30 protein-coding genes and 3 tRNA genes are annotated in these 45432 nt (G+C 70.1%); 16 read left to right on the forward strand and 17 right to left on the reverse strand.

Annotated features, from left to right (window positions below; translation table 11 throughout):
* Positions 1-691 precede the first annotated feature (691 nt).
* Positions 692-6982 carry an RHS repeat domain-containing protein gene (locus tag ACFU5K_RS21380; protein ID WP_384063996.1) on the reverse strand — a complete coding sequence of 2097 codons (6291 nt, stop codon included), beginning with the start codon at positions 6980-6982 and terminating at the stop codon, positions 692-694.
* Positions 6983-7390: 408 nt separating this feature from the next.
* Here ACFU5K_RS21380 and ACFU5K_RS21385 point away from each other — a divergent pair, with 408 nt between their 5' ends.
* A complete protein-coding gene (locus ACFU5K_RS21385) occupies positions 7391-10444 on the forward strand; it encodes a VCBS repeat-containing protein (RefSeq protein ID WP_384063999.1) in 3054 nt (1017 codons plus the stop codon).
* A gap of 423 nt (positions 10445-10867) precedes the next feature.
* Here the strand turns inward: ACFU5K_RS21385 and ACFU5K_RS21390 are convergent.
* From ACFU5K_RS21390 to ACFU5K_RS21400, 3 genes are all read right to left on the reverse strand, one after another.
* Positions 10868-10941: transfer RNA gene (locus ACFU5K_RS21390), tRNA-Ile, on the reverse strand.
* Between the two features lie 211 nt (positions 10942-11152).
* Positions 11153-11225, reverse strand: a tRNA-Asn gene (locus tag ACFU5K_RS21395).
* A 5-nt stretch (positions 11226-11230) separates the two neighbouring features.
* A tRNA-Asn gene (locus tag ACFU5K_RS21400) sits at positions 11231-11303 on the reverse strand.
* Positions 11304-11484: 181 nt separating this feature from the next.
* Between ACFU5K_RS21400 and ACFU5K_RS21405 the strand changes: the two genes are divergently transcribed.
* From ACFU5K_RS21405 to ACFU5K_RS21420, 4 genes are all read left to right on the forward strand, one after another.
* On the forward strand, positions 11485-11787 hold the full coding sequence (locus tag ACFU5K_RS21405; RefSeq protein ID WP_327122363.1) for a YtxH domain-containing protein: 303 nt from the start codon (positions 11485-11487) through the stop codon (positions 11785-11787).
* A 67-nt stretch (positions 11788-11854) separates the two neighbouring features.
* Positions 11855-13300: an FGGY family carbohydrate kinase gene (locus ACFU5K_RS21410; RefSeq protein WP_384064002.1), complete on the forward strand. Its 1446-nt coding sequence runs from the start codon at positions 11855-11857 to the stop codon at positions 13298-13300.
* 110 nt (positions 13301-13410) lie between these two features.
* Positions 13411-15144 carry an ABC transporter ATP-binding protein gene (locus ACFU5K_RS21415; RefSeq protein ID WP_384064005.1) on the forward strand — a complete coding sequence of 578 codons (1734 nt, stop codon included), beginning with the start codon at positions 13411-13413 and terminating at the stop codon, positions 15142-15144.
* Positions 15144-17069, forward strand: coding sequence for an ABC transporter ATP-binding protein (locus ACFU5K_RS21420; protein WP_384064008.1), 1926 nt, complete (start codon positions 15144-15146; stop codon positions 17067-17069). Before ACFU5K_RS21415 ends, ACFU5K_RS21420 begins: the two co-directional genes overlap by 1 nt.
* A gap of 11 nt (positions 17070-17080) precedes the next feature.
* Here the strand turns inward: ACFU5K_RS21420 and ACFU5K_RS21425 are convergent, their stop codons facing one another.
* The 5 genes from ACFU5K_RS21425 to ACFU5K_RS21445 form a co-directional block, all read right to left on the reverse strand.
* A complete protein-coding gene (locus ACFU5K_RS21425) occupies positions 17081-18157 on the reverse strand; it encodes an RNA polymerase sigma factor (RefSeq protein WP_384064010.1) in 1077 nt (358 codons plus the stop codon).
* Positions 18158-18337: 180 nt separating this feature from the next.
* Positions 18338-20245, reverse strand: coding sequence for a DNA primase (dnaG, locus tag ACFU5K_RS21430; protein WP_384064013.1), 1908 nt, complete (start codon positions 20243-20245; stop codon positions 18338-18340).
* A gap of 97 nt (positions 20246-20342) precedes the next feature.
* A complete protein-coding gene (locus ACFU5K_RS21435; RefSeq protein WP_384064016.1) occupies positions 20343-21602 on the reverse strand; it encodes an NAD(P)/FAD-dependent oxidoreductase in 1260 nt (419 codons plus the stop codon).
* 118 nt (positions 21603-21720) lie between these two features.
* Positions 21721-23049 carry a deoxyguanosinetriphosphate triphosphohydrolase gene (locus ACFU5K_RS21440; protein ID WP_384064019.1) on the reverse strand — a complete coding sequence of 443 codons (1329 nt, stop codon included), beginning with the start codon at positions 23047-23049 and terminating at the stop codon, positions 21721-21723.
* Between the two features lie 35 nt (positions 23050-23084).
* Positions 23085-23990 carry a sirohydrochlorin chelatase gene (locus tag ACFU5K_RS21445; protein WP_384064021.1) on the reverse strand — a complete coding sequence of 302 codons (906 nt, stop codon included), beginning with the start codon at positions 23988-23990 and terminating at the stop codon, positions 23085-23087.
* A 182-nt stretch (positions 23991-24172) separates the two neighbouring features.
* Here ACFU5K_RS21445 and ACFU5K_RS21450 point away from each other — a divergent pair, with 182 nt between their 5' ends.
* Together ACFU5K_RS21450 and ACFU5K_RS21455 are read left to right on the forward strand one after the other, a co-directional pair.
* Positions 24173-24934, forward strand: coding sequence for a vancomycin high temperature exclusion protein (locus ACFU5K_RS21450; RefSeq protein WP_384064023.1), 762 nt, complete (start codon positions 24173-24175; stop codon positions 24932-24934).
* A gap of 67 nt (positions 24935-25001) precedes the next feature.
* Entirely contained in the window at positions 25002-27077 is a 2076-nt protein-coding gene (locus tag ACFU5K_RS21455) for a molybdopterin oxidoreductase family protein (RefSeq protein ID WP_384064025.1), read from the forward strand.
* A gap of 157 nt (positions 27078-27234) precedes the next feature.
* On the opposite strand, the gene ACFU5K_RS21460 is transcribed toward ACFU5K_RS21455, so the two are convergent.
* On the reverse strand, positions 27235-27816 hold the full coding sequence (locus tag ACFU5K_RS21460; RefSeq protein ID WP_384064028.1) for an NADPH-dependent FMN reductase: 582 nt from the start codon (positions 27814-27816) through the stop codon (positions 27235-27237).
* A 68-nt stretch (positions 27817-27884) separates the two neighbouring features.
* On the opposite strand from ACFU5K_RS21460, the gene ACFU5K_RS21465 reads away from it, so the two are divergent.
* The 4 genes from ACFU5K_RS21465 to ACFU5K_RS21480 all read left to right on the forward strand — a co-directional run bounded on the left by ACFU5K_RS21465 (position 27885) and on the right by ACFU5K_RS21480 (position 30883).
* Entirely contained in the window at positions 27885-28679 is a 795-nt protein-coding gene (locus ACFU5K_RS21465) for an aminotransferase class IV (protein ID WP_384064031.1), read from the forward strand.
* Positions 28680-28745: 66 nt separating this feature from the next.
* Positions 28746-29210: a DUF5990 family protein gene (locus tag ACFU5K_RS21470; protein ID WP_384064034.1), complete on the forward strand. Its 465-nt coding sequence runs from the start codon at positions 28746-28748 to the stop codon at positions 29208-29210.
* A 361-nt stretch (positions 29211-29571) separates the two neighbouring features.
* Complete coding sequence (locus ACFU5K_RS21475; RefSeq protein ID WP_384064037.1) at positions 29572-30228, forward strand: hypothetical protein; 657 nt, start codon at positions 29572-29574, stop codon at positions 30226-30228.
* A 22-nt stretch (positions 30229-30250) separates the two neighbouring features.
* Positions 30251-30883 (forward strand): class F sortase, encoded by a 633-nt coding sequence (locus ACFU5K_RS21480; RefSeq protein WP_384064039.1) that lies wholly within the window; start codon positions 30251-30253, stop codon positions 30881-30883.
* Here ACFU5K_RS21480 and ACFU5K_RS21485 read toward each other — a convergent pair whose 3' ends face one another.
* Positions 30884-31675 (reverse strand): sulfite exporter TauE/SafE family protein, encoded by a 792-nt coding sequence (locus tag ACFU5K_RS21485; protein ID WP_384064042.1) that lies wholly within the window; start codon positions 31673-31675, stop codon positions 30884-30886. It abuts the gene before it with no gap.
* Positions 31676-31824: 149 nt separating this feature from the next.
* Between ACFU5K_RS21485 and ACFU5K_RS21490 the strand changes: the two genes are divergently transcribed.
* From ACFU5K_RS21490 to ACFU5K_RS21505, 4 genes are all read left to right on the forward strand, one after another.
* A complete protein-coding gene (locus ACFU5K_RS21490; protein ID WP_384064045.1) occupies positions 31825-33063 on the forward strand; it encodes an NAD(P)/FAD-dependent oxidoreductase in 1239 nt (412 codons plus the stop codon).
* Positions 33063-35648 (forward strand): nitrite reductase large subunit NirB, encoded by a 2586-nt coding sequence (nirB, locus tag ACFU5K_RS21495; protein WP_384064047.1) that lies wholly within the window; start codon positions 33063-33065, stop codon positions 35646-35648. The genes ACFU5K_RS21490 and nirB overlap by 1 nt, the downstream gene beginning before the upstream one ends.
* A complete protein-coding gene (gene nirD / locus ACFU5K_RS21500; RefSeq protein ID WP_384064050.1) occupies positions 35648-36007 on the forward strand; it encodes a nitrite reductase small subunit NirD in 360 nt (119 codons plus the stop codon). The genes nirB and nirD overlap by 1 nt, the downstream gene beginning before the upstream one ends.
* Before the next feature lie 116 nt (positions 36008-36123).
* Complete coding sequence (locus ACFU5K_RS21505; protein ID WP_384064053.1) at positions 36124-37290, forward strand: alkaline phosphatase PhoX; 1167 nt, start codon at positions 36124-36126, stop codon at positions 37288-37290.
* A gap of 57 nt (positions 37291-37347) precedes the next feature.
* Here the strand turns inward: ACFU5K_RS21505 and ACFU5K_RS21510 are convergent, their stop codons facing one another.
* The gene (locus ACFU5K_RS21510) at positions 37348-37764 is read right to left on the reverse strand and encodes a VOC family protein (RefSeq protein ID WP_384064056.1); all 417 of its coding nucleotides are present in this window, start codon (positions 37762-37764) and stop codon (positions 37348-37350) included.
* 167 nt (positions 37765-37931) lie between these two features.
* On the opposite strand from ACFU5K_RS21510, the gene ACFU5K_RS21515 reads away from it, so the two are divergent.
* A complete protein-coding gene (locus tag ACFU5K_RS21515; RefSeq protein ID WP_384064059.1) occupies positions 37932-38516 on the forward strand; it encodes a hypothetical protein in 585 nt (194 codons plus the stop codon).
* A 5-nt stretch (positions 38517-38521) separates the two neighbouring features.
* Here the strand turns inward: ACFU5K_RS21515 and ACFU5K_RS21520 are convergent, their stop codons facing one another.
* The 5 genes from ACFU5K_RS21520 to ACFU5K_RS21540 form a co-directional block, all read right to left on the reverse strand.
* Positions 38522-39535, reverse strand: coding sequence for an ArsR/SmtB family transcription factor (locus ACFU5K_RS21520; protein ID WP_384064061.1), 1014 nt, complete (start codon positions 39533-39535; stop codon positions 38522-38524).
* 479 nt (positions 39536-40014) lie between these two features.
* A complete protein-coding gene (gene ppdK, locus ACFU5K_RS21525; RefSeq protein ID WP_384064063.1) occupies positions 40015-42726 on the reverse strand; it encodes a pyruvate, phosphate dikinase in 2712 nt (903 codons plus the stop codon).
* A gap of 574 nt (positions 42727-43300) precedes the next feature.
* Positions 43301-44449 carry a tRNA dihydrouridine synthase DusB gene (dusB, locus tag ACFU5K_RS21530; protein WP_384064069.1) on the reverse strand — a complete coding sequence of 383 codons (1149 nt, stop codon included), beginning with the start codon at positions 44447-44449 and terminating at the stop codon, positions 43301-43303.
* 286 nt (positions 44450-44735) lie between these two features.
* Complete coding sequence (locus tag ACFU5K_RS21535) at positions 44736-44939, reverse strand: DUF6243 family protein (RefSeq protein WP_384064066.1); 204 nt, start codon at positions 44937-44939, stop codon at positions 44736-44738.
* A gap of 197 nt (positions 44940-45136) precedes the next feature.
* Positions 45137-45355, reverse strand: a complete 219-nt coding sequence (locus ACFU5K_RS21540) for a hypothetical protein (RefSeq protein WP_384064072.1) — start codon at positions 45353-45355, stop codon at positions 45137-45139.
* Positions 45356-45432: the final 77 nt, after the last annotated feature.

Consider the following 45432-nt stretch of genomic DNA (forward strand, 5'->3'; position numbering starts at 1 on the left):
CCTTGCGTCCGGGGTACCACCACCCGAGCTACCTCACACAGCGTGACCGGCGAGCCCGCCCGTCACCGCCGCACCCCCATCAAATTCGAAGACCCATTAAATCAGGAGCCGAGCGCCATGAAGGCTGCGCCGCACCCAGCGGAAACAAATCCCGCTAGGATTGCCCAGTCAGCGGCTCGGCACCTGGTCCATCTCACTGTCCTTTCGGCCTTCACTTCACTCACTGACGACTCTGCTTGGAGCCAGCCATTGACAGCGACCGCTGCAGCATCACTCGTCCCGCGAAAGCGATCTACAAGGGACCCGCCGAACGCGAAGGACGAAAGCGCATCTCCCCCTGTAAGGCGAACCTCTAGCGTGCCATCGTCATTTACCGCTGCACTGTGCACGAAATCCTTCGACACAACATGAGTCCGAAGAGGATTCACCACCATGAGCGATCCGTCGCGCATTACCACCTTGCAGCTTGCGATCCTCCCAAGAATTCCCGCGATGGCAAGGAAGATCGGGATCCCTTGCCATCCGCTACGGAATCCATTAACCGAGGTTACTTTGTACACAGCTGCGGCCATCCCGATACCGAGTGCCACGGTAGCGATTCCGAACAGGATCGGCCACGAGCGTCTCCGGAGCACAGTTGGACGTCCGATCCTTGCCAGCATCTCTCTTCTCTCTGTCGAGGTTTCGATAATCAGCACCATCCAGGCCCTGCGCCTGGGCTCGACGCGCCCACGCCGCAGAAGGTCAGCGAATTTCCGAGGTTCAGGCTCATGTTCGCCTGCGTTGCCCCCCCGTCGACCGTCTTCCTGTAACCGTAAATGGTGACATTCTCGGCTTGATAGACCGTCTGGACTCGTGTGCGCCCAACGAAAGCTGATCCTCGCCAACTTCCAGCAAGACCCCGTGCAACCCCCGCGCCAGCGGCAGTCCATAGCAGGCCTTTACCGGCAGCTGCGTAGTTCCAACTTCCAGTTGTTATGCCATCGCCAAAGAATGTGGCTCCCACGACGGCTACCCCTGCCGCTGCACATACTCCGGCAGATGCTACGACACAGGTGACAAAGCCAGCGGCTGGCAGTACCCGGTTCTTCCATCCGTCCCAGGTGCCGAACGTCTCCTTGGTGCCTTCCCAGAGGCCCTCATACCAGGGCTTATCCTCGGGCGGTGGCGGGTTTCGCAGGGCTTCGAGCTCTGCTTCGCGCTTGTTCAGGTACTGCCGGTGCTTCAGTTCCCTTTCCTCACGGAGCTTCTGCGCCTTCCGGTACTCGGCATCGGAGTACCGAGTGCTCATGCCCTTTCCCTTGGTGTAGGTGTATTGGCGACCGGTGACCTGTTGTGCGTAGTAGTTCTTGGAGACCTTGCCCCCGCGGGCACGGGTTTCCTTCTCGTAGTTCTTACCGAAGCTGACCTTCTTGACGTCTCCGGTGCCGCCCTTGCCGTAGGTGCAGTTGTACTGCCCGCTGACGCATTCCTCGTATGCCTCGCCGGTGGGGTCGGCGAAGGTGGCGGGGTTGTTGTTGCCGTAGACGTACGGGTTGAGCTGGGTGGGATCGTCGGGGATCAGGAGTGGGTCGACGGAGAGGAAGCGGCCCAGGGTGGGGTCGTATTCGCGGGCACCGAGGTGGGTGTAGCCGGTCGGGTCACTCGTGCCGCCGACGAAGCCGCGGTCGCCCGGCCAGGAGCTGCTGCCGGTAGTGCCGCGCTGGCCGCCGAAGGGGAGCTGCTTGCGACGGGTGACCGTCTGGGCCGCGCCCATGGTCACGGCGATCAGCGCGGTGCCCTGCTGGTTGGCGAAGAGGAACTGGAAGCCGGCGCTGGTGCGGACAGCGACGGTTTCCCCGCCGTGCGTGTAGTAGCGGGTGGCGGTCTTCGCCCCGGTGGAGGTCACCTTCAGCTCGTTACCGCCGGGCAGGTAGGCGGTGGTGGAGCCGTCTGCGTTCTTCGCGAGCATCCGGTTACCTGCCGAGTCGTAAAGGTACTCGGTGGTCTTGCCGTCCTGGACAATCTTGGCGAGCTGGCCTTCCGGGTCCCAGGTCAGGTCCTGGGCGCTCGTGCCGCCGCTGCGCTTAGCGGTGTTGCCGGCCTCGTCATAGCTGAACGACTCCGTCTTGCCACTGTCCGGCCCGCCGGCGGTGGCGACCGAGCGCAGCGCGTGCGGGCGGGCGTCGCCGGCCTTGCCGGTGGTGTAGGTGCGGGTGATGTCCGTGCCACTGCCGATGGTGTGCTGGATTTCCTTGGTGCGGTTGCCCGCGTCGTCGTAGGTGTAGGAGTGCCAGTACCCGTCCGGGCCACCCACCGTGTTCACCGATGGGGCCGCGGCGCAGGTGTCGGTCGAGGTCTTGGCGGTCCAGGCTTCGGTCATGCGGCGCAGGGCGTCGAGGGCGAAGCACTGGGTGTCGGTGACCGCGGCCGCGTCCTGGCCGGAGGTGCTGGAGATGCGGGTGACGTTGCCGGCCGGGTCGTAGCCGTAGCGGGTGTCCTCCACGCGCAGGGCCTTGTCGCCGTCGATGGTGGAGCGGGTGAGCTGGCTGGTGTGCTCGTCGAACTCCTGGGTGCGGTACACCTTCTGCCCCAAGGTGCCGTACTCGGCGCGGATCTGGCGTCCGTAGACGTCGTAGCTGGTGTCGTTGACCAGCGTGACGGAGCCCGCGACGGTGGTGTCGGGCAGGTTGCCCTGGCCGAAGACCGTGGTCTGGCGCTCGGAGGGCAGGCCGCCGATGGCGGGGTGTTTCACCCATTCCTGGATGCCGTTGTACTGGTTGTAGCCGAACGTCCAGGTGTAGGTGCCGGCCGCTGCCCCGTCCGGCACCGTGGTGGTGGAGGAGGTGGGCTGGCCTCGGTCGTTGTAGGAGTCGATGTTCGTGGTGTACGCCTTGCCGTCCACATAGCGCGTGCTGGATGCGGGCAGCCCCTTGGCCACGCTGTCGTAGGCCCACGAGGCGCGGACGGTCGAGCCCTGCTTCAGTTCCTTCTGGCGGCCCAGTTCGTCGTACATCGTGGTGAGCTCGACGTCGCGTGCGTCGGTGCTCTTGACCGGGCGGTCGGCGTTGTCATACGTGGTCTTGCTGGTGCCCTTGTCCGGGTCGTTCGCCTCGATCTGACGGCCGCGGGCGTCGAAGGTCCAGGTCCAGCTGATGCCTGCCGGGTCAGTCATCTTCGCCAGCTGACCGTGGGTGTCGTACTCGTAGCGGGTAGCCAGGAACTCGGTCCGCGTGGCATTGGTGTAGTCGCGTGCTTCGGTCTTGCGGCCGAGCGCGTCCACGATCGTGGTGGTGGCGGTCCCTCCCGTGGGCGGGATCACGGTCGTGCGGTCGCCCGCGTACTGGGTCACCGTGCGCTTGGTCTCGTCGCCGAACTTCAGCGAGACTATTTCGGTGGCGCGCCCTGCTCCGTCGTACTTGGTCTCGGACCCGGCAGGCACCTTGGAGTCGTCGCCGCCCACCAGGGTGGCCGAGGGCGCGCCGGTGGCGAAGTAGGTGCCGTAGGTCTTCCAGACCTGGCCGCGGGTGTCGTATCGGGTCTCGGTCACCAGACGGTTGCCGGAGGAGCCGATGGCCGCGGTCTGGGTCTGGCGCGGACGCATCATGCCGTCGTAGAGGGCGTACGAGGTGTCGTAGGCGCCCTGGTGGTTGAGGACCTTGCTCGTCACCGCGTTCGGCTCGGTCGTGGAGATGCGGTAGGTGAACTCGGCCGCGGGTTGCGTGGGGTGGGCGGCCTTGGTCCAGCCCGGGCCCCATCCCTTGAGGGTACGGCCGAGCGCGTCGTACTCCACGTCGCTGCGCTTGCCGTTGGCGTCGATTGTCGCGGTCGGCAGTGCGCGCCGGGGGTCGGTGGTCACCTTGGTGGTGTGGTCGAGGTTGTTCGTGGTGACCATTTCCGTCGGTGCCTGGCCGGTGGCGGGAGTGTAGCCGATGGTGGTCTTCGCTCCGGCGGCATCGGTCACCTCGGTCTGACGGCCGTAGGAGTCGTACGCGGTTTTGGAGACGGTGATGAAGCCGGTGCCGGCGCCGTCGTTCTCGTCCTGGCGGGTCACGTCACCCTTGGTCGGGATGGTGTCCAGGGCGGTGGCGTTGTCGTAGTAGGTGCGAGTGGTGTTGATGAGGTCAGCGGGCAGGCTCGGTGTCGTTCCGCAGGACTTGGCCACCGTCTTGGTTTCGGCGACGGCCGAGAGGAGGTTCTTGTCCAGGTTGCGGTTGTACGTCGTGGTGGTGCACTGCTCATCGCCCGACTTGGCTGTGTCCCCGGTCTCGGATTCGGACTTGACCATGCCGTAGGAATCGAATTCCCGGACGGTCTCCGTGCGTCGCAGGCCACCACCTGTGACCGTTTCCCGGCTCTGGTCCTTCTGCGTGCCGGTTTGGTAGGCGTACACCGCAGGGAGGCTGTCTGCCGAGCGGGAGCGCGTAGCGGTTGCCGACGAGCGCCACGGGGTGAAGCTGGTGGCCGACAGCAGGGCGCCGCCCGAGCCGTTGTAGGTGGATTCCTCGCGGGTCATACCCGCATAGGCCTCGTGATCAGTGACCTCGTTGCCTTCACCATCGGCGACCTCTGCGCCGTCGATGCCGCGGAAGTAGCGCGTCTCACTCAGCGTCTGGGTGCCCTCGGCGGGGTCGCCGGTGCGGATCTGGACGCGTTCGTAGCCCCTGCGGTCGCCGTAGGTGCGGTGCTTGGATTTAGTGAACTCGTCGTCTTCCTTTGCCCAGGCGAGACCGCCCAGGTAGGAGTAGTCGGTGCGCTTGACCGGGGATCCGGCGGTGTCGTCCGATTCGAGGACTTGGGTGACCACGTAGGAGTGGAACCAGTCCTGATAGGGCTCATAGTCCTCGATCGGTGCGTCCGGCGGCGACCACATCACCGGATAGCAGCGCCTGGTGTTCGACGACGCTGTGGGCAGGCTGGTCTTCGAGCAGTCCTGCGCCGAGTAGGTGATGCCGATCGAGCCACCAGTCTCGGTACCGATCTTGTAGACGCGGTAGCGGTTGTAGGCGGGCACCGCATCGACCGCGCCGGCGACGCGGTTAGGGAGTTGCACGCCTTGGAAGGTGGTCTTCGGCAGGGGGATCGCGGTGCCGGCGCTGTGTCCGGTGCGGGCGATCGAGGCCAGCCACAGAGGCGGGTCGGTGCCGTCGCCGGTGGAGGGGAAGGTCTGGGTCAGAGCCCAGGAATCCACCTTCTGATAGGCGCCGGCGTTCCACACGGAGGTGGACACTCCGGTCAGACGCTTACGGGTGAAGTACGACGCGGCAGAGTTGCCCTCGCACTTGTCGCCGGTCTTGCAGATCTGGTCGAAGGGTATGTCCGGCCAATTCTCGGCGTTCGTCTCGGTGAGCTTGTCCGCGGCGCAGTCGAACGATTCGGTGGTCAGGCAGCGTTCGGCGACGGTGAAGTCGACCTTTGCGGCGGGCTGGCCGTAGAAGTTGGAGTCGCGCAGCCCGTACTCGATGCGCTTGAGGTACCCGCCGCGGGTGTAGGGGGTGAGGGTTCCCTTGTACTCGGCGTCGATGGCCCGCTGGTAGGAGTTGGACTCCTTGGCCCAGTAGTACGTCATGGCGTTGCCGTGCGGGTCGATCACCGCATCGAGGTTCCAGCGCCAGGCTTGCTGGCACCAGGAGTCCTTGAACGCGGTCGCGTGGCAGGGTTCGCCGGACTGGTTGCCGAACACCGGTACCGTCCAGGTCGAGTTGGTCTCTTCCTTGCCCGTCGCCCAGCCGTTGGGCCGGTTGTAGCCGAAGTAGTAACGGGTGCCATCCGGCGCGGTCACCTTCCAGTACTCGTTGTCGTTGTCGCCGTTGGCCAGGGCGGAGTTCTTCAGCAGCTCCACCCGCGTGCCGTCATCGGCCTTCTTCCTCCACACACCCGACGCATCGTCCTTGACCAGCTCACTGGAGGAGCCGCCGAGCGACAGGGTGGCGTTGTCCTTCTTCCAGCACTGGTCGCCGACCTTGTTCGGCGGGTTGTTCCCGCCGGACTTGTCGTCCTGGCACGACACGTACCGGCGCTCGATGGATCCAGGCGACAACGACCAGCCGTCGCCGACCCAGTTGGCCTGGTTGTTCGTCGCCGCGGTGCGCCCGTCGATAGCCTGCGAGGAGTACGACAGACCCAGGTCCGGTGTAAGGCCCCCAGGGACGGACGGCGTGTCCATCGCGTAGGTCCAGGAGAACGCGCCCGAGGAACCGCCGGCGTTCCACTTGCCCGACGGGGACAGGGAGGTGGCGGTGAAGTCGCCGTTTGCGCCGGAGGGGGCGGCGGTCACGGCAAGCAGCGTGGCACCGTCGGCTACGGTGCGGGTGCGGCTGGCGGGAGATGCCTGCTGCACCGGCTGACCTGCTTCGGCAGCGGACTCGGCGCTGACCTGGGTGGTCAGATCGGCCGACAGCATCATGTTCTTGGGGTCGTTGTGCGAACGCAGCGTCTTGCCCGGCGCGCAGCCCTTGGCGCCGGGCGTGGTCAGCGCGCACGCGGGCACCTCGCGCAGCACCAGGCGCGAGGCCCAGTCACCGCCATAGACCCCGGCGAAAGATGAGTAGTCCAAGGTCAGGCCGAGCGCCCCCTTGCCCTGGTCCGTTCCGTGGCCTTGCACCGCGACCAGGACGCCGTCGATGCCCGCCGCCTGTGCGGCGCTTCGGTCGAGGACCTGCACCTGTGCCTGCTGCGGGGTGGCCGTGACCGCGCGCGCGGTCTTGCCCTGCCGGACAGCGACCGGGATCGATCCGGCCTTCACCCGAGGCTGCTTCCCAGCGACCTTGGCCACCTGAACGGTGGCGTTGCCGGCAGTGGGCCACGTCGCCTTGGTGTCCGGCTTGAACGGGTGCTTCACGGTCTCGTCGGGCTTGTTGAGCTCCTTGCCCTTGATCGTGGAGACGGGGACCGGATCCTGCTGCTGCAGCTTGTGCAGCTCCAACTCGGCCGCCGCGGCGATCGGGCCGCCCAGCAGTCCGGCCAGCAGATAGGCCACCAGCAGCAGAGCAATGACTCGCATACGCCTGCCCAGCGCTCTCACCGGACGACGAAACGCACCACGGCGCATCGCGGACACAGATCCCCCCACAGAATCCACACAACATGAATAACGGTCGTGAACGTAACACTGGACTGCAGCCTTCAAGGAAGCCGAAGATCGAGAGTTGATCAATCCGTTATCAATTCAGCGAGCGGGAAACCACCTTGACCTGACGTAAGGATGAATCTGGTTTTTTGTCACCTTCTGGCCGCGTAAGCAACACCGGTGAACTGTGAATAATGCGGGATCAGGGCAGAGGCGGGCAAGGTCCACTAAGGACATATCAAGGAACATTCTGGCGATTTCTTCGAGCCGTACAACCATTTTGAGCGCTTGGGTGTCAGCCCATCAGCCACCGCATTATCTTGCGAAGGAAATGTGAAGAAGATGCGCCGACACAAACTCAGATGGACCAGCTCTTGGGCTGTGCCCGCGGCTCTGACGCTGGGCCTGACCTCCTCATTGCTCTACACACCACCCGCAGCCGCCGACGAGAAGCCCGTCAGCCCCGTCGCCCAGGGGCAGACCGCCGAGGAGACGCGGGCGCTCGCGGAAGCCGCCGAGTCCGGCGATCCGGTCGAGGTGCTGTCACACCGCACGGAGACTGCCGAGACCTTCGCGAACCCGGATGGGTCGTTCACCACCGACCAGTACGCACTCGCCCAGCGCGTCCGCAAGGGCGGCAAACTGGTCGACATCGACACCGGGCTGGTGCGCAACGCCGACGGCACTCTGTCCACGAAGGCCACAGAAGTGGGCGTGACGTTCTCCGGCGGTGGCGAGGGGCCGCTGGCGACCGTCACCCGTGACGGACGGAGCATGTCCTGGTCCTGGCCCGGCAAGCTCCCCACGCCACAGATGGACGGGGACACGGTCGTGTACCGGAACGTCCTTGAGGACGTGGACCTCAAACTCAAGGCCGGCACCGCCGGATTCGGCCAGCTCCTCGTCGTACACAACGAGAAGGCCGCCGCCAACCCCGCGCTCGCGCAGATCGAACTTCCCCTGGAAACCGAGGGGTTGAACGTGAAGGCAGACGATCACGGCAACCTCCGCGCTCTCAACCCCGCCGGCCAGGAAATCTTCACCGCTCCGACGCCGATGATGTGGGACAGCAGCCAGCCCCCGGCTGCGCGCAGCAGCGAACCGGCCCCTCCCCCGCCGACCCACGAGTTCGAAGCACCCATGGGCGCCAGGGAGGGCACGGTGGGTGTCGAGCTAGACACGGACTCTTTGTCCCTGACACCCGACACCGACATCCTCAAGGGAGCCGACACTACCTACCCGGTGTACATCGACCCGGCGGTGTCCGGGTCACGCGAAGCGTGGACCATCGCCTACAGCGGTGCACCGTCGACCGCGTTCTACAACGGCAACGGCTGGGACGAAGGCGACGGCAACAAGGTCACCTCCTACGCCCGGGTCGGCAACCCCGGTGACGGCACCTCCAGGTCGTTCTTCCGGATGGACACCAACAACCTGTGGAACACCAACAAGGTGATCTCCAGCTCCACCTTCAAGATCAAGAACAGCTACTCGTACTCCTGCACCCATCGCGAGGTGCAGCTCTGGCGCACCGGCTCCATCAGCTCCTCCACCACTTGGTCTAAGCAGCCCTCGTGGTATGCGGAACTGGCTGCGGTCAGCGACGCCAAGGGTTACTCCTCCTCCTGCCCGGCCGGCAGTCTCGCCTTCAACGCAACCGCTGGCACCAAGCAGGCCGCCTCCAGTAAGTGGAACAACCTCACCCTCGGCCTTCAGGCAGCTACCGAGAGCGACAAACTCGCCTACAAGCGGTTCGAGGCCAAGTCCGCAGTGCTGTCCACCACCTACAACACCGTCCCGGACGCTGCCAGCGCCCTGGACACCATCCCCAGCACGAAGAACACCAAGGGCTGCGGCGACACCGCCCCGTACGGACTGATCGGCAACACCGACATCTACCTGACCGCCAAGGGCAGCGACAAGGACGGCGGCACCGTCAAGGTCAAGTTCCACCTGTGGCCCACCGGCCACCACCCCAACGACGACCCCAACGGCAAACTGATCGTCGACACCACGGTCTCAGTCTCCTCCGGGACAGTGGCCAAGCTCAAGGTAACCAAGGCGCAGTTGCAGCCCTACCTGACCACCGCGAACGGCAACTTCTCCTGGAAGGCCCAGACCACCGACGGCTCCCTGTACGCCGACTGGACACCGACCACGGGCGCACCCGGCTGCCGCTTCGTGTTCGACCCCAACCGCCCCAGCACCCCGCCCGGCGTCGCCTCCAGCCAGTTCCCCGACGGCAGCAACGGCTGGCCCGCCACCACCGGCACCGTCCGCTCCGAGGGCACCTTCACCATAACCAGCGGCGGCGTCGCCGACGTCACCAAGTACGAGTACTGGAGTGACTGGGACGCCACCCGCCGCACCGCCGCCCCCAGCACATCCGGCGGATCCGTCTCGCTGAAGCTCACGCCGACCGTCGCCGGCGCCAACCAGCTCTACGTCCGCAGCCTCGACAAGGTCGGCAACTACTCCGACACCACCACCTACCTCTTCTACGCCAACGGCCCCACGACCCCCGACAAGCCCGGCGACCTCAACGGCGACGGCAACGCCGACCTGTGGGCCGTCGACCAAGCAGGCACCCTCTTCCCCTTCTTCGGCGCCGGCGACGGCACCGTCACCAAAGCTGCCTTCCGCTCCAATGATCTCAACCTCACCGACGCGAAGATCAGCCACCGCGGCGACTGGACCCACGACGGCTACGAAGACCTCATCAGCCTGCGCAACGACGCCGGCACCAGCCACCTGTGGATGCATCCCAACAACGGCAACGGCTACGCCTGTGCCGACTGCGTCACCGGCGAGCAGGCCCAGGAACTGGGCGTCTACGACCCCGCCAACAATCACTGGAGCAACGCCGACCAGATCCTGGCCATCGGGGACGTCGACGGACCGCTCGATGTCGACGAAGACGGCACCATTGACATTGCCGGCTACCCAGATCTCCTGGTCAAACAGGGAGATCTTCTCTGGCTGTACTACGGCAGCCGTGACTTCCGCCTTGACTCCTACCGCGAGCCCATCCTCATCGGCCCTGACGGCTGGGAGGACCACGACCTGTTCGCCCCAGGGGACACCAACAACGACGGGCGCGTCGACCTCGGGTCCCGCAACCGCACAACCGGCGAACTGTTCGTCCACCGTGGTGCAGGTCCCGATGGGGACGGCCTTGCCGACCAGTCCACCCAGATCAGAGTCGGCACCAACTTCTCCGCCACCGGCGTTCCAATGATCACGTCCCCCAGCAACTTCGACAGCAACCCTGGAGGGTTCGACGTGTGGTTCACACGTAGCGACAACGCACTGTGGAGCTACAACGACCTAGGAACTGGCACAGGAGCACTCACCAAGGTGAGTGACGGCTGGACCGGCTACCAGGCCATCAGCTGACGCGCCATCCGTGGCCCCGGCGCTCTCTGCCGGGGCCACGCCCCGCTTCAGCGAACCCGACGGCGAGGCTCTAGTAGGGCTTGGTCACGTGGGACGCCACAGTCACCATCGCTCGACGGCGGACGCTCCGTACACCCGGAACCGGCCACGCGCTCCACAGAACGAGCCGCCGGTACCCGCTCATCCTTACGAGTCGGGAGGCATGAGTGACCAGGACATCTCGCCGTTCAGGCGGCCGTGGGAGCGATCCACGACGCTCTCTGAGACAACCGCCGTAAAAAGCCAGGTCAGACGCATCTGAAGTGCGCTGACACGCTGCAACAGTAGGTCAGTACCGCACGGCGTGCGGCTAGTACCGCACGGGAAACCGCCGCGAAATCCACGTTTCCCCAGGTCAGAACGATTCTGCCTGGGGACGCTCGGTGGGGCGGGTGGGACTCGAACCCACGGCCGACGGATTATGAGTCCGCTGCTCTAACCGGCTGAGCTACCGCCCCGTATCGGCGTGGCGCGTACACGTGTGCGCGCCGTCTGCCGCAGCATAGCCGGTCATACGATCTCCTGCTGCGGATGGTCGGCTTCGCGTGACCATGAAGACCTGGCTGCGTGCTGCCCGGTTCCGGACGTCGCGAAATCACCCCGAAAGAGTCACGGGCGGCCTCGCGCGGCCACGCGAAAAAGGACCCCGAAGGGTCCTCTTCCGTTCCGCTCCCCCGACTGGACTCGAACCAGTAACCCTCCGGTTAACAGCCGAATGCTCTGCCAATTGAGCTACAGGGGATCGCGCTCCCCCGACTGGACTCGAACCAGTAACCTGCCGGTTAACAGCCGGCTGCTCTGCCAATTGAGCTACAGGGGATTGCTGCGTTGCCTCGAATCGTACCTGCCTGGCGGCTGCCGAGCGGCGCGCGTTCGCTGCGACACATACATTAGCGCAAGCAGGGGGGTGCTCCGCCAATCGGTATGTCCCGGGGTGATCTCGGGTGTGCGCGGGTAGGCGGGCAGCACATGTCGCACGGAGCGAAGGAAGGGTGGCAGCCATGCGGTACCGGCTCACGTTCATCGCCGGAGTGGCCCTCGGTTACGTGCTCGGCACGCGAGCCGGGCGCGAGCGTTACGAGCAGCTGAAGAAGTCGGCGCAGCGGCTCGCCGAGAATCCGGCGGTGCGCAACGCGGCGGAGTCCGCCGCGCACGGTGGCCGGGAGTTCGCCGGCAAGGCGTACCACTCGGTGAGCGAGAAGGTGGGGGACAGGGTGCCCGTCTCCGTCTCCGACCGGGTGCGTTCGCTGAAGGAGCGCAGCGGCCAGAACGGCAGCGACGACTGGGGCACGACCAACACCTGAGGCCCTTTCCCGTACCGGGCACCCGCCCGGTACGGGAAAGGGCCGCCGGTGCGGCAGAATCTTGGGTATGGGCATAGTCGCCGGCTTGGACAGTTCATCCGCCTTCACGCACATCGTCGTCTGCGACGCGGACACCGGTGCGGTGCTGCGGCAGGGGTACGCCGCGCATCCCATCGAGGCCAAGGCCTCCGAGGTGGATCCGCAGGCGTGGCTGCTCTCACTCGGTGAGGCAGCCTCCGGAGGGCTGCTCGAAGGCGTTCAGGCCATCGGTGTGTCCGCGCAGCAGCACGGTCTGGTGCCGCTGGACGGCCAGGGCAATCTCGTACGTCCGGCGCTGCTCGGCAACGACCGGCGGGCGCAGGCAGCCGCGGCCGATCTGATCGACGGGCTTGGAGGGCGGCAGGCCTGGGCGGAGGCCGTCGGATCCGTGCCCCGGTCCGCTCAGCCGGTGGCGAAGCTGCGCTGGCTGGCCAGGACCGAACCGGAGAACGCGCAGCGGGTCGCCTCCGTCCTCCAGCCGCACGACTGGCTGGTGTGGCAGTTGCTGGGCCGTCCGGCCCGTCGTACGACCGACCGGGGTGCCGCGTCCGGGACCGGTTACTGGTCCGCCGGCTCCGGGTCCTACCGCCCCGATCTCGTCGAGCTGGCACTCGGCCGTCAAGCCGCGCTGCCCGAGGTGCTCGGCCCCGCCGAGTCCGCCGGCACCACGCCGGAGGGGCTGCTGATCTCGGCGGGCACGGGCGAGACGATGGCCGCGGCCTTCGGGCTCGGCGTGGCCGTGGGGGACGCGGTGGTCTCGCTCGGGGCCTCGGGGTCGGTGATGGCCGTGCACCACGAGGCGCTGGCGGACCCGACGGGGATGATCACGTCCTTCGCCGACGCGACCGGGATGCACCTTCCGGTGGTGCACACGTCCAACGCCGTGCGCGCGCTGCGCGGCGCCGCCGAGATGCTGGACGTGGACGGGCTGGACGAACTGTCCGCGCTGGCTCTGAAGTCGACACCGGGCGCCTCGGGGCTGGTGCTGCTGCCGTACCTGGAGGGTGAGCGCACCCCGCATCTGCCGCACACGGCCGGCACGCTGAGCGGGCTGCGGCGGGAGTCGATGAAGCCCGAGCACCTGGCGCGGGCCGCCTTCGAGGGCATGCTGTGCTCGCTGGCCGACGCGCTGGACGTGCTGCGCGGCCGGGGCGTGGAGGTACGGCGGGTGTTCCTGCTGGGTGCGGCGGCCGAACTGCCCGCCGTGCAGGCGCTGGCACCCGCGCTGTTCGGCACGCAGGTCGTCGTGCCGCAGCCCGCGCAGTACGGGGCACTGGGGGCCGCCCGGCAGGCGGCGTGGGCGCTCGGGGTCTCGCAGGGCACGCTCGACCCCCGCACTCCCCCGGCCTGGCACGGCGCCGCGGCGCAGGTGCTGGAGCCGGGAGATGAGCTCGACGTGGGCCGCGCGGTACGTCAGCAGTACGAGGCCACCCGGGACCAGCTCCACCCCGGGGCGTTCGACACGACCGGCTGAGGGCAACGGCCGGGATTTGACCTGGCCTTGAGGAAAACCGTTGGCCGCCGCGGCGCGGCGTACCGGAGTATGGATCGGCCTCTGCCCTTCGCCGACTCCGAGAGACTCGTGTGCTCATAAGAATCCTGCGGACCTACCTGGGTCCGTACAGACAGCCGATCCTGCTGCTGGTCCTGCTCCAGCTCCTGCAGACCTCCGCAAGCCTCTACCTGCCCAGTCTCAACGCGGACATCATCGACAACGGTGTCGTGCGAGGCGACACGGGTTACATCCTGCGGTACGGCGCGGTCATGGTCGCCGTCAGCGTCCTCCAGGTCGTCTGCAACATCGGGGCGGTGTACTACGGCGCCAGGACGGCTTCCGCGCTCGGGCGGGAGGTGCGGGCGTCGATCTTCGACCGGGTGCAGTCGTTCTCCGCACGTGAGGTCGGCAGGTTCGGCGCTCCTTCATTGATCACGCGTACGACCAATGACGTGCAGCAGGTCCAGATGCTCGTCCTGCTGGCCTTCACCCTGATGGTGTCGGCGCCCATCATGTGCGTCGGCGGCGTCATCCTGGCGCTCGGCCAGGACGTCCCGCTGTCGGGCGTCCTGCTGGCGGTGCTGCCCGTCCTCGGCATCTCGGTGAGCCTGATCGTGAGGCGGATGCGTCCGCTGTTCCGCACGATGCAGGTGCGGCTGGACACGGTGAACCGCGTGCTGCGCGAGCAGATCACCGGCAACCGGGTCATCCGCGCCTTCATACGGGACGACTACGAGGAGGGGCGCTTCCGGGGCGCGAACACCGAGCTGACGGACGTGGCGCTGTCGACGGGCCGCCTGATGGCCCTCATGTTCCCGACCGTGATGACGGTGGTGAACCTGTCGTCGATCGCCGTCGTCTGGTTCGGTGCGCACCGGATCGACAGCGGCGGGATGCAGATCGGGGCGCTGACGGCGTTCCTCGCGTATCTGATGCAGATCGTCATGGCCGTGATGATGGCCACCTTCATGTTCATCATGGTGCCGCGCGCGGAGGTCTGCGCGGAGCGCATCCAGGAGGTCCTGGACACCGAGTCGAGCGTGGTGCCGCCGGGCGCCCCGGTCACGAAGCTGCTCAAGCACGGCCATCTGGAGATACGGGGCGCGGAGTTCCGCTACCCGGGCGCCGAGGAGCCGGTGCTGCGGACGGTCGACCTCGTGGCTCGGCCCGGGGAGACGACGGCGATCATCGGGTCGACGGGCAGCGGGAAGTCGACGCTGCTCGGCCTCGTGCCGCGGCTGTTCGACGTGACGGACGGCGATGTGCTCGTCGACGGCACGGACGTGCGGACCCTGGATCCCGTCCTGCTGGCGAAGACGGTGAGCCTGGTGCCGCAGAAGCCGTACCTGTTCTCGGGGACGGTCGCGACGAACCTGCGGTACGGCAATCCGGACGCGACCGACGAGGAGCTGTGGCACGCCCTGGAGGTGGCGCAGGCGAAGGGTTTCGTGGAGGAGCTCGAACACGGTCTGAACGCGCCGATCGCGCAGGGCGGCACCAACGTGTCCGGCGGGCAGCGCCAGCGCCTGGCGATCGCGAGGACGCTCGTGCAGCGGCCGGAGATCTACCTCTTCGACGACTCCTTCTCGGCGCTGGACTACGCGACGGACGCCGCACTGCGGGCCGCGCTCTCGGAGGAGACGGCGGCGGCGACGGTCGTGATCGTCGCGCAGCGGGTGTCCACGATCCGTGACGCCGACCGCATCCTGGTGCTGGACGAGGGCCGGGTGGTCGGGACCGGCAGCCATCGCGAGCTCATGGACGGAAACGAAACCTACCGGGAGATCGTGCTCTCCCAGCTGACGGAAGCGGAGGCCGCCTGATGGCCGGTCCGGGCGGACGGATGATGTCCATGGGACCCACCGAGAGGTCCATGGACTTCAAGGGGTCCGGGAAGCGGCTGCTGAGACGATTCAGCAAGGAGAAGTCCTCGCTGTCGTTGATGCTGGGCGCGGGAACGCTGAGTGTGGCGCTCTCCGTGGTGGGACCGAAGATCCTCGGTTCGGCGACGGACCTGATCTTCGCCGGGGTCGTCGGCCGGCAGACACCCGCGGGCACGACGAAGGAGCAGGCCGTCGAAGGTCTGCGGGAGAAGGGCAGCGGCGGGCTCGCGGACGTACTGTCCGGGGTGGACTTCACTCCCGGCAGGGGCATCGACTTCGGTGCGGTGGGCAACGTCCTGCTGGTGGCGCTGGCGGTGTACGTCGGTGCGGGGCTCCTGATGCTGGTGTCGACGCGGGTCTCGATCCGGGTGATCAACCGGGTCGTCTTCCAGCTGCGTGAGGACCTCCAGGCGAAGCTGGCACGGCTGCCGCTGTCGTACTTCGACCGGCAGCAGCGCGGTGAGGTGCTCAGCCGTGCGACGAACGACATTGACAACATCTCGCAGACGATGCAGCAGACGACGGGCCAGCTCATCAACTCGCTGCTGACCATCGTCGGCGTACTGATCGTGATGTTCTGGATCTCGCCGCTGCTCGCCCTGGTGGCGCTGGTGACGATCCCGCTGTCGGTGTTCGTCGCGACGCGCATCGGAAAGCGCTCGCAGCCGCACTTCGTGGCGCAGTGGAAGGTCACGGGCGCGCTCAACGCCCACATCGAGGAGATGTACACCGGCCACACGCTGGTCAAGACGTTCGGGCGGCAGGAGGAGTCCGCGCGGGACTTCGCCGAGCAGAACGACGCGCTCTACGAGGCCGGCTTCAAGGCCCAGTTCAACAGCGGGATCATGCAGCCGCTGATGATGTTCGTGTCCAACCTGAACTATGTGCTGGTCGCGGTCGTCGGCGGGCTGCGGGTGGCGTCGGGCACTCTGTCGATCGGCGACGTGCAGGCTTTCATCCAGTACTCGCGGCAGTTCTCGATGCCGCTGACCCAGGTCGCCTCGATGGCGAACCTGGTGCAGTCGGGCATCGCGTCGGCGGAGCGGGTCTTCGGCCTGCTGGACGCCGAGGAGCAGGCGCCCGACCCGGAGCTGTCCGAGCGGCCCGCGGAGCTGCGCGGCAGTGTGTCGCTGGAGAACGTGTCCTTCCGGTACGACCCGGACAAGCCGCTCATCGAGGACCTCTCGCTGAGTGTGGAGCCGGGTCACACGGTCGCGATCGTCGGACCGACCGGCGCGGGCAAGACGACGCTGGTCAATCTCCTGATGCGGTTCTACGAGGTGACGGGCGGCCGCATCACCCTCGACGGGGTCGACGCCGCGCGGATGACGCGCGACGAACTCCGGTCGGCCATAGGCATGGTGCTCCAGGACACCTGGCTGTTCGGCGGCACGATCGCGGAGAACATCGCCTACGGCGCCTCGCGCGAGGTCACCCGGGAGGAGATCGAGGAGGCGGCGCGGGCGGCCCACGCCGACCGCTTCGTCCGCACGCTGCCCGACGGCTACGACACCGTGATCGACGACGAGGGATCGGGGGTCAGCGCGGGCGAGAAGCAGCTGATCACCATCGCGCGGGCGTTCCTCTCCGACCCGGTGATCCTGGTGCTCGACGAGGCCACCAGCTCGGTGGACACCCGGACCGAGGTGCTGATCCAGAAGGCGATGGCACGGCTCGCGCACGGCCGTACGAGCTTCGTGATCGCGCACCGCCTCTCCACGATCAGGGACGCCGACGTGATCCTGGTGATGGAGGACGGCTCGATCGTCGAACAGGGCACGCACGACGATCTGCTGGCGGCCGGTGGTGCCTACGCCCGGCTGTACGCGGCTCAGTTCGCACAGGCGCTGGCTGAGGTCGACTGAGCCGGCCGGGCTCAGTCCAGATAGCCGCGGAGCTGGTCCGCGAAGGCGTGGTCCCGCAGCTTGTTGAGCGTCTTGGCCTCGATCTGGCGTATGCGTTCGCGCGTCACGCCGAAGATCCTCCCGATCTCCTCGAGCGTGCGGGGCCTGCCGTCGTCCAGCCCGTAGCGCAGCTGGACGACCTTCCGCTCGCGCTCCCCGAGGGTGGAGAGGACCGTCTCCAGGTGTTCGCGCAGCAGGAGGAAGGCCGCCGACTCGACGGGGGACGCGGCGTCGCCGTCCTCGATGAGGTCACCGAAGGCGACGTCGTCCTCCTCGCCGACGGGGGCGTGCAGGGAGACGGGTTCCTGGGCGAGCCGCAGGACCTCGCCGACGCGTTCGGGGGTCAGGTCCAGCTGGGCCGCTACCTCGTCGGGGGTCGGTTCGTAGCCGCGTTCCTGGAGCATGCGGCGCTGGACGCGCACGACCCGGTTGATGAGCTCGACGACGTGCACAGGGACCCGTATGGTCCTGGCCTGGTCCGCCAGGGCGCGCGACATGGCCTGGCGGATCCACCAGGTCGCGTACGTGGAGAACTTGTAGCCGCGGGCGTAGTCGAACTTCTCGACCGCCCTGATCAGCCCGAGGTTGCCCTCCTGAACCAGGTCGAGCATGGTCAGGCCGCGGCCGACGTAGCGCTTGGCCACGGAGACGACGAGGCGGAGGTTGGCCTCGATGAGCCGGCGCTTGGCCATCCGCCCCATGACCACGAGGCGGTCCAGGTCGACCGCGAGCCGGGTGTCGGGGTCGGGGGTGCCGGCGAGACGTTCCTCGGCGAAGAGCCCGGCCTCGACGCAGCGGGCGAGCTCGACCTCCTCGGCCGCGCTCAGCAGCGGTATCCGTCCGATCTCGCGTAAGTACTGGCGGAAGAGGTCGGACGACGGCCCACCTGCCTCCGGACGGCTCCGCGGCTCCGGGAGCCCGGGGGTCTCCACCGGTTCCTCCAGTACCGATTCGGGCGTGCCCGCCGTCTCCGGGTGTCGTGAGACCCGGTTCTGCGCGGGAACCGCCGGGACATGCTCGGTCGTGGTCGGCACGGTCCGGGTCTGCACGGGGGCGGCCTCCAGGTGATCGCTGCCGGATCGCGGGAATGGAGGGTCCGCCCTTGGTTGGACCGGCCGCGCTCCGATGACTCAGGCACCGCCACCCAGTGTGGGGTACGACACACCGCTGTCACGAGGGGCGTGCGGTGACTTTTTGCGTCCGGTGGGTGACGGGGTGCTGATCGGGGCTCAGAGCGCGTCGGCGCCGTGGCTCCGCAGCGACTGGGCGTACTGCTGGAGGACCCAGACCTCGTTCTGCGCGGCGGCGAGGTGGTCAGGCGCCACATTGCTCCCCAGGCGGGCCAGGCTGCCCTGGACGTCCTGGATCCTGCGGTCGACGGCGCGCAGGCGGACCTGGACGAGCTGCATGCCGGCGTACGTCTCGTCGATGCTCTTGCCGTGGAACACCTCGACGGCCAGCTCCGTGACGAGGCTGCGTACGGTGTCGTCGGGCGCCGCGTCCAGCACGGCGACCAGGTACTCGCGGGTCTCGGCGAGGCCCTGTTCGGCGCCGCCGGCCTCCGCGATGCACTGGCGGACCGCCGCGTACGGCGGGGCGGTGAACTCGTCGATGCCGTAGGCGTCGAAGGCCGGTGACACCAGGGAGGGCTTCTGCAGCGCGAGCTTGAGCAGCTCGCGCTCGGTGCGGTGGGCCGGGCTGCGGAGGTTGAGCGCGGGGCCGGGGGGCGCCTTGGGTGCATGGACCTGCTGCTGCGGGCCGCCGCTCCTGGAGCCGGTGCCCGGCGCCGGGCCGCGCTCGCCGCGGTCGCGGGCCCAGCGGGCGAGCTGACCCACGCGGTGGACGACGAACTCCTGGTCGAGAATGCCCACGAAGCCGGCGAGCTGCACGGCCACCTCACGCTGCACGCTGCTCGTCTTGATCTTCGCGACGACGGCGGCAGCCTCGTCGAGCGCGGCTGCCCGGCCGGCGGGGGTCTCCAGGTCGTAGCGGGCGACGATCTGCCGGAGTGCGAACTCGAAGAGCGGGGTACGGGGTTCGACCAGGTCGCGGACGGCGTCGTCACCCTTGGCCAGCCGCAGGTCGCACGGGTCCATGTTGTCCGGGGCGATCGCGATGTAGGTCTCGGCGGCGAACTTCTGGTCGTCCTCGAAGGCCCGCAGGGCGGCCTTCTGTCCGGCCGCATCGCCGTCGAAGGTGAAGATCACGCGGGCGCTGCCGTTGTCCATCAGGAGCCGTCGGAGGATCTTGATGTGGTCGTTGCCGAAGGCGGTTCCGCAGGTGGCGATGGCGGTGGTGACCCCGGCGAGGTGGCAGGCCATGACGTCGGTGTAGCCCTCCACGACGACGGCACGGCTCGCCTTCGCGATGTCCTTCTTCGCCAGGTCGATGCCGTACAGCACCTGGGACTTCTTGTAGATCGACGTCTCGGGGGTGTTGAGGTACTTCGGGCCGTTGTCGTCGTCGCGCAGCTTCCGGGCGCCGAAGCCGACGATCTCACCGGAGGTGTCACTGATCGGCCACATCAGCCGGCCGCGGAAGCGGTCGATGGGGCCGCGTCGGCCGTCCTGGGAGATGCCCGAGCTGATGAGCTCCTTGTCGCTGAAGCCCTTGCCGCGCAGATAGCGGGTGAGGTGGTCCCAGCCCGCCGGGCTGTACCCGACACCGAAGTGGGCCGCCGCGTCCTGGTCGAAGCCGCGCTCGGCGAGGAACTTCCGGCCGATCTCGGCCTCGGGGCTGTTGAGCTGCTCGCGGTAGAAATCGGCGGCGATCTTGTGTGCCTCGACCAGCCGGATGCGCTCGCCGCGCTGGTGGGAGGGGTTGTAGCCGCCCTCCTCGTACCGCAGGGTGATGCCCGCCTTGGCGGCGAGGCGCTCGACCGTCTCCGAGAAGGTGAGGTGGTCGATCTTCATCACGAAGGCGATCGTGTCGCCGCCCTCCTGGCAGCCGAAGCAGTGGAACAGGCCCTTGCCGGGGCTGACCTGGAAGGAGGGGGACTTCTCGTCGTGGAAGGGACACAGGCCCTTGAGGTTCCCGGCGCCCGCGTTGCGGAGCTGGAGGTACTCGGAGACGACGGCGTCGATCGGGACCGCGTCCCGGACCGCCTTCACGTCGTCGTCATTGATCCTGCCTGCCACGGGTGAAGTCTACGGGTGGGCCCGGCCGTCCGGGACCGGCCGGCGGGGGCCGGTCCCGTCGCGGGACTCGCCTGCCCAAAGGGGCGGGGCCGGAGGGTCAGAGCAGGGACTCCAGGGGTACCGACGGGTCGCCCAGGGCCTCCGGGTCGACCGGCCGGGCGGCCCTGACCAGCTTCTGGATGCTCTCGGTGACGTCCCACACATTCACGTTCATCCCGGCGAGGACCCGTCCGTCCTTCAGCCAGAAGGCGATGAACTCGCGCTTGCCGGCATCCCCGCGGAGGACGACCTGGTCGTAGGAGCCGGGCGGCGCCCAGCCCGAGTACTCGAGCCCGAGGTCGTACTGGTCGGAGAAGAAGTACGGCACCCGGTCGTACGTCACCTCCTGTCCGAGCATGGCCTTGGCCGCGGCCGGTCCGCTGTTCAGGGCGTTCGCCCAGTGCTCGACGCGCAGCCGGCCGCCGAACAGCGGGTGGTCCACGGACGCGATGTCCCCGGCGGCGTAGATGTGCGGGTCCGAGGTGCGCAGGGAGGCGTCGACGAGGACCCCGCCGCCCTGGTCCCGTGCCGCCATGTCGAGCCCCGCCGCCTCGGCGAGCGAGAGGCGCGGTGCCGCGCCGATCGCGGCGAGCACGTCGTGGGCCGGGTGCTCCTCGCCGTCGTCGGTGCGGACGGCGAGCACCATGCCGTCCTCGCCGGTGATCTCGGTGAGGTGGGCGCCGAAGTGGAACCGGACGCCGTGCTCGGCGTGGACGTCGGCGAAGATCTGGCCGACCTCCGGGCCGATGACGTGGTGCAGCGGGGTCGGGGACGGGGCGACGACGGTGACCTCCGCGCCGTACGTCCGGGCCGCCGCGGCGATCTCCAGGCCGATCCAGCCGGCGCCCGCGATCACCAGGTGGCCGTTGTCGCGGCCGAGCGAGGTGAGCACGTTGCGCAGCCGGTCGGAGTGGGCGAGCCGGCGCAGGTGGTGGACACCGACGAGCTCGGTGCCCGGGATGTCCAGGCGGCGGGGCTCGGCGCCCGTGGCGAGCAGCAGCTTGTCGTAGTGGAGGACGGTGTTGTCGCCGAGTTGCACCGAGCGGCCCTCGCGGTCGACGGAGGTGACCACCTGGCCGAGGTGGAGCTCGATGTCGGCGCCCGCGTACCAGGCGGTCTCCTGGACGAAGACCGACTCCCGCTCCTCCTTGCCCAGCAGGTAACCCTTGGACAGGGCGGGCCGTTCGTACGGATGGTCGCGCTCGTCGCCGATGAGGATCACCCGGCCGCTGAAGCCCTCCGCCCGGAGTGTCTCGGCTGCCTTCGCTCCGGCGAGTCCCCCGCCGACGATGACGAACGTCCGATGTGCGTCGACCACTTGATGCCTCCTCGGTACTGTGCTGCGCGGCGCCACCACCTGCGAGCGTCCCGCACGCAGCGTGATGACGAAAGAGGGTGTGCCCCGATCGGGCCGAAGCCACCGGCAGGTGGCCCGGTCATGGTCCAGTCTGCCGGGCGCCCGTGAGCGTCCGGTGAAGGGAACGCGCGGAGGCGTCGGTGAGTGCGGCGATCTGGTCGACGAGAACCCGTTTGCGGGCCCGGTCGTTGGGGGCCGTGGCGAACAGTGCGTGGAACTGCGGCTCCAGGCCCTCCGGCGCGCGGGCGGTGAGTGCCGCGGCGAGCTCGGCGATGACGATCCGCTGATCGGCGCGGATGGCCTCCTGGTCGGCGCGCTGCATGACGTAACGGTCCGCGACGGCCTTGAGTACGGCGCACTCGTTGCGGACGGAGCGCGGGACGACGAGTTCGGCACCGTAACGGCCGAGACGCCCGGGTCCGTAGCGCTCGTGGGTCGCGGCCTCGGCGGCGAAGCAGAACCTGCCGATGAGCTGGCTCGTGGCGTCCTTCAGACGGGCCTGGGCGACCGCGGTGCCGTCGTAGCCGTGCGGCCACCATTCCTGGGCGGTGAGCCGGTCGAGGGCTTCGGCGAGCTCCTGCGGGTCGGTGTCCGCCGGGACGTAACGCCCGATGGCCACCTCCCAGATCTCCCGGCGCTCCGGATCGGAGAAGAGACAGCCCGGGTCGACGTGCCCGGCGTGCAGGCCGTCCTCGAAGTCGTGCACGGAGTACGCGACGTCGTCGGACCAGTCCATGACCTGCGCCTCGAAGCACGTGCGGTCCTGCGGTGCGCCGTTGCGCGCCCACTCGAAGACCGGCAGGTCGTCCTCGTACACCCCGAACTTCGGTGAGCCGGGGTCCGTGGGGTGCGCGCCCCTGGCCCAGGGGTACTTGGTGGCGGCGTCCAGGGCCGCCCGGGTCAGGTTGAGCCCGACGCTGACGAGTTCGCCGCTGCGCGGGTCACGCACGAAGCGCTTGGGTTCGAGGCGGGTGAGCAGACGCAGCGACTGGGCGTTGCCCTCGAAGCCGCCGCAGTCCGACGCGAAGTCGTTGAGTGCCTGCTCACCGTTGTGGCCGAAGGGTGGGTGGCCCATGTCGTGCGAGAGGCAGGCCGCCTCGACGAGATCGGGATCGCAGCCGAGCGCCGCGCCGAGCTCCCGGCCCACCTGGGCGCACTCCAGTGAGTGGGTGAGCCGCGTGCGGGGGCTGGCGTCCCAGGAGTGGCCCCGGGTGCCGGGGGTGACGACCTGGGTCTTGCCGGCGAGCCTGCGCAGGGCGGCGGAGTGCAGCACGCGCGCACGGTCGCGCTGGAACGCGGTGCGCCCGGGCCGCTTGTCCGGCTCGGTGTCCCAGCGCTCGGTGTCGGCGGCGCCGTAGGGCGACGGGCCGCGCTCCTGTGTGTCCGGGGTGTGGTGCGTACCGTCCATGCACCGACAGTAGACGTCCGGGCTGACAGGAGGGGTCAGGCGGAGGCGAGGAGGGGCGCGTGGGCGAGGGCGTCGAGCGCGGGCGCCGCGGCGGTCAGGGCCTGGTCGTAGCGGTGGAGCAGGAGGCGCGCCATGGCCGGGTGCGAGCCGAGCGGGGCGGCGGCGATCCCCGGGGCGGCTGCGGCCGAGGCGGTCGCGAAGCGGCCGGGGGCCGTGAAGTAGGAGGCGAGGGCGACCCGGTGGCGGCCGCGGGCGGCCAGCGCGCGCACGGCGGCGGGCACGGTGGGCGTGGCGGCCGAGGCGTAGGCGGGCACGACGGGTACCCCGCCCAGGCGCGTGCTGAGCATGGCCGCGGTGCGGCGGGCGTCGACGCCGGAGTCGGGGTCGCGCGAACCGGCGGCGGCGAGCACGACTCCGGCGCTGCGGCTCGTGCCGTCCCCGTCCCGCCAGCCCGCCTCGACGAGTCGCTCGTACAGGGTCTCCACGATGAGGGGGTGCGGTCCGAGGGGTGCGGCGACGCGGGTCCGCAGGCCGCTCGCGGCGGCTGCCCGGGGCAGGTCGTGCCGGACGTGGTGGCCGCGGCCGAGGAGCAGCGGCACGAGTACCACCGCCTCGCCCCGCCCGATCCCGGCCAGGGTGTCCGGCAGGAGGGGCTCGTCGAGCTCGATGTGGCCGAGCCGGACGCCGAGTCCGGGCCGCAGCTCCCGTACCCGGTCCAGGAGTTCCAGGGCGGTGCGCAGGGCCTGCGGGTCCCTGCTGCCGTGCGCGACGGCGACCAGGGTGGGGCCGGGGATGCGGGTGCGGTGCATGGGCCTGCGGGTTCCGTTCAGGGAGACGAGGCTGAGCTGGGTTCCGAGCTGGGAGGTGATGCGTGCCAGGAGTTGCGCCGTGCTGTCGAGGGGCAGGGCTTCACGGGGGTGTTCCGGTGCCGGCTCCGTCATGCATCGATCGTGCCGGGGGGACGTTGCCGCACCGTTTCTCACGGGTGACGGGTGTTTGCCTCGGCCTCACGGCGCCCGCTTCCATGATGTCAGGATCTGTTCACAACCGCCCGGGCGAACCTTGCACGCCCTGTGGTCGTCCCCTTCCCCGGAAGGTTCGGTAAGAGCGCGGGGGGCATCGCATGCGGCAGGGGACGACGGGGCGGTTCGCGGCCCTGCTGCGGCGGGCGGGAGGACCTAGGCGGCTCCCGTCCACGCTCCCGCGGCTGCCGGGAACCCGGCGGGGGCAGCGGCGGCTGGTGCAGGCGCTGATGCTCTCCTGCGTGGTGGCCCTGGCGCCCATGACCTGGCTGCACACCTCGGCCGACGCCCGGGTACGGACGGCGGCCGATGCCCCGGCGGCGCAGGTGGCCGTGGTCTTCGGGGCGGGGCTGTGGCAGGGCAGGCCGTCGCCGTACCTCGCGCACCGGCTGGACGCCGCCGCCGAGCTGTACAGGTCGGGGAAGGTGCGGGTGGTGCTCGTCACCGGGGACAACAGCCGCGTGGAGTACGACGAACCGGACGCCATGCGCAGGTACCTCACCGCCCGCGGGGTTCCGGGCGCGCGCATCGTCAGCGACTACGCGGGGTTCGACACCTGGGACTCCTGCGTCCGGGCCAAGCGGATCTTCGGAGTCGACCGGGCCGTCCTGGTCAGCCAGGGCTTCCACATCCGGCGGGCGATCGCCCTGTGCCGTTCGGCCGGGATCGACGTGTACGGGGTGGGGGTCGACGACGTACACGATGTGACCTGGTACTACGGCGGGACGCGGGAGGTCTTCGCGGCGGGGAAGGCGCTCCTGGACGCGGTGTTCGAGCCGGATCCGCACTTCCTGGGCCCGCGGGAGCCCGGGGTGACGGAGGCGCTCGCCGACGACCTCACCGCCGGGGGCGGGGCGGGCTGAGGGGCGCGTACCGGGGGCGTAACCGGACGCACCCGTCGTCGTAATACCCGGCTCGCACGCTGGGCGCATGGCCCGTACCGAGACGTCCACCCACTGCCCGTACTGCGCGCTCCAGTGCGGGATGAATCTCCGCCCCGTCGCCGGTGGCGGGGTGGTCGAGGTCGTCGAGCGCACGGAGTTCCCCGTCAACCGGGGCGCCCTGTGCGGCAAGGGGCGCACGGCGCCCGCCGTGCTGGCCGCCGGTGTCCGCCTGACCGGGCCCCTCGTGCGCGACGCCGGCGGCGAGCTGGTGCCGGCCGGCTGGGACGAGGCGCTGCAGCGCGTCGCGCAGGGGCTGCGCGGGACGCGGGCGGAGCACGGCGCGGACGCGGTGGGGGTGTTCGGCGGTGGCGGGCTCACCAACGAGAAGGCGTACGCCCTCGGGAAGTTCGCCCGGGTGGTGCTGGGCACGTCGCAGATCGACTACAACGGCCGCTTCTGCATGTCGTCGGCGGCCGCCGCGCACCAGCGGGCCTTCGGCCTCGACCGGGGGCTGCCGTTCCCGCTGGAGGACATCCCCCGGACCGGGTGCGTGATCCTGGTCGGCTCGAACCTCGCGGAGACGATGCCGCCCGCGCTGCGCTACCTGACCGGACTGCGGGAGAACGGCGGCCGGCTGATCGTCATCGATCCGCGCCGCACCAGGACCGCCGAACAGGCCGACCTGCACCTGGCCCCGCGGCCGGGCACCGACCTGGCCCTCGCGCTCGGCATGCTGCACCTGGTCGTGGCGGACGGCCGGGTGGACGAGGAGTTCGTCCGTACCCGCACGCGTGGCTGGGACGAGGCGCGGGCGGGCGCGATGGCGCACTGGCCGGAGCTGGTGGAGCGCCTCACCGGGGTACCCGTGCCGCAGCTGCGCGCGGCCGTGGAGATGTTCTGCGAGGCGGAGGGCGGGATGGTGCTCACAGCCAGGGGGCCGGAGCAGCAGGCGAAGGGCACGGACACCGTCGGGGCGTGGATCAACTTCTGCCTGGCGACCGGCCGGGCGGGCCGTCCGCTGTCCGGGTACGGCTGTCTGACCGGCCAGGGCAACGGCCAGGGCGGCCGGGAGCACGGCCAGAAGGCCGACCAGCTGCCCGGCTACCGCAAGCTCACCGACCCTGCCGCGCGCCGTCATGTGGCCGGGGTCTGGGGCGTCGACCCCGACACCCTTCCGGGCCCCGGGCGCAGCGCCTACGAGCTGCTGGACGCGCTGGGGCGGGACGTACGGTCGCTGCTGGTCATGGGGTCCAACCCCGTCGTGTCCGCGCCGCGCGCGGGGCACGTCGAGGAGCGGCTGAGGTCGCTGGACTTCCTCGCGGTCGCGGACGTGGTGCTCTCCGAGACGGCAGCGCTGGCCGATGTGGTGCTGCCGGTGACCCAGTGGGCCGAGGAGGGCGGGACGACGACCAGCCTGGAGGGCCGGGTGCTGCTGCGGCAGCGGGCGGTCATGCCGCCCGAGGGGGTGCGCAGCGACCTTGGGGTGCTGAACGCGCTCGCCGGACTGCTGGGGCACGGGAAGGGGTTCCCGACGGAACCCGAGGAGGTGTTCGACGAGCTGCGGCGCGCCTCGGCGGGCGGGCCGGCCGACTACGCGGGCATCACGTACGCCCGGATCGCGGCGGAGGACGGGGTGTTCTGGCCCTGTCCGGACGAGGCGCACGCCGGGACGCCGCGGCTGTTCCTGGAGCGGTTCGCGACGGACGACGGGCTGGCCCGGTTCGTCCCCGTCACGCACCGGCCGCCGGCGGAGGAGACCGATGCCGCGTATCCGGTGGTGCTCACCACCGGGCGCGTGGTGTCGCAGTACCAGTCGGGGGCGCAGACCCGCCGCGTGGCGGAGCTGAACGCGGCGGCGCCGGGGCCCTTCGTGGAGATGCATCCGCGGCTGGCCGAGCGGATCGGGGTGGCCGAGGGCGAGGGGGTCGCGGTCACCTCCCGGCGGGGGCGGGCGGTGGCACCGGCGAGGATCACCTCGTCGATCCGGCAGGACACCGTCTTCATGCCGTTCCACTGGCCGGGCGAGGGCCGGGCGAACTCGCTGACGAACCCGGCGCTCGACCCGGTGTCGCGGATGCCGGAGTTCAAGGTGTGCGCGGTGCGGGTGGAAGCCGCCGGGTGAGCCAGTTCCCGTCGGGGACCAGGGTGCCGCCGGTCCGCGGGGAACGGGTCACGGAGGCGGCCAGGTAGACCCAGGCGCGGACGGGCTGTGGGCTCGGCCATCCCGGGCCTCCTCGTCATCGGCGTTCACGGTCACTCGATTGTCGGCCCCGCCGGTGTCAGCTGCCGTAAGGGTGCCGGGTCCTGGCGTCACGCAGCGCCCGGCCCCACCAGACCAGCTGGTCGAGCATCCGCTTGGCCGCGCCGTCGACCGGCCCCGGGTCCTTGGGCCGGCCCCGGTCGTCGAAGAGCGCGCCGGCGCGGTGGAAGGAGACGGTGTCGCGCACGGTGGTGGCGTGGAGCTCGGCGAAGACCTGGCGCAGGTGCTCGACGGCCCGGAGGCCACCGGAGACACCGCCGTACGACACGAATGCGACCGGCTTGGCCTGCCACTCGGCGAAGTGCCGGTCGATGAGGCTCTTCAGCGGGGCCGGGTACGAGTGGTTGTACTCCGGGGTGACGACGACGAAGGCGTCGGCCCACGCCAGTAGCGGGACGCCGCCGGCATCGCGGGCGCCCGGCGGTTCGGTCTCGGCGACGTCGACCGGTCGTGCCTCGATGCCGGGGTGGCCGGCCGCCCGGCCGAGGAACCAGTCCGCGACGACGGGCCCAAAGCGGCCCTCGCGGTTGCTGCCGAGGATGACGGCCACCTTCAGCGGGGCGTCGGAACGGGTGGGAGGGACAGGTGTGGTGAGGTCCATGCACGGCAGCCTCACACCTCGACCAAGGTTGAGGTCAAGCGTGTCGGGCGGCCGCATACGGTGGGACCATGACGATTCCCGCACCCGCCGCGTACGTCGAGTTCGACGGCCGCCCCGCCACAGCGGAGGACCTCCGCGTCCCGGCCTTCGCCGGGTACGGCCACTTCACCGCGATGCAGGTCAGGGATCGCACGGTGCGCGGCCTGGACCTGCATCTGGAGCGGCTCGACTCGGCGAACCGCGAACTGTTCGGGCCGCCCCTCACCGGGCACCGGGTACGGGAGCTGATCGGGCACGCACTCGACTCCGCCGGGATACGGGACGCTTCGGTGCGGGTGCACGGCTTCATGCCGCCCGGCGCCGCGGAGACGGTCACGATGGTGACGGTACGCGGGCCGGCGCGGATGGCCCGGGAACCGAGGAGCCTGATGTCGGTCCCCTACGCGCGGTCCGTGCCGCACATCAAGCGCCCCGGCGAGTTCGGCCAGACGTACTACAGGGAGCTGGCCGGGCGTTCGGGCTTCGACGAGGCTCTGCTGACCCTGCCCGGTGGTGTGGTGACCGAGGGGTCGGTCACCAACATCGGCTTCTGGGACGGCGCATCGGTGGTCTGGCCTGACGCCCCGGCCCTGACCGGCATAACGATGGCACTGCTGGATGAGGGACTCGCCCGGACGGAACGGCCCTCGGCGCGGCGGCCGGTGACGCTGGAGGGGCTGGGCGCCTACCGCGCGGCGTTCCTCACCAATTCTCAGGGGATCGCACCGGTCCGGCAGATCGACGGCACCTCGTTCACGGTCGACGAGGAACTGATGGCGCGGATCGGACAGGTCTACGAGGACGCTCCTCGCGAGGCGGTCTGACCTCTCACGGGGTGCGGCCGGGAACTCGCCGCGGACCGCGGGTCCCGGTACGGGACCATGGGCTCCATGCAGATCCACATCGAAGCCTCAGATCTTCCGGGCCGCACCTGCGGTCCCGGCACCGGCTTCGCCGGTTTCGACGACATCCATGTCGGTGTGCAGCGCAAGGACCGGCCGGGCGAGCTGCTGGGTCTGCACCCGGGCGACGCTCCGCGTGCGGACTGGACCCTGGACTGCACGGCCGTCTCCACCGCCGAGGGCGTCGAGATCTCGGGGCCGTACATCCAGAACCGGCTCGGCGGGCACTTCGTCTACCTGTCCTGGGGCACCGTCGACCCCTCCGGCACCTTCACCATGTTCCGGCGCGCCAAGCTGATGATCGGCGACATCGATCCGGAGGTCGTCGAGGCCTCCGCACGGACCGGACACCTCACCGCCCGACTGCGCCTGACCGACGACAAGGGCGGACCGAGGTGCGGCCGTGTGCGCCCGCCGGACATCACCTGGTCCGCGACGAACCATGGGGCATGAGGGGCCGGCGGTACGCGGAGACATAGCACCGCCCCCACCGGTCCCGGGGGGGGATGGGCCGGTGAGGGCGGTTGCCGGAGGCGGCGGGGTGCTGCCGTCCCGTGGGGGGTGTGGTGCGTTTGCCCGCCCCCGGGAACTCCATGTATATGACGTACGCCACACCCGGGAGGCGGAGGCGTCACCCGATCGGCACCGGACGCCTTCGGCCGCCTCCGTCGGCGCCACGACCTGCACGGAACCGGGGCGAAGGGCTCGTCAGCGGGTCCGTACGGGTGAAAGCTGACCGAACGTCAGCGTGCAGCCGGGCCGCATCACCCGTTACCTCGGAGGGAGGACACATCCGTCTGCCCGGAGGATTCCCATGCGCAGCCCCGCCCGCCTCGTGACCGGTACAGCCGCCGCGGCCCTCACCGCCGCCGCGCTCGGCCTCGCCGCAGCCTCGTCCGCCCACGCGGGCGTGACCGGCTTCGGCAGACCGGGGCTCACCGCGGCGGTGGTGTCGGCCCCAGGTGCGGCGGAGTGCGGGTCCGCAGACGCGACCGAACCGGACGCCTCGGCCGCCTGCGACACCGACGCGGCGCCGGCCGATGACCTGGACCCGGCTGGGGAGTCGGCCGCCGTCGACGAGTTCGACGCCCTCGGGGACCCGTCGGCCACCGGTCCCCTCGGCGAGGCCGACGATCCGGCGGCGCTGTCCGGGTCGCTCCGGCCCCAGACCGACGAGGACTCACCTGCGGACGACCTCGGCACCGGCTTCGCGGAGAAGCCGGGGACCCGGCCCGAGCCCTTGGTCCCCCCCGGCACCGACGGCGGACACGCGAAGCCGCCCACGGGCAGGCCCACGACACCGCCCGGTAACCGGCCCAGTGAGCCCTCCGGGCATGTCAGGACGGGAGTCGGCGGAAGCACCGCCCCCGACACGGCGCAGCTCGCGGCGGGAGCCGGCCTCGTCGCGGCGGCCGCCGGCAGCGGCGTCCTGCTCCTGCGCCGCCGCCGCTCGGACGGCGCGCACGGCTGAGGCCGGCCCGGAGGAGGACGACGTGAACGGGACCGCGCTGCGGGCCAGGGCGTGGCTGGCCGGCATCGTCGCGCTGTGCGGTCTGTGGCTCGTCGAGGAGGGCGCGGCCGCCCGGCTCGTCGCACCCCAGCCATCCACCAGGGAGGCGTTCGCCGCCGGCCCCGAGGTGCGGCCCGGCGTGCCGGTCGCCTCGCCCCTGCACCCTTCGGCGCCGGTCAGGATCCGCGTCCCGGACATCGGCGTGGACGCGCCCATGACGGGGCTCCGGCTGGGCGCGGACGGCAGCCTGGACGCGCCTCCGGCGGAGCGCCGCAACCTCGCGGGCTGGTACGAGGACGGCACACCCCCCGGCGCGAAGGGGACCGCGATCGTGGCCGGCCACGTCGACAACGCCGAGGGGCCGTCCGTCTTCTACGCCCTGGGGTCCCTGAAGAAGGGCGCCCGGATCGAGATCGACCGTGGTGACCGCCGCACCGCGGTCTTCTCGGTCGACGCGGTCGAGGTGTACGAAAACGACCACTTCCCGGACGAGCGGGTCTACGGCGCCACCGCGCACGCGTCGCTGCGCCTGATCACCTGCGGCGGCGGCTTCACCCGCGAGACCGGATACCTGGGCAACGTGGTCGCGTACGCGCACCTCACCGAGGTGCGGTGATCAGGCGGTCCACTGGTCGAAGCCGAGCTTGGCGACGAGCGAGAACACCACGACCAGCAGGACCCCGCGCACGAAGCCGCTGCCCTTCCTGAGGGCCATGCGCGCCCCAAACATGCCGCCGGCCAGGTTGAACACGGCCATCAGCGCGGCCGGCTGCCACAGGACCGTGCCCTGATAGGCGAACATCGCCAGGGCGCCGGCGTTGGTGCAGACGTTCACGATCTTCGCGGTGGCGGACGCGGTGAGCAGGTCGAGGTGGAGCACCGCGGTCAGCGCGAGCACCAGGAACGTGCCCGTGCCGGGCCCGAACAGCCCGTCGTAGAAGCCGATACCGCCGCCGACCAGCACGATGGCGGTCACGGTGCGCGCGCGGGTGACCTGCCGGCCCGTGCCGTCGCCGGCCGCCGCCGTGCCGAAGGACGGCCGCAGCATCACGAAGGCCGCGACTCCGAGCAGGACCACCATGATCACCGGCCGCAGTACGTCGCTGCTGATCCCCGCGGCGAAGAAGGCACCGGTCATCGACCCTGCCAGCGCCGTGAGCCCGATCCGTACGGCGGTCCCGACCTGGACCGGTGCCTTGCGGGCGTACGTCACGGCGGCACCCGAGGTGCCGACGATGGCGACCGCCTTGTTGGTGCCGAGGATGTGCGCGGCCGGGACGTGCGGGAGTCCCAGCAGCAGGGCCGGCAGGAGGAGCAGCCCGCCGCCGCCCACCACCGCGTCGATCCAGCCGGCAGCGGCGGCCGCGAGGCACAGCAGGACGAGGGTGGTCAGCGTGATGTCGGGCATGTACGCGACCCTAGGCAAGCGATAGGTGCCCAGTCCAACCAGTCTCGCCCGCGCCTCACAGGGGCCGTGCGCCGGCGCTGAGCGCAAGGTTCCTCCCGGGAAACAGGAGGGATGCGGTCGGGAAACACCGGCCCCGCAGTGTCTTCGTCATGAGCACACGGAGCGGGCACACGGCGCAGGTGGTGGTGATCGGCGCCGGGATGGCGGGTGCGCGGCTCGCCGCCCGGGTGCCCGGTGTCACCGTCATCGGCGAGGAGGCGCACGCACCGTACAACAGGGTGCTGCTGGCCGAGGTCCTCGCGGGCCGGTACGAGCCGGACGTGATCGCGCTGCCGCCCGCCGAGGTGCGGCGCGGGGTGCGGGCCGTGCGGATCGACCGGGCGGAGCGCAGGGTCCTGTGCGACGACGGCGGCGTCATCGGCTACGAGCGCCTGGTGCTGGCCACCGGCTCCAACCCGGTGCTGCCCCCGCTGCGGGGCATCGGCCGCACCCTGCCCGACGGCGTGCACCCCTTCCGCACCCTGGACGACTGCCTCGCCCTGCGCGCCGCGGTCCGTCCCGGAACGCGCGCGGTCGTCATCGGCGGCGGGCTCCTCGGGGTGTCGGCCGCCCGCGCGCTGGCCGGGTGCGGCGCCCAGGTGGTGCTGGCCCAGCAGGGCGAGCACCTCATGGAACGGCAGTTGGACTCCGAGGCGGCGGAGATGCTGCGGCGCCATCTGGAGGCGCTCGGCGTCGAGGTGCACACGGAGAGCCGGGTGCGCGGGCTGCGCTGCACGGACGGCGCCGTCCCGGCCGTGCGTGCGGTGGAGATGGCCGACGGCTACGAACTGGAGGCCGAGATCACGGTCCTGGCCTGCGGGGTCCGCCCCAGGACGGGTCTGGCGCAGGCCGCCGGTCTCGGCGTCCGCAAGGGCGTGGTCGTGGACGACGAGCTGCGCACCTCGGACCCGTACATCCACGCGGTCGGCGACTGCGCCGAGCACGACGGGACGGTCTACGGGCTGGCGGGCGCCGCGCTCGAACAGGCCGACGTGCTGGCCGACGTGCTGGCCGGACGGCCCGCGGCCTACCGGGGCACCCGGGCGCTGACCCGGCTCACCCTGCGCTCCCCCTCTGCCTCCCCGGTGGCCGCCGGGGTTCCCGGCGGTCTCGACCTGGCCGCCTTCGGCGACTCCCGGCCGATGCCCGGGGACGACGTGGTCCGGCTGGCCGATGCCACGCGGGGCGCGTACCGCACGGTCGTCGTCCGGGGCGACCGCCTCGCCGGCGGGGTGCTGTTCGGCGATCTCGCCGCGGTCGGCACGCTCGCCCGGGCCTGGCAGGACGACGAACCGCTGCCTGCCGACATGTCCCTGCTCCACCTGCTCACCAACGACGGAGGCTTCTGATGCCGGTGTCCACTCCCCCGACCCCTCCCACCGCGGGCGTGCCGACGATCGTGGTCGTCGGGCACGGCATGGTCGGACAGCGGTTCCTGGAGGCGCTCGCCGACCGCGGGCTGACCGCCGCCGCGGGCACGGCCCGTGTCGTCGTGCTCTGCGAGGAGCCCCGTCCCGCGTACGACAGGGTGCAGCTGACCTCGTACTTCGCCGGGAGGACGCCGGAGGACCTCTCGCTCGTCGAGCCGGGTTTCATGGCTGCGCACGGCATCGAGCTGCGCGTCGGCGATCCGGCGGAGAGCGTCGACCGTGAGGCGCACACCGTCACCGCGCGCTCCGGGGAGACCTTCGCCTACGACACGCTGGTGCTGGCCACCGGCTCGTACCCCTTCGTCCCGCCCGTGCCGGGAAAGGACGCCGAGGGCTGTTTCGTCTACCGCACCATCGAGGATCTCCTCGCGATCGAGGAGTACGCGAAGGGCGCGAGGACGGGCGCCGTGGTCGGCGGCGGGCTGCTCGGCCTGGAGGCCGCGGGCGCTCTCAAGGGCCTGGGACTGCGGACGCACGTCGTGGAGTTCGCGCCGCGGCTGATGCCGGTGCAGGTCGACGAGGGCGGCGGGGCGGCCCTCCTGCGCACCATCGAGAACATGGGGCTCTCCGTGCACACGGGGGTCGGCACCCAGGAGGTGACCGCGGGTGAGGACGGCCGGGTGGACGGCATGTCCCTGTCGGACGGCTCCTCCCTCGCGACGGACCTCGTCGTCTTCTCCGCCGGTGTGCGCCCCCGGGACCAGCTGGCCCGTGACTGCGGTCTGGAGGTCGGCCCGCGCGGCGGCGTCGTCGTCGACGAGCAGTGCCGCACCTCCGACGGCGACGTGTTCGCGATCGGCGAGTGCGCGCTGGCCTCCGACGGCCGGGTGTACGGCCTGGTGGCGCCGGGCTACGAGATGGCGGCGGCGGCCGCCGAGGTGATCGCGGGCAACGCGGCCTCCTTCACCGGCGCCGACCTCTCCACGAAGCTGAAGCTGCTCGGTGTGGACGTGGCCTCCTTCGGCGACGCGCACGGCGCGGCCGAAGGCAGCCTCGACGTCGTGTACGCGGACTCCCGCTCGGGCGTCTACAAGAAGCTGGTGATCGGGCAGGACGGCACCCTGCTCGGCGGTGTTCTCGTCGGTGACGCCGACCAGTACGGCACGCTGCGCCCGATGACGGGCACGGTCCTGCCGGTGGCCCCCGAGCAGCTGGTGCTGCCGGCCGGTGCGGGCGGTCCGGTCACCCTCGGCCCGTCCTCACTGCCCGACGAGGCCGTGATCTGTTCCTGCCACAACGTCACCAAGGGCGCGATCTGCGGGCACACCACGCTGCCCGAGGTGAAGAAGTGCACCAAGGCCGGTACCGGCTGCGGAAGCTGCGTCAAGGTCATCGGCCAGCTGCTGCCGCAGCCCGAGGACCAGGGGCTCTGCGGCTGCTTCGCGTACACCCGGAGCGAGCTGTACGAGATCGTGCGCACCCTCCGCGTCACGTCGTACGCCGAGCTGCTCGACTCGCACGGCCGCCCGGAGGCACGCGGCGGTGACGGCTGCGAGGTCTGCAAGCCCACGGTCGGCTCGGTCATCGCGTCGCTGGCCCCGACGGTCGGTGCGAGCGGCTACGTCCTTGACGGCGAGCAGGCGGCCCTCCAGGACACCAACGACCACTTCCTCGCCAACCTCCAGCGCAACGGCTCCTACTCGGTCGTGCCGCGCATCCCCGGCGGTGAGATCACCCCGGAGAAACTCATCGTGATCGGCGAGGTGGCCCGGGACTTCGGCCTCTACACGAAGATTACCGGAGGGCAGCGCATCGACCTGTTCGGCGCCCGCGTCGACCAGCTGTCGCTCATCTGGACCCGCCTGGTGGACGCCGGCTTCGAGTCCGGGCACGCCTACGGGAAGTCGCTGCGGACGGTCAAGTCCTGTGTGGGGCAGACCTGGTGCCGCTACGGCGTTCAGGACTCGGTGAGGATGGCGATCGACCTGGAGTTGCGATACCGCGGTCTGCGCTCCCCGCACAAGCTGAAGTCGGCGGTCTCGGGCTGCGCCCGCGAGTGCGCGGAGGCCCGCGGCAAGGACTTCGGGATCATCGCCACCGCCCAGGGCTGGAACCTGTACGTCGGCGGCAACGGCGGCGCCACCCCGCGCCACGCGGACCTGCTCGCCCAGGACCTGTCCGACGCCGAACTGGTGCGTCTCATCGACCGGTTCCTGATGTTCTACATCCGCACGGCGGACCGTCTGGAGCGCACCTCGACCTGGCTGGACCGGATCGAGGGCGGCCTGGACCACGTGCGCGACGTCGTCGTCCACGACTCGCTGGGGCTGTGCGACGAGCTTGAACGCCTGATGGCCGACCATGTCGCCGGCTACCGGGACGAGTGGGCAGAGACCATCAAGGACCCCGAGCGGCTGCGGCGCTTCGTCACCTTCGTCAACGCCCCTGACGCCCCCGACCCCTCGGTCAGGTTCGTCCCGGAGCGCGACCAGGTCAAGCCCGACCTGGACATCCTCGCGGGCCCGGTGCTCGCCGTCCGCACTCTCGAAGGGACCCCCTCCTGATGACGACCACGACGGTGGAGACGGCGCGGGACACCCGGACGATCCGGCTCGCGGACGGGGACGGCTGGCTGACGGTCTGCGACCGCTCGCTGCTGACCCCGGGACGAGGTGTGGCGGCGCTCCTGCCCGACGGCAGGCAGGTGGCGCTGTTCATGGACCGGGCCGGGCGGGCCTACGCGATCGACAACCGGGACCCGTTCACCGGCGCGTACGTCCTCTCCCGGGGCCTGCTCGGCTCCGTGGGCGGACGGCCGTTCGTCGCCTCGCCGCTCCTCAAGCAGCGCTTCGACCTGGAGACGGGCGCGTGCCTGGACGACGACGACGTGTCGGTGCCGGTGTTCCCGGTCCGCGCGGACTGACTGCGCCTTGTTCACGACACGTTGGAACTGCGTCCACCACGCGCCTCTACTGTCCTGACGTTCGACCCGCCGGGCCGACCGGGCCGGCGGGCCAGCACGTCACCCGTGGAGTGATCGTGGAACGTCGGAACTTCTTGCGTACAGCGGTGATCGGTTCATCGGCGGCGGCCTTCGGCGGCACCCTCTGGAGGGGCGCCGCCTCCGCCGCTCCCGCCCAGCCTGCCACCGGGCCGTACGGTGCGCTGCAGGCCGCCGACGCGAACGGCATCCTGCTGCCGAGCGGCTTCACCAGCCGCATCGTCGCGCGTTCGGGGCAGACCGTCCCGGGCACCTCGTACACCTGGCACAGCGCGCCCGACGGAGGCGCCACCTTCACCGACGGCGGCGGATGGATCTACGTGTCCAACTCCGAGGTGTCCTCGGGCAGCGGCGGCGGGGCGAGCGCGGTGCGCTTCGACGCCTCGGGGACCGTCACCTCGGCGTACCGCATCCTGTCCGGCACGAACAACAACTGCGCCGGCGGCCGCACCCCGTGGAACACCTGGCTGTCCTGCGAGGAGGTCACCCGCGGGTTCGTCTACGAGACGGACCCCTGGGGCGTGAACGCGGCCGTGCAGCGTACGGCACTCGGCCGCTTCAAGCACGAGGCGGCGGCGGCCGACCCCGACCACGGCTACGTCTACCTCACCGAGGACGAGACGGACGGCCGCTTCTACCGCTTCCGCCCCACCACCTGGGGCAACCTGTCGTCCGGCACGCTGCAGGTCCTGGTGGCCGGCACCGGCACCTCCGGCCCGGTGACCTGGACGACGGTCCCCGATCCGGACGGATCACCCACCCAGACCCGCTACCAGGTCTCCGGCGCCAAGGTGTTCAACGGCGGCGAGGGCTGCTTCTACGCGGCCGGCACCTGCTGGTTCACCACCAAGGGCGACAACCGGGTGTGGGCGTACGACGCGAACGCCTCGTCCCTCTCGCTCGCCTACGACGACTCGCTCGTCACGAGCGGCACCGCCCCGCTCACCGGCGTGGACAACGTCACCCGGTCCGCCTCGGGCGACCTGTACGTCGCCGAGGACGGCGGCAACATGGAGATCTGCCTGATCACACCCGCCGACACGGTCGCGCCGTTCCTGCGGATCAGCGGCCAGTCGGGCTCCGAGATCACCGGGCCCGCCTTCTCGCCCGACGGGAAGCGCCTCTACTTCTCCTCCCAGCGCGGGACCAGCGGCAGTTCCTCGGGCGGCATCACCTACGAGGTCACCGGGCCGTTCCGCTCCTGACCGGCCCCGGGGCGGCTGTGGCGGTGCGGGCACCGCGACAGCCACCCCGTCCCGGCGTCAGGCCTGCCCCTCGACGGCGGCCGGGTCCATCCACACGACCTCCCAGATGTGGTGGTCGGGGTCCTGGAAGGAGCGGCCGTACATGAAGCCCTCGTCCATGGGCTCGTTGGCCGGCGAACCGCCCGAGGCGAGCGCTGCGTCCGCCATCTCGTCCACCTTCGCGCGGCTCTCTGCACTGAGGGCGATGAGGACCTCGGTCGTCGCCGACGCGTCGGCGATCTCCTTCTTGGTGAAGTCCTTGAAGCGCGGTTCGCTGATGAGCATGGCGAAGATCGTGTCGCTGATGACGAGACAGGCGGTCGTATCGTCGCTGAACTGCGGGTTGAAGCCGAAGCCGAGCTTCGAGAAGAAGTTCTTGGTCGTCTCCAGGTCCTTCACCGGCAGGTTCACGAAGATCATCCGAGGCTGAGGCATGGCTCCCACTCTTCTTCCGTACGGCACTCTGCAGTGCTCCCGCGCGCTCCCTGCGAGCGCTCACAAGAGGTAGACGGCGGCGGCGGGCGGAACTCATCGCCCGGGGCGGGCGCGGTTCCCCCGCGCGGCGCTGCCGGTGCCTCGCGGAGGGCGCATAGCGTCGGGGCATGAGCGGATCGACGGGCCGAAGGATCACCGAGAAGCTGTCGGACGACACGCTGAGGGGAGCGACCGGCCGGGGCTGGGCGGACTGGTTCGCCGTGCTCGACGCCTGGGACGCGACGCGGCGCACCCATGCGGAGATCGCCGCGTACCTGGGCACGGAGCACCGGATGGGCGGCTGGTACACCCAGTCGGTCACCGTCGGGTACGAACAGGAACGCGGTCTGCGGGAGGTGGGACGGTCCTCGGCGGGCGACTGGAAGACCTCGGGCAGCCGGACCCTCGCGGCCCCGCCGGAGCGCGTCATGGCCGCCTTCACCGAACCGGTGCTGCGCGAGCGCTGGCTGCCGGACGTGGAGCTGTCCGTACGCGGCCTGCGGCCCGGTAGGTCCCTGACCGCGGGCTTCCGTGACGAGTCCGGGGAGCCCGCGGGAAGCGTCTCGGTGCGGCTGGATGCCCTGCCGGACGGGCGTACCCGACTGGGCCTGGGGCACGGGAAGCTGGCGGACGCGGGGGCGGTGGCCCGCTACAAGGCGTTCTGGAAGGAGCGTCTGGCCGTTCTGAAGGCGGTGCTGGAGGAGCAGGGCTGATCGGCTCAGGACAGGGCGAGCGGAGCCCCGCCCCGGAGCAGCGCGGCCCCCAGCGGGGTCAGCGTGTGCAGGACCGAGCTGCCGTGGCGCAGGGTGCGGACGAGACCGGCTTCGCGCAGCACGCAGGCGTGCTGGCTGGCTGAGGCCAGGGACACCCCGGTCCTGCGGGCCAGCTCGCTGGTCGTGCAGCCGTTGCCGATGGACCGCAGGACCGTGGAGCGGGTGTGGCCCACGAGCCGGCCGAGCCAGGGCCCCGGTTCCGCGAAGGCCGGGGCACCGGGGTGGGTGACAGGGTAGACGAGGACGGGCGGCAGGAGCGGGTCCCGGTAGACGACGGGGGTGCCCCGGCAGAAGTACGAGGGCTGCAGGAGGAGGCCCCGGCCGTCCAGGTGCAGCTCCCGGTCGACGGGGTAGTCCGCCTCCAGCACCGGCGCGCGCCAGCGGATCACCGAGGGCAGGGTGGCGAGGAGTTCGTCCGCCCCGCCGTCGAGCAGCGCGCGGCCCCGCAGCGCGCGGTCGGCCTCGACGCTCGCCCGGATGTGCGGCCAGTACGGCTCGACGGCGGCGCGGTGATAGGCGCGCAGGGTGGAGATGAGCCGGCCCAGCGGTTCGGTGCGCCCCTCGGCGAGCGCGTGCGGCAGGGCGGCGGCCGTGGGGCCGCCCGACGGCCGCCTCAGGAGGGGGGCGGTTTCGGCCAGGAGGGCGGTTTCCGCGCGGATCCGGTCGGCCGGGGTGTCGCGCAGCGCCTCCATTCCGGCGTCGAATCCGAATGGTTCGGCCCCCTCCGCGGAAGGCGTCAGGAAGTCGGGGAAATAGCCTCTGGGCGGAACGAAGGCGGACAGCAGGCGTGCTTCACCATTCAACCGGGTCCGGGATTCCTTGCGCCATTTCCCGAAGACCGTGGAACCCCGCCGGTCCCTCAGCCTGTGGAAACTGAGAATGGTTTCCCACATCGCGTCCGGCCTCGCGGCCATCCGCACCCGCGAAAGGTCCACCCCGGACACATTGATACGCAGCACCGAACCCCCACCTGTTGCACCCGCAATTGCCCCCGTCGAAGGGTATGCACAGCATCACAGGAGGTCACCACGGGGTTTCGGCCACAGTTGAAACGCCTCGCCCGTATCCGCCGTACCCGAAAGGCTGTACGACGTCGGGTACGCATCCGGCGTCACCGAAAGAGCGGGTGAGGGCCGTGGGGGGCTTCGCCTGTTCGGCGGCGGTGAACGACGGTGCGGCTCCGTACCCGGCAGGGGTAAGCGGGTGCGGCCCAGGGGTGGGGATCCCTGGGCCGCACCCCGGCGGCCGGTCCCCGATTTGCGCACCGAACGGTGAAAAGAAACAACCTTGAACGGTTGGCGATTCAATTGACGAAGCGGCGGCACCCCCGCACAGGGTGCCGCCGCTTCCGGGTAATCCGGCTCCGCCGTCGGATCGTCGAGGGTGTAAGCGATCCGACGGCGGCCCCGGAGTCGAGCCGTTCGTTCCCCGCCGGGACTCAGCGGCTGTCGCTGCCCCCGGATTCGGCGGCCGCGCGGCCCGCTTCCAGCCGGGCGACCGGAATACGGAAGGGCGAGCAGGAGACGTAGTCCAGGCCGACCTCGTGGAAGAAGTGCACCGACTCCGGGTCTCCGCCGTGCTCGCCGCAGATACCGAGCTTGAGGTCCGGGCGGGTGGCCCGGCCGGCCTCCACGGCGCTGCGCACGAGGGCGCCGACGCCGTCCTTGTCGATCGTCTCGAACGGCGAGACCCCGAAAATGCCCTTCTCCAGGTACGCGGTGAAGAACGAGGCCTCCACGTCGTCGCGGGAGAAGCCCCACACCGTCTGCGTGAGGTCGTTCGTCCCGAAGGAGAAGAACTCCGCGGCCTCGGCGATCTGACCGGCGGTCAGCGCGGCTCGGGGCAGCTCGATCATCGTGCCGATGCTCAGCTTCAGTTCCGTACCGGTGGCGGCCTCGACCTCCGCGATGACCCGGTCGGCCTCCTCGCGGACGATCTCCAGCTCCTGGACGGTGCCGACGAGCGGGATCATGATCTCGGCACGTGGGTCGCCCTTGGCGTTCTTGCGCTGCGCGGACGCCTCGGCGATCGCGCGGACCTGCATCGCGAACAGCCCCGGGATGACCAGGCCGAGACGGACGCCGCGGAGCCCGAGCATCGGGTTCTGCTCATGGAGCTTGTGCACGGCCTGCAGGAGGCGCAGGTCGTTCTCGTTGGAGTCCTTGCGGGACTCGGCGAGCGCGACGCGCACGGAGAGCTCCGTGATGTCGGGCAGGAACTCGTGCAGCGGCGGGTCGAGCAGCCGGACCGTGACGGGCAGCCCGTCCATGGACTCGAACAGCTCGATGAAGTCGGCCTTCTGGAGCGGCAGGAGCGCCTCCAGCGCGGCCTCACGCTCGTCGTCGGTGTCCGCGAGGATCAGCTTCTCGACCATCTCGCGGCGCTCACCGAGGAACATGTGCTCGGTGCGGCACAGACCGATGCCCTGGGCGCCGAAGCGGCGGGCCCGTGAGGCGTCTTCGGCGTTGTCCGCGTTCGCCCGTACCCGCAGGCGGCGTACGCGGTCGGCGTAGGCCATGATCCGGTGCACGGCGGCGACGAGCTCGTCGGCGTCGTCGGCGCCCGCGTGCATCCGGCCCTCGAAGTACTCGACCACCGGGGACGGCACGACGGGGACCTCACCGAGGTACACCTTGCCGGTGGAGCCGTCGACGGAGACGAGGTCGCCCTCCTCGACGACCGTGTCCCCGACCGTGAGCCGGCGGCGCTTGGTGTCGACCTCGATCTCCTCGGCGCCGCAGACGCAGGTCTTGCCCATGCCGCGGGCGACGACGGCGGCGTGCGAGGTCTTGCCGCCGCGCGAGGTCAGGATCCCCTCGGCGGCGATCATGCCGTCGAGGTCGTCGGGGTTGGTCTCCCGGCGGATCAGGATGACCTTCTCGCCGGACCGCGACCACTTGACGGCGGTGTACGAGTCGAAGACGGCCTTGCCCACGGCCGCACCCGGGGAGGCGGCGATACCGCGGCCGAGCAGCACGCTGGCGGCATCGTGGTCGAAGCGCGGGAACATCAGCTGGGCGAGCTGGGCGCCGTTGACCCGCTGGAGCGCCTCGGCCTCGTCGATGAGCCCCTGGTCGACCAACTGGGTGGCGATGCGGAAGGCGGCACCGGCGGTGCGCTTGCCGACCCGGGTCTGCAGCATCCAGAGCTGGCCGCGCTCGATGGTGAACTCGATGTCGCAGAGATCCTTGTAGTGGGTCTCCAGCGTCTCCATGATCTTCATCAGCTGGTCGTACGACGCCTTGTCGATCGACTCCAGCTCCGCGAGCGCCACGGTGTTGCGGATGCCCGCGACCACGTCCTCGCCCTGTGCGTTCTGCAGGTAGTCGCCGTAGACGCCCTGGTGGCCGCTGGCCGGGTCACGGGTGAAGGCGACGCCCGTGCCGGAATCGGGCCCGAGGTTGCCGAAGACCATCGAACAGATGTTGACGGCCGTGCCGAGGTCGCCGGGGATGCGCTCCTGCCGGCGGTAGAGCTTGGCCCGGTCGGTGTTCCACGAGTCGAAGACCGCCTTTATGGCCAGGTCCATCTGCTCCCGCGGGTCCTGCGGGAAGTCGCGTCCGGCGTCCCGCTCGACGATCCTCTTGAACTCCTTGACCAGCTTCTTGAGGTCGGACGCGTCGAGGTCCACGTCGACGGTGACGCCCTTGGCGTCCTTCGCGGCCTCCAGTGCCTCCTCGAAGAGGTCACCGTCGACCCCGAGCACGGTCTTGCCGAACATCTGGATGAGGCGGCGGTAGGAGTCCCAGGCGAAGCGCTCGTCCCCGGCCTGCGCGGTGAGGCCGACGACGGAGGCGTCGGAGAGGCCGATGTTGAGGACCGTGTCCATCATCCCGGGCATCGAGAACTTGGCGCCGGAGCGGACCGAGACCAGCAGCGGGTCGTCCGCCTGGCCCAGCGTCTTGCCCATCCGCTTCTCGAGCGCCGTGAGGTGCGCACTGACCTCGTCGCGCAGCGCGGCCGGCTCGTCCCCGCTGTCGAGGTAGACCTTGCAGGCCTCGGTGGTGATCGTGAAGCCCGGAGGGACGGGAAGCCCGAGGTTGGTCATCTCCGCGAGGTTGGCACCCTTGCCACCCAGAAGATCTCGTCGATCCTTGTTGCCCTCGGTGAAGTCGTAGACGAACTTCTGGGGATCTTTGTTTTCCGACACGGGTCTCGACTCCTCGAGGACGCGGTGGCTGCCCTGACGGCGAGGAACATACCCAGATCGAAGGTGTCTGGGTACGGCCACTTGCGCGTCATGAGGTCTCAACCACCCGTCCGCCAGCAGATCGAAAGCAGTGCGGTGGCGGCGCCCGATTAAGCGCATGTGTTCATTTCTTGAACGCAATACTACCGAGCGTGCACGTCTGCGCGCGATTGGCGCACGCAGGGTACTGGATGCCTTGATCGATCAAAGTAAAGTCGCCTGGCACCCAGTGCCGCCATTTGAGAAGTACAGCGTCCGGAAGAGCGCTCATCTGAGCCAGACTCCTCTCAGAGGTGGCGAGAATCACGCCCCCGGGCGCGCTCAGATGTCACCATCCGGACGCTCGCGACGCTGCTACATGTCACCCGATGGGCACATTCGAAAGCTCAGAGTCACAAGTTCGCACCCGCCACGGCGGGCGATGCGGGTCCGATATCGACTTCTCGACGGAAGTCGCCCGGATCACGCAAAGCTAGTCCGCTCAATTGAGCGAACTAGCTTTGCGGCACTCGGTGCCTCGCATGGGAGGCGGCGATCAGCCGCCCGAGGTGTCCAGCTCCGCGTCGGCGCTCACACCCGCACAGTCGTACGGGTCCTTGAGCCAGCCGTCCGGGAGTGCCACCCGGTTGTTGCCCGAGGTGCGCCCACGGGGGCCGTCCGCGCCGTCCGGCCACGGCTGGTCGAGGTCCAGGCGCTGGAGCTGCCCGGCCAGTTCCTCCAGCGACGAGGTGACCGCGAGGCTCCGGCGCATCTCCGAGCCGACGGCGAAGCCCTTGAGGTACCAGGCCACGTGCTTGCGGAAGTCGATGACCCCACGGCTCTCGTCGCCGATCCACTCCCCCAGCAGCGTCGCGTGGCGCACCATGACGCCCGCGACCTCGCGCAGGGTCGGCGCCTGCCTCGTCCCGGTGCCCTCGAAGGCACTGACCAGGTCGCCGAAGAGCCAGGGCCGCCCGAGGCAGCCGCGGCCGACGACCACGCCGTCGCAGCCGGTCTCGCGCATCATGCGCAGGGCGTCGTCGGCGGACCAGATGTCGCCGTTGCCGAGGACGGGGATCTCCGGGACGTGCTCCTTGAGGCGGGCGACGGCGTCCCAGTCGGCCGTGCCGCCGTAGTGCTGGGCGGCGGTCCTGCCGTGCAGGGCGACGGCGGTGACGCCCTCCTCGACGGCGATACGGCCGGCGTCGAGATAGGTGGTGTGGTCATCGTCGATGCCCTTGCGCATCTTGATCGTGACCGGCAGCTCGCCGGCCTGCGTGACGGCCTCACGGAGGATCGCGCGCAGCAGGGGCCGCTTGTACGGAAGCGCGGAGCCGCCGCCCTTGCGCGTGACCTTGGGGACGGGACAGCCGAAGTTCAGGTCGATGTGGTCCGCGAGGTCCTCGTCGACGATCATCCGGACCGCCTTGCCGACAGTTACCGGGTCCACTCCGTACAGCTGGATGGAGCGCGGGGTCTCGCTCGCGTCGAAGCGGATGAGCTGCATGGTCTTCTCGTTGCGCTCGACCAGGGCACGCGTGGTGATCATCTCGCTGACGAACAGCCCCTTGCCGCCGGAGAACTCACGGCACAGCGTGCGGAAGGGGGCGTTGGTGATGCCGGCCATGGGGGCCAGCACGACCGGCGGCTGCACGGTGTGCGGGCCGATCCGGAGCAGCGGGAGGGCGGGAGCGAGCGTGGTCATGGCGCCATTGTCCCGCACGTGGCCGGCGCCCCGGATACCGCCCTTCCAGACGTCGGCGAGGGCCGTCTCCAGCAGCCGTTCCAGGCCCTGCCGTGACTCCTCGGCCGAGGAGACGTACGTCACCGTGCTCGGCCTCGGGAAGGGGCCGCGCCACATGTCGGTGTGGCGAGGTGAGACGCGGCGCGGTGGGGCGGGGTGGGGCGTGGTGGGGCGGGACGCACCGCGGGCCCGGATCACCGAGGTCGAGGTGATCCGGGCCCGCGGTGCTGCGGGTGGTACGAGGGGGTCAGCTCCCGGCGGGCGCGTCCTCGGCCGGAGCGGCACCGTCGGAACCGGTGCGCTCACGCATCTTGCGCACCAGCTCCTGCTTCTTGTCCTCGGCGGCCTTGCGGTCCTTGTCGCGCGCGGGACCGGCGCCCTGCTGTTCGGCGCGGGACAGCTTCTTGCGCTGTCCGCCCACACCGAGGAGGTTGTTGCGGCTGTTGGCCACGGGATTCTCCCATTCGTGGTGAGAAGTGAGGTCCGGGGTGACCGGAGATCACCGGGGGGATCGGTTCGATGGGTGACGGGCGGCGAGGGCCCGTCACACGCTCACTCGTAGATCTGGAAGAACGGGGACATGCCGAAAAGGTACCCCGGCCCGGCGGTCGCCCTCACCAGGTTTTCCCGCGCGGTCCGGCGGCGCCCTCACCCGGGCGCGCGCCGGGACCGGTTCAGGTGCTCCTCCGCCTTCAGCCAGGGCAGGAACTGCGCCCCCTTGCGCCACCCGCAGGTGTCGCAGGTCAGCTGCCGCTGCATCCCCGACTTCCTTACGTGGACGATGTGTTCGCGCCCGTGCTCATCCCATCTGCTGACCTTGCTCGTGGTCGTGACTCCTCCCCCTCCTGGAGGACTCCGTTGGGAAATCCGCAAAGCGACACCCCCGGGCGATGGGGGGGCTGGCATGATCGTCCTGTCCGTCAGTGGGAGGGTGGGGCTGGATG

This window comes from Streptomyces sp. NPDC057428 (assembly GCF_042803195.1).
Classification (GTDB): Bacteria; Actinomycetota; Actinomycetes; order Streptomycetales; family Streptomycetaceae; genus Streptomyces.

Coding starts and splice junctions, on each gene's coding strand:
- ACFU5K_RS21470 (WP_384064034.1), top strand. CDS start 28,746: ATGCAGATCCACATCGAAGCCTCAGATCTTCCGGGCCGCACCTGCGGT.
- ACFU5K_RS21510 (WP_384064056.1), bottom strand. CDS start 37,764: ATGCCTCAGCCTCGGATGATCTTCGTGAACCTGCCGGTGAAGGACCTG.
- ACFU5K_RS21450 (WP_384064023.1), top strand. CDS start 24,173: ATGCGGCAGGGGACGACGGGGCGGTTCGCGGCCCTGCTGCGGCGGGCG.
- ACFU5K_RS21490 (WP_384064045.1), top strand. CDS start 31,825: ATGAGCACACGGAGCGGGCACACGGCGCAGGTGGTGGTGATCGGCGCC.
- nirD (WP_384064050.1), top strand. CDS start 35,648: ATGACGACCACGACGGTGGAGACGGCGCGGGACACCCGGACGATCCGG.
- ACFU5K_RS21460 (WP_384064028.1), bottom strand. CDS start 27,816: ATGGACCTCACCACACCTGTCCCTCCCACCCGTTCCGACGCCCCGCTG.
- ACFU5K_RS21465 (WP_384064031.1), top strand. CDS start 27,885: ATGACGATTCCCGCACCCGCCGCGTACGTCGAGTTCGACGGCCGCCCC.
- ACFU5K_RS21380 (WP_384063996.1), bottom strand. CDS start 6,982: ATGCGAGTCATTGCTCTGCTGCTGGTGGCCTATCTGCTGGCCGGACTG.
- ACFU5K_RS21420 (WP_384064008.1), top strand. CDS start 15,144: ATGGCCGGTCCGGGCGGACGGATGATGTCCATGGGACCCACCGAGAGG.
- ACFU5K_RS21385 (WP_384063999.1), top strand. CDS start 7,391: ATGCGCCGACACAAACTCAGATGGACCAGCTCTTGGGCTGTGCCCGCG.
- ACFU5K_RS21440 (WP_384064019.1), bottom strand. CDS start 23,049: ATGGACGGTACGCACCACACCCCGGACACACAGGAGCGCGGCCCGTCG.
- ACFU5K_RS21405 (WP_327122363.1), top strand. CDS start 11,485: ATGCGGTACCGGCTCACGTTCATCGCCGGAGTGGCCCTCGGTTACGTG.
- dusB (WP_384064069.1), bottom strand. CDS start 44,449: ATGACCACGCTCGCTCCCGCCCTCCCGCTGCTCCGGATCGGCCCGCAC.
- nirB (WP_384064047.1), top strand. CDS start 33,063: ATGCCGGTGTCCACTCCCCCGACCCCTCCCACCGCGGGCGTGCCGACG.
- ACFU5K_RS21515 (WP_384064059.1), top strand. CDS start 37,932: ATGAGCGGATCGACGGGCCGAAGGATCACCGAGAAGCTGTCGGACGAC.
- ACFU5K_RS21485 (WP_384064042.1), bottom strand. CDS start 31,675: ATGCCCGACATCACGCTGACCACCCTCGTCCTGCTGTGCCTCGCGGCC.
- ACFU5K_RS21455 (WP_384064025.1), top strand. CDS start 25,002: ATGGCCCGTACCGAGACGTCCACCCACTGCCCGTACTGCGCGCTCCAG.
- ACFU5K_RS21475 (WP_384064037.1), top strand. CDS start 29,572: ATGCGCAGCCCCGCCCGCCTCGTGACCGGTACAGCCGCCGCGGCCCTC.
- ACFU5K_RS21445 (WP_384064021.1), bottom strand. CDS start 23,990: ATGACGGAGCCGGCACCGGAACACCCCCGTGAAGCCCTGCCCCTCGAC.
- ACFU5K_RS21410 (WP_384064002.1), top strand. CDS start 11,855: ATGGGCATAGTCGCCGGCTTGGACAGTTCATCCGCCTTCACGCACATC.